At 58.9% G+C, this 57,671-nt stretch carries 41 protein-coding genes, 1 tRNA gene and 1 pseudogene (2 of these 43 only partly in view); 29 read left to right on the forward strand and 14 right to left on the reverse strand.

Features of this window, described 5'->3' with window-relative positions:
• Both CFter6_RS26775 and CFter6_RS09890 read right to left on the reverse strand, forming a co-directional pair.
• Nucleotides 1-1,029 carry the beginning of a hypothetical protein gene (locus CFter6_RS26775; protein ID WP_335340314.1) on the reverse strand. The gene continues 3,444 nt to the left of window position 1, outside the view, so only the first 1,029 of its 4,473 coding nucleotides appear in the window; its start codon is at nucleotides 1,027-1,029; its stop codon lies beyond the left edge, outside the window.
• A gap of 399 nt (nucleotides 1,030-1,428) precedes the next feature.
• On the reverse strand, nucleotides 1,429-2,697 hold the full coding sequence (locus CFter6_RS09890) for an NRAMP family divalent metal transporter (protein ID WP_061539787.1): 1,269 nt from the start codon (nucleotides 2,695-2,697) through the stop codon (nucleotides 1,429-1,431).
• Between the two features lie 243 nt (nucleotides 2,698-2,940).
• Here CFter6_RS09890 and CFter6_RS09895 point away from each other — a divergent pair, with 243 nt between their 5' ends.
• The gene (locus CFter6_RS09895; protein WP_041741596.1) at nucleotides 2,941-3,477 is read left to right on the forward strand and encodes a ferritin-like domain-containing protein; all 537 of its coding nucleotides are present in this window, start codon (nucleotides 2,941-2,943) and stop codon (nucleotides 3,475-3,477) included.
• Between the two features lie 73 nt (nucleotides 3,478-3,550).
• Nucleotides 3,551-3,853, forward strand: coding sequence for an ElaB/YgaM/YqjD family protein (locus tag CFter6_RS09900; protein ID WP_061539788.1), 303 nt, complete (start codon nucleotides 3,551-3,553; stop codon nucleotides 3,851-3,853).
• Between the two features lie 82 nt (nucleotides 3,854-3,935).
• Here the strand turns inward: CFter6_RS09900 and CFter6_RS25015 are convergent, their stop codons facing one another.
• Nucleotides 3,936-4,088, reverse strand: coding sequence for a DUF3309 domain-containing protein (locus CFter6_RS25015; RefSeq protein ID WP_014005706.1), 153 nt, complete (start codon nucleotides 4,086-4,088; stop codon nucleotides 3,936-3,938).
• Between the two features lie 321 nt (nucleotides 4,089-4,409).
• Here CFter6_RS25015 and CFter6_RS09905 point away from each other — a divergent pair, with 321 nt between their 5' ends.
• From CFter6_RS09905 to CFter6_RS09920, 4 genes are all read left to right on the forward strand, one after another.
• Nucleotides 4,410-4,655, forward strand: a complete 246-nt coding sequence (locus CFter6_RS09905) for a hypothetical protein (RefSeq protein WP_014005707.1) — start codon at nucleotides 4,410-4,412, stop codon at nucleotides 4,653-4,655.
• Between the two features lie 80 nt (nucleotides 4,656-4,735).
• Nucleotides 4,736-5,770 carry a phosphogluconate dehydrogenase (NAD(+)-dependent, decarboxylating) gene (gene gnd / locus CFter6_RS09910; RefSeq protein ID WP_061539789.1) on the forward strand — a complete coding sequence of 345 codons (1,035 nt, stop codon included), beginning with the start codon at nucleotides 4,736-4,738 and terminating at the stop codon, nucleotides 5,768-5,770.
• Nucleotides 5,771-5,816: 46 nt separating this feature from the next.
• Nucleotides 5,817-7,490, forward strand: coding sequence for a phosphoglucomutase (alpha-D-glucose-1,6-bisphosphate-dependent) (gene pgm / locus CFter6_RS09915; RefSeq protein WP_061539790.1), 1,674 nt, complete (start codon nucleotides 5,817-5,819; stop codon nucleotides 7,488-7,490).
• Nucleotides 7,487-8,797 carry a glucoamylase family protein gene (locus tag CFter6_RS09920; protein ID WP_061539791.1) on the forward strand — a complete coding sequence of 437 codons (1,311 nt, stop codon included), beginning with the start codon at nucleotides 7,487-7,489 and terminating at the stop codon, nucleotides 8,795-8,797. Before pgm ends, CFter6_RS09920 begins: the two co-directional genes overlap by 4 nt.
• On the opposite strand, the gene tkt is transcribed toward CFter6_RS09920, so the two are convergent.
• The gene (gene tkt, locus CFter6_RS09925) at nucleotides 8,783-10,858 is read right to left on the reverse strand and encodes a transketolase (protein ID WP_061539792.1); all 2,076 of its coding nucleotides are present in this window, start codon (nucleotides 10,856-10,858) and stop codon (nucleotides 8,783-8,785) included. The two genes, CFter6_RS09920 and tkt, sit on opposite strands and share 15 nt — an antisense overlap.
• A 538-nt stretch (nucleotides 10,859-11,396) precedes the next feature.
• Between tkt and CFter6_RS09935 the strand changes: the two genes are divergently transcribed.
• The 3 genes from CFter6_RS09935 to CFter6_RS09945 all read left to right on the forward strand — a co-directional run bounded on the left by CFter6_RS09935 (nucleotide 11,397) and on the right by CFter6_RS09945 (nucleotide 14,271).
• Nucleotides 11,397-11,579 (forward strand): CsbD family protein, encoded by a 183-nt coding sequence (locus CFter6_RS09935; RefSeq protein WP_014005712.1) that lies wholly within the window; start codon nucleotides 11,397-11,399, stop codon nucleotides 11,577-11,579.
• Nucleotides 11,580-11,754: 175 nt separating this feature from the next.
• Nucleotides 11,755-13,365 carry a gamma-glutamyltransferase family protein gene (locus CFter6_RS09940; RefSeq protein WP_061539794.1) on the forward strand — a complete coding sequence of 537 codons (1,611 nt, stop codon included), beginning with the start codon at nucleotides 11,755-11,757 and terminating at the stop codon, nucleotides 13,363-13,365.
• 45 nt (nucleotides 13,366-13,410) lie between these two features.
• Nucleotides 13,411-14,271 (forward strand): hypothetical protein, encoded by an 861-nt coding sequence (locus CFter6_RS09945; protein ID WP_061542293.1) that lies wholly within the window; start codon nucleotides 13,411-13,413, stop codon nucleotides 14,269-14,271.
• 66 nt (nucleotides 14,272-14,337) lie between these two features.
• Here CFter6_RS09945 and CFter6_RS09950 read toward each other — a convergent pair whose 3' ends face one another.
• Entirely contained in the window at nucleotides 14,338-15,834 is a 1,497-nt protein-coding gene (locus tag CFter6_RS09950) for a chitin-binding protein (RefSeq protein ID WP_236904594.1), read from the reverse strand.
• Nucleotides 15,835-16,342: 508 nt separating this feature from the next.
• Here CFter6_RS09950 and CFter6_RS09955 point away from each other — a divergent pair.
• On the forward strand, nucleotides 16,343-17,527 hold the full coding sequence (locus tag CFter6_RS09955; protein WP_236904595.1) for a PQQ-dependent sugar dehydrogenase: 1,185 nt from the start codon (nucleotides 16,343-16,345) through the stop codon (nucleotides 17,525-17,527).
• A 234-nt stretch (nucleotides 17,528-17,761) separates the two neighbouring features.
• Here CFter6_RS09955 and CFter6_RS09960 read toward each other — a convergent pair whose 3' ends face one another.
• Nucleotides 17,762-18,067, reverse strand: a complete 306-nt coding sequence (locus CFter6_RS09960; RefSeq protein ID WP_014005717.1) for a hypothetical protein — start codon at nucleotides 18,065-18,067, stop codon at nucleotides 17,762-17,764.
• Between the two features lie 427 nt (nucleotides 18,068-18,494).
• On the opposite strand from CFter6_RS09960, the gene CFter6_RS09965 reads away from it, so the two are divergent.
• The 4 genes from CFter6_RS09965 to CFter6_RS25975 are packed head-to-tail and all read left to right on the forward strand — an operon-like array spanning nucleotide 18,495 to nucleotide 31,782.
• The gene (locus CFter6_RS09965; RefSeq protein ID WP_236904597.1) at nucleotides 18,495-20,222 is read left to right on the forward strand and encodes a ShlB/FhaC/HecB family hemolysin secretion/activation protein; all 1,728 of its coding nucleotides are present in this window, start codon (nucleotides 18,495-18,497) and stop codon (nucleotides 20,220-20,222) included.
• A gap of 38 nt (nucleotides 20,223-20,260) precedes the next feature.
• The gene (locus CFter6_RS09970; protein WP_061539797.1) at nucleotides 20,261-30,829 is read left to right on the forward strand and encodes a hemagglutinin repeat-containing protein; all 10,569 of its coding nucleotides are present in this window, start codon (nucleotides 20,261-20,263) and stop codon (nucleotides 30,827-30,829) included.
• A gap of 47 nt (nucleotides 30,830-30,876) precedes the next feature.
• Nucleotides 30,877-31,392: a CdiA C-terminal domain-containing protein gene (locus CFter6_RS25570; RefSeq protein ID WP_150118694.1), complete on the forward strand. Its 516-nt coding sequence runs from the start codon at nucleotides 30,877-30,879 to the stop codon at nucleotides 31,390-31,392.
• Nucleotides 31,393-31,395: 3 nt separating this feature from the next.
• On the forward strand, nucleotides 31,396-31,782 hold the full coding sequence (locus CFter6_RS25975; RefSeq protein WP_167351321.1) for a hypothetical protein: 387 nt from the start codon (nucleotides 31,396-31,398) through the stop codon (nucleotides 31,780-31,782).
• A gap of 36 nt (nucleotides 31,783-31,818) precedes the next feature.
• Here CFter6_RS25975 and CFter6_RS25020 read toward each other — a convergent pair.
• Nucleotides 31,819-32,187, reverse strand: a pseudogene (locus CFter6_RS25020) (helix-turn-helix domain-containing protein); the annotation flags it as partial.
• Between the two features lie 275 nt (nucleotides 32,188-32,462).
• Between CFter6_RS25020 and CFter6_RS09975 the strand changes: the two are divergent.
• A complete protein-coding gene (locus CFter6_RS09975) occupies nucleotides 32,463-32,873 on the forward strand; it encodes a hypothetical protein (protein ID WP_050808525.1) in 411 nt (136 codons plus the stop codon).
• Between the two features lie 240 nt (nucleotides 32,874-33,113).
• On the opposite strand, the gene CFter6_RS09980 is transcribed toward CFter6_RS09975, so the two are convergent.
• Nucleotides 33,114-33,190 (reverse strand) — tRNA-Pro (locus tag CFter6_RS09980).
• A 170-nt stretch (nucleotides 33,191-33,360) separates the two neighbouring features.
• On the opposite strand from CFter6_RS09980, the gene CFter6_RS09985 reads away from it, so the two are divergent.
• A complete protein-coding gene (locus CFter6_RS09985) occupies nucleotides 33,361-34,482 on the forward strand; it encodes a M14 family metallopeptidase (protein ID WP_061539798.1) in 1,122 nt (373 codons plus the stop codon).
• A 75-nt stretch (nucleotides 34,483-34,557) separates the two neighbouring features.
• Here the strand turns inward: CFter6_RS09985 and CFter6_RS09990 are convergent, their stop codons facing one another.
• A complete protein-coding gene (locus CFter6_RS09990) occupies nucleotides 34,558-35,430 on the reverse strand; it encodes a pirin family protein (protein WP_061539799.1) in 873 nt (290 codons plus the stop codon).
• Between the two features lie 135 nt (nucleotides 35,431-35,565).
• On the opposite strand from CFter6_RS09990, the gene CFter6_RS09995 reads away from it, so the two are divergent.
• On the forward strand, nucleotides 35,566-36,471 hold the full coding sequence (locus CFter6_RS09995; RefSeq protein ID WP_061539800.1) for a LysR family transcriptional regulator: 906 nt from the start codon (nucleotides 35,566-35,568) through the stop codon (nucleotides 36,469-36,471).
• A gap of 43 nt (nucleotides 36,472-36,514) precedes the next feature.
• Here CFter6_RS09995 and CFter6_RS10000 read toward each other — a convergent pair whose 3' ends face one another.
• The 5 genes from CFter6_RS10000 to CFter6_RS10020 all read right to left on the reverse strand — a co-directional run bounded on the left by CFter6_RS10000 (nucleotide 36,515) and on the right by CFter6_RS10020 (nucleotide 43,747).
• Nucleotides 36,515-37,768 (reverse strand): DUF2863 family protein, encoded by a 1,254-nt coding sequence (locus CFter6_RS10000; RefSeq protein ID WP_061539801.1) that lies wholly within the window; start codon nucleotides 37,766-37,768, stop codon nucleotides 36,515-36,517.
• A gap of 614 nt (nucleotides 37,769-38,382) precedes the next feature.
• Nucleotides 38,383-41,094, reverse strand: a complete 2,712-nt coding sequence (gene acnA / locus CFter6_RS10005; protein WP_061539802.1) for an aconitate hydratase AcnA — start codon at nucleotides 41,092-41,094, stop codon at nucleotides 38,383-38,385.
• A gap of 38 nt (nucleotides 41,095-41,132) precedes the next feature.
• Nucleotides 41,133-41,618: a hypothetical protein gene (locus CFter6_RS10010; RefSeq protein ID WP_061542295.1), complete on the reverse strand. Its 486-nt coding sequence runs from the start codon at nucleotides 41,616-41,618 to the stop codon at nucleotides 41,133-41,135.
• Between the two features lie 60 nt (nucleotides 41,619-41,678).
• A complete protein-coding gene (locus CFter6_RS10015; protein WP_061539803.1) occupies nucleotides 41,679-42,650 on the reverse strand; it encodes an HpcH/HpaI aldolase/citrate lyase family protein in 972 nt (323 codons plus the stop codon).
• A gap of 107 nt (nucleotides 42,651-42,757) precedes the next feature.
• Nucleotides 42,758-43,747: a malate dehydrogenase gene (locus CFter6_RS10020; protein ID WP_014005729.1), complete on the reverse strand. Its 990-nt coding sequence runs from the start codon at nucleotides 43,745-43,747 to the stop codon at nucleotides 42,758-42,760.
• 401 nt (nucleotides 43,748-44,148) lie between these two features.
• Here CFter6_RS10020 and CFter6_RS10025 point away from each other — a divergent pair, with 401 nt between their 5' ends.
• From CFter6_RS10025 to zapE, 12 genes are all read left to right on the forward strand, one after another.
• Nucleotides 44,149-44,943, forward strand: a complete 795-nt coding sequence (locus tag CFter6_RS10025) for a GntR family transcriptional regulator (protein WP_061539804.1) — start codon at nucleotides 44,149-44,151, stop codon at nucleotides 44,941-44,943.
• Between the two features lie 199 nt (nucleotides 44,944-45,142).
• Entirely contained in the window at nucleotides 45,143-45,553 is a 411-nt protein-coding gene (gene sdhC, locus CFter6_RS10030; protein ID WP_061539805.1) for a succinate dehydrogenase, cytochrome b556 subunit, read from the forward strand.
• Complete coding sequence (gene sdhD / locus CFter6_RS10035) at nucleotides 45,553-45,918, forward strand: succinate dehydrogenase, hydrophobic membrane anchor protein (RefSeq protein ID WP_061539806.1); 366 nt, start codon at nucleotides 45,553-45,555, stop codon at nucleotides 45,916-45,918. Before sdhC ends, sdhD begins: the two co-directional genes overlap by 1 nt.
• 2 nt (nucleotides 45,919-45,920) lie before the next feature.
• The gene (gene sdhA / locus CFter6_RS10040) at nucleotides 45,921-47,699 is read left to right on the forward strand and encodes a succinate dehydrogenase flavoprotein subunit (RefSeq protein WP_061542296.1); all 1,779 of its coding nucleotides are present in this window, start codon (nucleotides 45,921-45,923) and stop codon (nucleotides 47,697-47,699) included.
• A 60-nt stretch (nucleotides 47,700-47,759) separates the two neighbouring features.
• Entirely contained in the window at nucleotides 47,760-48,473 is a 714-nt protein-coding gene (locus tag CFter6_RS10045; protein ID WP_014005735.1) for a succinate dehydrogenase iron-sulfur subunit, read from the forward strand.
• Between the two features lie 117 nt (nucleotides 48,474-48,590).
• The gene (locus CFter6_RS10050; protein ID WP_061539807.1) at nucleotides 48,591-48,860 is read left to right on the forward strand and encodes an FAD assembly factor SdhE; all 270 of its coding nucleotides are present in this window, start codon (nucleotides 48,591-48,593) and stop codon (nucleotides 48,858-48,860) included.
• Nucleotides 48,861-48,976: 116 nt separating this feature from the next.
• The gene (gltA, locus tag CFter6_RS10055) at nucleotides 48,977-50,281 is read left to right on the forward strand and encodes a citrate synthase (protein WP_061539808.1); all 1,305 of its coding nucleotides are present in this window, start codon (nucleotides 48,977-48,979) and stop codon (nucleotides 50,279-50,281) included.
• Between the two features lie 324 nt (nucleotides 50,282-50,605).
• Entirely contained in the window at nucleotides 50,606-53,461 is a 2,856-nt protein-coding gene (locus tag CFter6_RS10060) for a 2-oxoglutarate dehydrogenase E1 component (RefSeq protein WP_061539809.1), read from the forward strand.
• Between the two features lie 114 nt (nucleotides 53,462-53,575).
• Complete coding sequence (gene odhB / locus CFter6_RS10065; RefSeq protein ID WP_061539810.1) at nucleotides 53,576-54,835, forward strand: 2-oxoglutarate dehydrogenase complex dihydrolipoyllysine-residue succinyltransferase; 1,260 nt, start codon at nucleotides 53,576-53,578, stop codon at nucleotides 54,833-54,835.
• Between the two features lie 187 nt (nucleotides 54,836-55,022).
• Complete coding sequence (lpdA, locus tag CFter6_RS10070) at nucleotides 55,023-56,450, forward strand: dihydrolipoyl dehydrogenase (protein ID WP_061542297.1); 1,428 nt, start codon at nucleotides 55,023-55,025, stop codon at nucleotides 56,448-56,450.
• A gap of 11 nt (nucleotides 56,451-56,461) precedes the next feature.
• On the forward strand, nucleotides 56,462-56,890 hold the full coding sequence (locus CFter6_RS10075) for a hypothetical protein (protein ID WP_014005741.1): 429 nt from the start codon (nucleotides 56,462-56,464) through the stop codon (nucleotides 56,888-56,890).
• 150 nt (nucleotides 56,891-57,040) lie between these two features.
• Nucleotides 57,041-57,671, forward strand: the 5' portion of a protein-coding gene (zapE, locus tag CFter6_RS10080; protein WP_061539811.1) for a cell division protein ZapE. It continues 467 nt past the right edge of the window; only the first 631 of its 1,098 coding nucleotides appear in the window; its start codon is at nucleotides 57,041-57,043; the stop codon falls past the right edge of the window.

Consider the following 57,671-nt stretch of genomic DNA (forward strand, 5'->3'; position numbering starts at 1 on the left):
GATTCTCTCGATCACATGCCGGTAGTGGTCGCGGGTAGAAAAATCCATGCGGGCATAGACGTCGACCGGGTCCTTGCGCAAGGTATGGTCGACCACGCTCATGGTTTCAACAAATTCGCGCCAGTCCATGGCGCTCAGGAAGCGCAGGCTGCCGATGCTGTTGCTGATCGATACCTGGTCGGCGGCTTGCTGCTGTGTCTCAAGCTGGACCAGCTGTTCGATGGTCTGGCCGGATTCGGCCAGCCGTTGCGACAGCCAAGTCATGGGCAGCGTCAGCGCCGGGCTTTGCCCTTGCAGGCGGCGCACCAGTTCGGCCACGAACGAACTATCCATGGGCGGATCGGAACGCGCCATGTCGGCTACCAGCAGGATCAGGTTGCCGGGATCGTTTTCGGCGCTTTCCACCATGGCGTCGGCCCAGGAATCGGCGAGGTTGCGGTTGAAACTGGTGAGCGCCAGACGGGCGGCGACGCGCCGCAGGTTTTCGATCAGCGCCAGGCGCAGCATGATGGGAATCGCCCACAATTCGCCCAGTTTCAGGGGCGTGACCTGCTGGTAGGCGGCCACAAAGCGGCTCAGGCTTTCCGGATCGACGCGGCCGTCGCCGTGGGAAATGGTTTCCAGCGCAATGTCATAGACCCGCGGCCGGCCGGCCGAGCTGCCGCGCAGCAGGCGCGGCAATTCCCTGCTGTAGTTCTTCGGCAGGTGCCGCTTGGCGGTGCGGATCTGTTCTTCGATCAGGTAAAAATTGTCGAGCAGCCATTCCGCCGCCGGCGTCACCTGGCGGCTGGCCCGGATCGCTTCGGTCAGCAGACTGCAGGCGTCGATGATGACTTTTTCATTGTCGGCCAGGCGCGACAGCAGCTGGTCGCGTCCGCGTTCGCTGCTGAGCTTGTGGGCGTTGGCCAGCACCCGGCCGTGCTGTTCCATCTGCAGGGCGCTGAACAGCTCCGCGCGCAACGGCAATTCATCATTCGCCGGATCATTGCTCAGGCTGCCAGGCAGCAGGGCATTTTTGATGTCGAGCATATTGTCGCGAAATGCCCGGCGTAATGATTCGCGCAGTGGTTCGTTATTTGATTTCAATTCCGAAGTTTCTATTTATGCAATGAACCTGGAGAGAACCGGATCGCATGGCGTGCAAGAGTCAGAGATCCGGTTCTGGCCCGGCCGGACCTCCTTGCTGGGAGAAGAGGCTGGGGACGGTAGAAATTGAGACCGCAGGAGTAGGGACTGATGCGCCGCGGACTGATTTCCTGCGGACCCCCTGCGTATTACAGCTTAACAGCTTCCCGGGATAATTTTTTAATATCAACCTGCTACTGATCCGGCCGCTGCAGCTAAGGTCGCAGCGGCCGGATCAGGCTACGTCAACAGGCGGAAAAATTCAGTGCGCTGCCGCACATAGTGAAAATCCGAGAGACTGGTTTATTTCCCCAGGGTCCAGAACATCGTCAATACGGCCAGCGCCATGGCGCCGGTGCAGACCCAGCCCAATATCTTCAGCCTGGCGTCAATCACGAACTGTCCCATGATCTTGGGATGGGCCGCCATCAGCATCATGACCACCATGATGGGCACCGAAATGACGCCGTTGATTACCGCGCTCCAGTACAAGGCCTTGATCGGATCGATCGGGGTGAAGCAGAGCACCACGCCGACGGCGGTCGAGACGGCGATGATGCCGTAGAATTTTTTGGCCGCTGCGGGTTTCAGCTCCAGGCTGTTTTTCCAGTGGAATGCACCCGCCATGGCATAGGCGGCGGAGCCGGCCAGTACCGGGACCGCCAGCAGGCCGGTGCCGATGATGCCGGCGCTGAACAGCCAGAACGCGAACTCGCCCGCGATCGGCCGCAGCGCCGAGGCTGCCTGCGCCGAACTCTGGATATTCGTGACGCCGTGCAGGCCGAGGGTGACCGCCGTGGTCAGCATGATGAAATAGGCGACCAGATTGGAAAATCCCATGCCGATGATAGTGTCGATCTTGATCCGGCGGAAATTGGCGCTGGCCTGGTTAGGCGCATCCCGCAACGGCTTGGCGCCGGACCTGGACTGTTGCTCCTCCACTTCCTGCGAGGCTTGCCAGAAAAACAGATAGGGACTGATGGTGGTGCCGAATACCGCGACCACCGTGGTGATGTATGCCGGTTTCCAGGACAGCTGCGGCCAGACGGTTTTTGCGAAGACTTCGGTCCAGGGCGTATGCACGACGAACGCGGTAGCGACATAGGCCAGCAAGGCCAGCGTCAGCCATTTCAATATACGTACGTAACGATCGTAGGGAATGAAAATCTGCAGCAGCAGCGACAGCAGGCCGAAGCCCAGCGCATATAAATGAGCGGGGCCGCCTGCCAGCAGCTTCAAGGCTTCGCCCATGGCGGCGACATCCGCCGCGATATTGATGGTGTTGGCAAGCAGCAGCAGGCCGACGATGGCGTACAGCAGCCATGGCGGGTAATGGCGGCGGATATTGGTCGCCAGGCCATGGCCGCTGACGCGGCCTATCTTGGCGCTGACGACCTGGATCCCGACCATCAGCGGATAGGTCAGGAACAGCGTCCATAGCAGATTGAAGCCGAACTGCGCACCGGCCTGCGAATAGGTGGCGATGCCGCTGGGATCGTCATCCGCGGCGCCGGTAATCAGCCCTGGTCCCAGCTTTTGCAGCCAGCTTTTTTTAGCATCGGGATGCGTCATTGCGCATTATCTCCATCACTGTGTCAGAAAAGAAGTTTCTATCCGCCCTTATGCTGTCGCAGCCTATTACACAACGCCGATTGGGTCTGTGTGCTAGCCAACAAAGCCGGGACGGGTATTGCCGGATTGGCAAAATCCTGCGCAGCTAAAGCACGCGTTATGTGTGTCAGCGCACCGATTTTTAGCAGTCGACGCCATACAGTGAACATTCCTTCCCATCCCTCACTGTTATGGAGAGCAACCATGTCAGAAACGAAAAAACCCATTTCCGCGGCAATCGACACCGCCGCCATCCGGGCCGCCGCCAAGAACATGGATGACGGCGCGGTGACGGCAGGCTACCGCGGTGACCGCGAGCAGGTGGTCGCCATGCTCAACGATGCGCTGGCGACCGAACTGGTCTGCGTGCTGCGCTATAAACGGCACTACTACACCGCGGCCGGTTTGCAAAACGGATCGATCAAGGATGAATTCCTGGAACACGCAATGGAAGAGCAGGCCCATGCCGACCAGATCGCGGAGCGCATCGTGCAGCTCAACGGCAAGCCGGACTTCAATCCGGATACGCTAGTGCAGCGCAGCCATGCGGAATACGATGGTGCGGACGACATCAAGGCCATGATCAAGGCTAACCTGATCGCCGAACGGGTGGCGATCGAAGCCTACCGTCAGATGATAGAAAGGATCGGCGACAGCGATCCGACCACACGCCTGCTGCTGGTCGGCATCATGGCCAAGGAAGAAGAGCACGCTGACGACATGCGCGATCTGCTGGCTTGAGCGCGTACAGTCGCGCCGACCGGGCGACTGCGTATCGATGCCATTTTATTAATATTACTTCGAGGAGATTATCTTGCTGGAATCAAACCTGAAAGCCGTCAACGATGACGTGAAAAAACTGATCAAGGATGCGCAATCCTTGTTTTTAGCCGCGGCCGACCTGACCGGGGAAAAGGCTGAGGAAATGCGCGACCGCGGCATGCGCTTGCTCGACAAGGCAGTGGTTACCGCCCAGGAAGCGCAGGCCAGCGTCCGCGTCGCCGGCCGGGAAATGACGGACTCTGCCGAGAGTTACGTGAAAGAGAATCCGTGGCGGGCATTAGCGACGGCCGCCGGTGTGGGATTTGTGGCCGCCTTGGTCCTGACCAAGAGATAACTCTCAGCACTGCGCGCATGGCTGGAAAAATAGAAAGGCGTGGCGCATATCGCGCCACGCCTTTCTATTGCGGCGGCAATTTTCAAATTCGCCCGGTGAGCAGCAGGACAATCAGGATGACGACGATCAGGCCGGTGACGCCGCTGGGGCCGTAACCCCAGTTACGGCTGTGCGGCCAGCTCGGCAAAGCGCCGATGACGATGAGGATCAGGATGACGAGTAAGATGGTGCTCATGCTTGGCTCCTAAAGAAGTTGGCAGGCTGGTTGGCAAGCAAGAGCGCAGGGCTTGCAACAGGACTCCCGGTGCTGGAATTATTTCCCGCCGGGAGTGGAACCAAGATAATCGGGAAAGATCACAAGGTCTGTGCGCTGGCGTACAAAAACCGGTCGCTGGCCCTATCTGCCGCCCAGCTCTGCTGTCGAGGTTGACAGTGGCGGCTCTGGCCAAAATATGGTCTGATCGGAAGCGCCGCGCTTGTTGCGCCAATACTGTGCCAAAATACAAATCCAGAATGCCGGTTTGGCCGCTTATTTATATACCGTCCGGAGACCGCAATGCGTACCGAAACAATTGGCGAATATGAAATCGAATATTCCGGAATCCAGCTCCCCGATAGCGAAGACTGGGCCGCCAACCTGGCGATCTACGGCCCTTCCAGCAATCCCATGCATAGAAACGATATTTTTCCGTCGCAGCGGGTAGTGGTCGACGCCGTCTTCCATACCGAGCAGGAGGCCGAAGCAGAGGCGCGCGCATTCGCCATTTCAATGATAGAAAAAGGCAGGAAAAAAGACGCCTGAAGGTAGACCGGAAATTCGCAGGCTGGAAATTCGCAGGCTCACGATTCTGCAGCACAGCTTATTCAGCAAGGAGAAACACGATGCAGTTAGGGATGATTGGACTGGGGCGCATGGGCGCCAACATGGTAAGGCGCCTGACCAAGGGCGACCATCAATGTGTAGTGTATGACCTGCATCCGCAAGCGGTGCAGGCGCTGTTGCATCCCGGCGCTACCGGCGCCGCTTCGCTGCAAGACCTGGTCAGCAAGCTGAGCAAGCCGCGCGTGCTGTGGCTGATGCTGCCGGCCGCGGTGGTCGACGAAAACCTGGCCTTGCTGACGCCTCTGCTGGAAGCCGGCGACATCGTGATCGACGGCGGCAATTCTTATTACCATGACGATATCCGGCGCGGCGCCGAACTCAAGGCGCGCGGCATCCATTACGTCGATGTCGGCACCAGCGGCGGCGTGGCCGGCTACGACCGCGGCTACTGCCTGATGATAGGCGGCGACAAGGAAGCGGTGCAGCACCTGGCGCCGATCTTCGCCACGCTGGCGCCCGGCGCCGGCACCGCCAGCCCGACTCCCGGCCGCCAACCATCCGATAGCAGCGCCGAGCAGGGCTACCTGCACTGCGGTCCGCAAGGCGCCGGCCATTTTGTCAAGATGGTCCACAACGGCATCGAGTACGGCATCATGGGCGCCTACGCCGAGGGCTTGAACATCCTGCGCAACGCCAATGTCGGCAAGCGCAGCCACGAAGCGGATGCGGAAACCACGCCGCTGCGCAATCCCGAACACTACCAGTACGAGCTCGACCTGCCGGAGATCACCGAGCTGTGGCGGCGCGGCAGCGTGATCGGCTCATGGCTGCTGGATCTCACTGCCGGCGCGCTGCTGCAAGACCCCAAGCTGGATCACTACGCCGGCCGCGTCTCGGATTCCGGCGAAGGACGCTGGACCATTAACGCCGCCATCGATGAAGCAGTGCCCGTGCCAATCTTGAGCGCCGCGCTTTTCACGCGTTTCAGTTCACGCGGCGAAGGCGATTTTGCCGACAAGGTGTTGTCGGCGATGCGGCAAGGATTCGGCGGCCACGTGGAAAAACCTGCTCAGCAGAAAAAGCTGGAGGATTGATGGCGGCAATGCACAAAATTACTTACCATTGCCCAGGAAAAGCAACATGAAAATAAGTCCCCTGGCCGGCAAACCGGCCCCATTGTCGTTGTTGGTGGATGTGCCGAAACTGGTCACCGCCTACTACACCAACATTCCCGACCCCGGCGTTCCAGAACAGCGCGTAGCATTCGGCACGTCGGGGCATCGCGGATCGGCTTTTGACAACAGCTTCAACGAAGCCCATGTGCTGGCCATCACCCAGGCCATTTGCGCCTATCGCAGCAAGCAGGGCATCACCGGCCCGCTGTTCCTCGGCATCGATACCCATGCCTTGTCGGTTCCGGCCGGCGCCAGCGCGCTCGAGGTGCTGGCCGCCAACGGCGTTGAAGTGATGCTGGCGGAGAACGACGAATACACGCCGACGCCGGCGGTGTCGCACGCCATCCTGCGTTACAACAAGGGCCGCAGCAGCGGCTTTGCCGATGGCATCGTGGTCACGCCTTCGCACAATCCGCCGCAGGACGGCGGCTTCAAGTACAACCCGCCCAACGGCGGCGCGGCCGATACCGACGTCACCGGCTGGATCGAGGCGGCCGCCAATGAATTGCTGCAAGGCGGCAACGGCGGCATCAAAAGAATGCCGGTGGCAAAGGCGCTGCAGCTGCCAACCACCCATCGCTACGACTATCTAAACACCTACGTCAACGAACTCGACCAGGTGATCGACATGGAAGCGATCCGCAGCGCCGGCATCCATCTCGGCGTCGATCCGCTGGGCGGCGCCGGAGTGCATTACTGGCAACGGATAGGCGAGTGCTACAAGCTGAACCTGAGCGTGGTCAGCGACGAAGTCGATCCGACCTTCCGTTTCATGACCGTGGACTGGGATGGCCGCATCCGCATGGATCCGTCGTCGTCTTATGCGATGCAGCGGCTGCTGGGAATGAAGGATCGTTACGACATCGCCTGCGCCTGCGATACCGACCACGACCGCCACGGTATCGTCACCAAGAGCGCCGGCCTGCTGCCGGCCAACCACTATCTCGCCGTTGCGATCGACTATCTGTTCCAGCATCGTCCGCTCTGGTCGAAGGCGCCGCGGGTAGGCAAGACCATCGTCAGCAGCCAGCTCATAGACCGGGTTAGCGCCAGGCTCGGTCGCGAGCTGTATGAAGTGCCGGCCGGCTTCAAATGGTTCGCCGCCGGCCTGAATGACGGTTCGCTCGGTTTTGGCGGCGAAGAGAGCGCCGGCGCCACTTTCCTGCGGCTGGACGGCTCGGCCTGGACCACCGACAAGGATGGCCTGGCGCCGGCCTTGCTGGCCGCGGAAATCACCGCGCGCAGCGGCAAGGATCCGGGCGAAGTCTATCGCAAGCTGGCCTCCGAACTGGGCGATCCGGTCAGCACCAGGGTCGAAGCCAAGGCTACGCCGGCGCAGAAGAAGATGTTGTCGGCACTGTCGCCGCAGCAGGTGCAATGCGCAGAACTGGCCGGCGAGAAAATCCAGCACATCCTCAGCAAGGCGCCGGGCAACCAGGCTGCGATAGGTGGATTGAAGGTGGTCACCGAAGGCGGCTGGTTCGCGGCGCGGCCGTCGGGCACGGAAGATATCTACAAGATCTACGCCGAGAGTTTCCACGGCGAAGAACACTTGCAGCGCATCGTGCAGGAGGCGCAGGCGATCGTCGATGCAACCCTGGCAGGCAATCCGCAAGCGTTGCCAGCAACCGGCACATGAAGCGGAAAGCGCTGACAACGGCAGCCGAACTGGACATGCTGCAGCGCGAATCCTTCAGTTATTTCATGCACGAAACCAACCTGGAAAACGGGTTGGTGGTCGACAAGACCGCGACCGACTGGCCCGCCAGCATTGCCGCTGTCGGGCTGGCGCTGGCGGCTTATCCGGTGGCGGTCGAGCGCGGTTTTATCGGCCGGGCGGCGGCGCGCAAGCGGGTGCTGCTGACCCTGCGCTTCTTCTGGAGCAGTCCGCAGGGGCCGGAACCGGATGCGACCGGCTACAAAGGTTTTTTTTATCACTTCCTGCATATGCAAACAGGCCGCCGCGCCTGGCAATGCGAACTGTCTACGATCGACACCACTTTTTTCCTGGCCGGCGCGCTGGCTGCCGGCTGCTATTTCGACGACCCCGCCAACGCCGAGGAAAGCGAGATCCGGCGCCTGGCCGACGCCTTGTATCTGCGCGTCGACTGGCAGTGGGCGCAAGACGGCGGCGGTGCGGTATCGATGGGATGGAAGCCGGAATCCGGCTTCTTGCCGAATCGCTGGGACGGCTACGACGAAGCGCTGCTGCTTTATATCCTCGGCCTGGGTTCGCCGTCGCATCCGCTGCCTCCCGACAGCTATTGCGACTGGGCCTTCGCCTACCAGTGGCAGCAAAGCTATGGCATAGATTATTTCTACGCTGGCTCCTTGTTCACGCATCAGCTGTCGCATATATGGGTGGATTTCCGCGGCATCCAGGACGGCGCCATGCGCACCAAAGGCATCGATTATTTCGAGAACAGCCGCCGCGCCACCCTGGTGCAGCAGCAATATGCGATAGCCAATCCGGGCGGCTTTTCCGGTTACGGTGAATATTGCTGGGGCATCACCGCCAGCGACGGCCCCGGGCCTTCGGTGCTGGAGATCAAGGGCGTCAAGCGCGAGTTCTACGACTATGTGGCGCGCGGCGTGCCGCATGGCCCGGACGACGGCACGATTGCACCGTGGGTGGTGGTGGCCTCGCTGCCGTTTGCACCCGAAATCGTGCTGCCGACTATCGATTATTTTGTACACCAGGTCGGCCTGAAAACCGGCAATCCCTATGGTTTCAAGGCCACCTTCAACCCCAGCTATCCGTGTAACAGCGCGAACCCCTACGGCTGGATTTCGCCCTGGCATTTCGGCATCGACCAGGGGCCGATCATCTTGATGATAGAAAACTACCGCAGCGAAATGCTGTGGAGCTTGATGCGCAATTGCCCTTATATCGCGAACGGATTGCGGCGCGCCGGATTCAGCGGCGGCTGGCTAGGTGCGCAATAAGGCTAGCGCCCGCTGGCAGACGTTGGCGACGGTAAAACCGTATTCGTGCATCACCAGCTCACCCGATGCCGAGGCGCCGAAACGGTCCACGGCCAGCACGTCGCCATGGGCGCCGACATAACGATGCCAGCCCTGCGCCACGCCGGCTTCCACCGCCAGCCTGGCGCCGACGGCGGGCGGCAGCACCGTGTCGCGGTAAGCCTGGGGCTGCTGCTCGAACAGTTCCCAGCTCGGCATCGAAACAATCCGCACCTGGATGTCCTGTTCCGCCAGATGCTGGCCGGCGGCCACGATCAGCGCCACTTCCGAGCCGCTGGCGATCAGGATCAGGTCCGGTTTGCCATTGGCGGCGTCAGCCAGGATGTAAGCGCCGCGCTGCAATTCTTCTGCTGCGGCAAAGCGTGTGCGGTCCAGGGTGGGAACGTTTTGCCGGGTCAGCACCAGCGCCACCGGCCGTTCAAACGATTGCACCGCCACCCGCCAGGCCGCCGCCGTTTCGTTGGCGTCGGCGGGGCGCAGCACGATCAGGTTAGGCAGTGCGCGCAGGCTGGCCAGCTGCTCCACCGGCTGGTGTGTGCCGCCGTCTTCGCCGAGGGCGATGCTGTCATGGGTAAACACGTACACCACCTGCAAGCCCATCAGGGCGGCAAGGCGGATAGAGGGCCGCATGTAGTCGGAAAACACCAGGAAGGTGGCGCCGAACGGCAAGGCGCCGCCGTGCGCCGCCATGCCGTTGATGATCGCGCCCATCGCATGTTCGCGCACGCCGAAGTGCAGGTTGCGGCCGCTGTAACTCCAGCCGCCGCCATCGGAACCCTGGCGGTCGCCGGCAATGATGCCGCCCGGCTCGAAATCTCCGAAACCCTTCAAGGCGCTGTAAGTCGATGGGTCAAGGTCTGCCGAGCCGCCGATCAGCGCCGGCAGATGCGCGGCGATGGCATTCATGACCTTGCCTGACGCCACCCGTGTCGCCATGCCCTTGGCGTCCGCCGGGAACTGCGGGATGTCGGCGTCCCAGCCTGGCGGCAGGCCTGCCTTGCCGCCTTCCATGAGCTGCTGCAGTTCCAGCGCGAGCTGCGGAAACTGCTGCTGGTAGGTGGAAAATTTCTCCTGCCAGGCCGCTTCGGCTTTTTGCCCCAGTTGGCCGCCTTCAAGAAAATGCGCGGCGGCCGCTTCGGGAATATAGAAGGAGGGCTGCTCCGGCCAGCCCAGCTTCTGCTTGGTCAGGCGCAGTTCTTCTACGCCGAGCGGCGAGCCGTGGGCTTCGAAACTGTCTTGCTTGTTGGGCGAACCGAAACCCAGGTGAGTGCGCACCAGGATCAGCGAGGGCCTGCCGGTTTCGCCGCGGGCCGCATCCAGCGCCCGCGCTATCGCCGCCACGTTGTTGCCGTCTTCTACCGTTTGCGTGTGCCAGCCGTAGGCGTCGAAGCGCTGCGCGCGGTCTTCGCTGAAGCTGATGTCTGTGCCGGCGGACAGCGTCACCCGGTTGTCGTCGTACAGGTAAATCAGTTTGCCCAGCTGCAGGTGGCCGGCCAGTGATGCGGCTTCCGAGGCGATGCCTTCCATCAGGTCGCCGTCGCTCACTATGCCGTAGGTGAAGTGATTGATGACGTCGAGGTCGCCGCGGTTATAGCGCGCAGCCAGGCTGGCTTCCGCCATCGCCATGCCGACGCCGTTGGCAAACCCCTGGCCCAACGGCCCGGTAGTGACTTCCACGCCTGGCGTCAGGCCGCGCTCCGGATGGCCAGGCGTATGGCTGCCCCATTGGCGGAACTGCTTGATCTGCTCCAGCGGCAGGTCGTAGCCGCTGAGATGCAGCAGGCTGTACAGCAAGGCCGAACCGTGGCCTGCCGACAGGACGAAACGGTCGCGGTCGAACCAGTGCGGATCGGCGGGGTGGTGCTTGAGGAACTGTGTCCACAATACATAGGCCATCGGCGCCGCGCCCAGCGGCAATCCAGGATGGCCGCTGTTGGCTTGCTGTACGGCGTCGACCGACAGGAAGCGCAGCGTATTGATGCACAAATCGTCGAGGGCGGAAGCGGGAAGCGTTGAGCTCATTCGGCAACTCCTTGAATTCAGTGGGGATGATGCAATGCAGGGGGAGGGCGCTCAAACAAAGGTAACACTCTTTGCGGCGCTCTTCACCGGTTTAATGTAACTGCTGGCAGCGGAAAAGTCGGGCAGGGAAGTCTGGACCACTGTAGTCCTGCGCCAGGCGTTTATCTGTGCGCTGACTAACATAGAAAATCCATGTTTGCGGCTACTCTCGGTCCGGACCGTCGGCGCCGGCTCTTCCTTGTGTCCTACGCTGATATCGGTAATCCGCTGATAGCGAGCCGAGCGGGCCCTGATTAAGATTCTGCCATGGCAACGGATATCGGGTTGCCCCAGATAATTCATAAGGAGAGCTGTCATGGGTAAATATTTATTGGCCTGGCTTCTTGGCGTGCCGGCAGTGGTGTTGGTGGTGATCTATCTGCTTGTGCATTGATCCGGACTCGGCAACAGCTTTTTCATTTTTTCGTGCTGCCGTGGATTCTCTAGCGGGAAAACGCGGCAGGTCTAGCAGGTCTCTCAACCAAATGGAGAATTAAACATGAACAAGGACCAGGTCAAAGGCGCCAGCAAGGATATTGCCGGGAAAATCCAGGAAGGAGCAGGCAAACTGGCGGGCAATAAAGAACAGCAAGCCAAGGGCCTGCAAAAGCAGGTCGAAGGGAAAATCGAGAAATCGCTGGGCGACGCCAAGGAAGTCGCCAAGGATATTGCTCGTAAGTAGCCGCTGCCAAACCTGCGCCCGCCAGCCGGCGGGTGCAGGTTCGCCAAACATTGCAACAAGCCGCTCGCCGCGGCTTTTTTTATTGCCGGTTGCCTGGAACCGGCAGGCCGTTTATTCTTGGGATATGCTTGCAGCGGGCGCCATGGACCTGCCGTCATTATCGATAAGAGAGCATATGTTCACCTTCGACCCCAATCATTATCCTTACGCTTCCCGCCGCAGCGCGGTCTACGCCAGGCGCGGCATGGTCGCCACTTCGCAGCCGCTCGCAGCACAAGCCGGGCTGGCGGTGCTGCAGGCCGGCGGCAACGCCATCGACGCCGCAATCGCCACCGCCGCCGCGCTGACCGTAGTCGAGCCGACCGCCAACGGCATAGGCGGCGACGCCTTTGCGCTGATCTGGCACAAGGACGAGTTGCACGGCTTGAACGCCAGCGGCGCCGCGCCGCAGGCGATCACGATCGACAAATTGCACGCCGCCGGCCACCGCACCATGCCCAAATACGGCGGCCTGCCGGTCACCGTGCCGGGCGCGCCGGGAGCATGGGTCAGCATGGCCGAGCGCTTCGGCAAGCTGCCGCTGCAGCGTTCCATGGCCGGCGCCATCGCGCTGGCGCAAGAGGGTTACCCGGTATCGCCGATGGTGGCGTTTGCCTGGCAACAGGCCTACAAACTATTTCGGGATGAGCTGAAGGGCAGCCATTTCCAATCCTGGTTCGACACCTTCAGCGCCGACGGCCGGACGCCGCGCGCAGGTGAAATCTGGCGCGCGCCAGGCCATGCCGATACGCTGGGCGCGATCGCCGCCGACAACGGCGCCAGTTTCTATCGCGGCGCCCTGGCGGAAAAGACCGCCGCTTGTGTGCAAGCCGCCGGCGGCTATCTGGACAGCGCTGACCTGGCGGCGTATCAGCCGCAGTGGGTGGCGCCGATCAGCAGCAATTACCGCGGCTACCAGGTATGGGAAATCCCGCCGAACGGCCACGGCCTGGTGGCCTTGCTGGCCCTGAACATCCTGAAAGGCTTCGACTTTACCGAACGCGATACCTTGCTGACCTATCACCGCCAGATCGAAGCCATCAAGCTGGCTTATGCCGACGGCCTGGCCCACATCGCCGACAACGGCCATATGCGGGTCGCGGTGGAAGATTTGCTGTCGGAGGCCTATGCCGACGAACGGCGCAAGCTGATCGGCCCGCGCGCGATGTTGCCGCTGCCCGGCCAGCCGGCGCGCGGCGGCACCGTGTACCTGAGCACCGCCGACGATGAGGGCAATATGGTGTCCTTCATCCAGAGCAACTACATGGGTTTTGGCTCCGGGCTGGTGGTGCCGGGGACCGGCATCGCCTTGCATAACCGCGGCAACAATTTCACGCTCGACGCCGCCCATCCGAATTGCCTGGCGCCGGGCAAGCGGCCTTACCACACCATCATTCCCGGGTTCCTGAGCAAGGACGGCAAGGCGGTTGGCCCGTTCGGCGTGATGGGGGCATTCATGCAGCCGCAGGGACATGTGCAGATGGTCATGAATACGGTGGATTTCGCGCTCAATCCGCAATCCTCGCTCGACGCTCCGCGCTGGGAATGGGAAAGCGGCAATCACGTCAGCATCGAACATACCAACGCCGAGCACCTGTTCCGCGGCTTGCGCGGGCTGGGACACGAAGCTTCGTGGTCGGCCAGCCAGCTCGGCTTCGGCCGCGGCCAGATCATCTGGCGCGACCGCCACGGCGTGCTGTGCGGCGGCACCGAGCCGCGCACCGACGGTTGCGTGGCGGCCTGGTAAACAGCAGCAAAATCATTAAAAAGTGAATCGACAAGGGAAATGAAAATGTCTGAACCGGTTGACCTCAAGAATATTTTCCCGGTAATCATGACGCCTAGCCATGACGGGAAATATTTCCAGAACTACGTGATGTCCTTATTGAATTTTACTATTCACGCCGAACGCGCCGGCATGCCCATACAGGTAGTCATGCACCAAGGGGAAAGCCTGGTGACGCGGGCGCGCAACAATTGCGTCGCCGATTTTCTCGCTTCCCCGCAATGGACCCATCTATTCTGGATCGACGCCGACATCGGATTTTCCGCTGAAGCCGCATTCCGCCTGCTGCGTTCCGGCTACGACATCGCCGCCGGCGTATATCCGCTCAAGCGTGAAAACTGGCCGCAGCAAGGCCTGCCGGAGGGCACCACCCAGCTGCAATTCGAGGCGGGATACACCCGGTATACGGTGAACGCAAAAGCCGCCGGCGACAGCAACCAGATCAACCTGGAAGTACAGTCCGACGGCTTCATGCGCATGGAAGAAGCGCCGACCGGGTTCATGGTGATCAAGCGCAGCGTGTTCGAGCGTCTGATCGCCAGTTATCCCGAGCTGAACTACGTGTCCGATTCCATCGGGATTCCCGACCAGGGGCTGCACTACCGTTTCTTCGATGTCATGGTCGATCCGGTCAGCCGCCGCTACCTGTCGGAGGACTACGGCTTTTGCCGGCTCTGGTCCGGACTGGGCGAATCGGTTTACATCGACGCCAACTCAAACCTGAGCCACCAGGGTTCCAAGTTATACAAGGGAGACTTTGCGAATTCCTTGCTCACGTCCTTGCCGCACGCGGTGGGCGGCCCGGCGGGCATGCGGATGCAGCTGACCGGGGGAGAGTACTTGCGGCCAAATCCGCCGCCGCTCTGAGTTTCCGTGCTTGCAAGTGCAGACGGGCTGGCGCTTGCCAGCCCGTTCCTCATGGCGCCGTCAAGATTACAGCTGGGCGCTGGTGGTAGCGTTGAACTTGGTGTTCAGGTTGGTCTCCAGGTTGCCGATCGCTTTTTCCAGGACACTGAAGATCTGCGCGCGGTTGGCGCCGTTGCTCAAGTCCAGGGTAGCGCCGGCGGCGACCCCGGCCGTGGCCAGTGCGCCGTTGAACGCAGCCTGCGCCTGCGCCGCAGAAATATAGGCCGATTGCCCCGAGCCGTTCACATACGCCAGGGTCTGGAAGACGTTGGAGAACACGGTTGCCAGCGCCGGGACACTGAAGGCGACATGATTGGCGGGTGTCACGAAGGTGGTGGCGCTGGTGGTGGGGATCGGGTTGTCGTACAGCTGGTCGAGGTAGTAGCGCACCTGATACGGATATTGCTTGTAGGTGTCGGTCGCGCCCCATACCGAACTGTAGGCGTTGACGCTGGCTACGGTCGATGCGGTGGCGGTCGCCGCCAGCTTGCTGTAGCTGCTCATCAGGGTGCCGTAGAAACCCTGGTTGTAGGCAACGTTCAGCAGCACATCCAGGAAGTTGTTCGGCAGCTTGGTGAAATTGACCAGCGCTTTGTCGTAATCCGGCTGCCAGGGCGTGGTCCAGCCACCCGTGCCTTTGCCGGTGACGATCAGGGCGACAAAGTCGTTGTAGTGGAAGTAGGCGGTCAGCATCGGCCCGTAGTACTTGTTGTTGAACGACGGCGGCGTCGGCTTGCTGTACTGCTGGGCCGCGTTGGCCATGGTGTAGCCGATGTTTTTCTGGATCGCGACGTAGTTGATCAGCGAATGGCCGGCCGGCGCGTAGGAACCGGACACCATGTCGGCCGCGTAATTGTTGATCTGGTACGGACCGCCCTGGCCGGTGGCCATCACCGCCTGCTGGTCGGGCGACGGGTCGATCAGGCTGCCGCTGCTGACGTACAAGCCGGTGGCTATGTTTTCCTGCAGCAGCTGGCCCAGGATCGAACCGTACAGGTAGTCTTTCTGGAACTGCATGCCGGGATAATATTGCTGCAGCAGGTGCCCATACATGACCCCGGCAATGATGTTCGACATGATCAGGTCGTTGTAGTTGCCGCCGTCCAGCAGCAACTGGTCCTGCGCCGATCCCGCGCCTAGCAGCAGATGGAAATTGATGGTCCCGGTGGTAGCGCCTGGAGGTGGCGGCGTGACAGGCGGCGGAGTAACCGGCGGCGCCGCGTCGCCGCAGGCGCCGGCCGAAGTCCAGGGTTTGCCGCTGCCGATCGGGCCGCTCTCGGTTGACGGGTTATTCCCCTGGGTCCACCAGTTGGCGGTGTAGTTAACGTTGCTGTAGCTGGCGCTGTTGCCGCCGGTGTAGATGGCGCTGGCAACCCAGGCGGCGGCGCAAGCCGGGGCGCTGGCTTTGGCCGAAACCTGTTGCAGGCTTGCGCTGGCAGCGCCGGACGAACCGCCGTCGCTGCATGCGGTCAGCATGGCGCCGGCCAGGCCCAGCAGCAGGGTCTTGGATACGATTGTTCTCATGTCTCTCTCCTCGATCAATTGATGATGTAAGAGGAGCGAGCCAACTGCCAGCTTGCGCACACTCCCAAAGCTGGGACTGAGGATGCTGCCATGAAAAATGAGCGTCAAGTGGTTTAAAAAATCTGCCAGCGCCACCATACCACTTCAGAATCTGTGCGGCGCCAGCCTGAAAATCGCATCGGCTTTGAAGCGCCGGCGATTTGTCTTCACAGTCATTTGTTTCCTTGTGGAAATAAAATGCAAAACAGATTAATATCGATAAAAAGAGAACGTCCGCGGCTCATCCGGAATCATGGCGGGGCACGCGGAGGCCATACCACTTTTTCCGATTACCTCATGTGGTCTTAGCCGGAACGATGATCTTTCAGCATGGCCTTGCGGCAGGCAGGTAAACCAATAATGGGCGCAGGAATATGGCAGTATCTTTGATATGTATCCGTAACCTGACCAATTATTGAAAGCCACATTTATGCGACCAGCGTCTTTTCTGCGCAAAGCGTTTTGCACGATGTTCCTGCTCGTATGCGGGACTGCTTCCGCGCAAAGCACTTATCTCACCTCCGGCACATGCGATGGCTTGCCGCGGCTCGATCTCAAGGTCGCCAAGGGCATATGCATGGGGCTGGTTGCCGAACACCTCGGTTTTGTGCGCGGCGTGGCCGCCATCGGCCAGGATATCTATGTGCTCGACATGGGCGGCTGGGCCAGCAACCGCGGCCGCCTGCTGCGCCTGAACCTGAAGCAGGGCGGCAAGCCGGAAGTATTGCTGAGCAAGCTCAACATGCCCAACGCGATTATCGCGACGCCGGACAAGCGGCTGCTGGTCAGCATGCAGGGCCGTATCGTGCACATCGATCCCGCCGCCAAGGATATCGCTGCCAGCATGCGGGACGTCGTGACCAACCTGCCAGGCACCGGTCGCCATCCGCTGGCAGCGATGGTGCTGGGCGCCGACAGTTCGCTGTACATCAATGTCGGCTCAGCCACCGACAATTGCGAGATCAAGCCGGACCAGCCCGGCAAGGCGGTTTTTCCTTGCCCAGAGATTGGCGAGACGCCGCCGCGCGCCAGCGTATTGCACGCCAAACTGCCGGCGAACGGCGCGGCGCTCGATGCGCGCACTATACCGGTCCATGCGCGCGGCCTGCGCAACAGCATGGCGCTGGCGCTCAGCCCGAACGGAACGGTGATCGCCGCTACCAACTCGCGCGACAACATCACCGTCGCCGATGCCAAGCTGTCTGATGCGGAACTGCCGCACGACACCCTGAGCTGGCTGGTTGCCGGCGCCGATTACGGCTGGCCCTATTGTTTCGACAAACTCAGGACCAGCCCTGAATATCCAGGATTCGACTGCAGTAAAAAGACCGCTCCCGGCCGCCTGCTGCCGCCGCATGCGGCGCCGCTCGGCATGCTGATCTACAGCGGCAAGACCATGCCGGCATTGGCCGGACGCCTGGTCATCGGCTATCACGGCTATCGCGCCGCCGGCCATAGGCTGGTCAGCCTGGCTTTGGATGCGAATTATCAGCCGGTGGGGGAACCAAAGGACCTGGTGTCGGGCTGGAATTTCCTGGCCGGCAAACATCCGATGGGCGCGCCTGTGGGATTGGCGACGCTGGATGACGGCAGTGTGGTGATTACCGAAGACAGGAACGGCGCGTTGGTGCGCCTGGCGCCAGATACACGCTAGTCCGCGCTGAAGGCGGCGTGTTTGTTGATTCGGTTAAAGCGCTGGGATTACCGATATGTGAGGAGATTCTAGCCATCCCATGCTATCTGCATGGTGACAAAGCTATTAGTGAATCTACTCACATATCGATATGGCCACATGTGAATCTGGGAGAGAGTCTAGCGGAGGAATATGACAGGCGTTTGACATTGGGAGCCTGTTTCCCGAAAAGACGGGGCGCAAAGCCCCGTCGCTTTAGCCGTTTCCAGCGCGGATTTCTTCAATAAAAGCTTCGCCGTTGCGTAGCGCAGCGGGTGTCGTATGCACCGAATAGTGGCCAAGGACCAGGTCGTGCCGATGCGGCGCCGCCGAACCGAGAACGAATTCGGTATCGGTGATCGCCTCGAATTCCACCGCTTCGTTCGACGCTTCGAAAGCCGCGAAATCCCCATGCCGCAACTCGTCCGGAACCGACACGGCGCCCGATGCAATGGCAGCCCACAGCACAGTGTGGCCCATCGGCGGCTGGTAGCGCCAGCGCTCGCCGGCTTTCAGCCGCACCGCCAGATAATTGATAGGCGGAGTGCCGTGGAGCCGCTTGGAGCTAGGGCACGGGGGTATGTGGGGCTCATCACCAAGGCGCGGGCCGGGTTTGATGAAAAACTCGCAATGGCGATTGGCTCATTCGAAGAAACATGAGTCCGCAAGCGGAGAAAAATTGTAGTGATCCTAGGGAAAATATATCCATGTGGAAATGTTTCGATGCTATTCAGCAACAGTTTGTCAATGATTGAAAATTCTGCATCTTTTTGAAAAATTTCTTTAGGAAAACACAACACTGTTTTGTAAAATCGTGCCTCAGGGAAAATAAAAAGAAGGCAACAAAATGGGGAAGTACACCTTATCCAACCAAGGTGGTGGAAAAGTATCGGCGTTAGCAAGGGGAACAGGAGTAAGTCTGGTACTGGCGACCGCTATGCACGGCAGCTTGGCTCAGACAATCCAGCCGCCCGACTTGGAAGAACTGCGCCGCCGTGACCCAAGTGTGCAGACACCGTCGAGCGAAGAACAACGGCGACGCAGTCAGGGCGAGTTGCAGGAACGCCAACGGCTGTTGCAAGCGCCTAACGTCAGCCTGGAAGACAAGGCCGCCGCGGAAGCGCTCGAGGGTTTGAGCCTGCCCAGCGAAACTCCTTGCTTCGCAATCCACCAGTTTGTCCTCGAAGTCCCGCCCCAGTTGTCGGCTGCCAGCCGCGCTGCCGGCGCGAGCGACTTGCCGTTCGATCATTTCCGCTTTGCCCAGGACTACTTACGAAAATACGATGGGGCCTGCGTTGGCAAAAGCGGCCTGAACCTGATCGTCAAGCGCCTGACCAGCCAGATTCTGGCGCGCGGCTACAGCACCACGCGCATCGGCATTCCCGGACAAGACATCGCGGGAGGTGTCTTGAAGCTGGTGCTGGTTCCTGGCGTGATCCGCACCATTCGTTTTTCCGACCCGAACCTCTACGGCACCTGGCGCAGCGCATTCCCAACCGGCCCCGGCGAGCTGCTCAACCTGCGCGACCTGGAGCAGGGGCTGGAGCAGATGAAGCGCATTCCCAGCCAGGATGTCGACATGCAGATCGTTCCCGGTGAAATACCGGGCGAGAGTGATGTGGTGATCGAGGTGAAGCGCAGCAAGCCGTGGAAATTTACCGGGACCCTTGACGACAGTGGTGCAAAAGGCACAGGGAAATTGCAGGCGGGATTGAATTTCGCTTTGGATAACCCTCTGGGTTTGAACGACATGTTCAACATTGGTCTCAGTACCGACGCTGATCGCAAAGCTGGCCAGCGCGGCACCAGTGGAAACAATGTGTATTACGCCATCCCTGCCGGTTACTGGAATTTTGCGGTTTCGGGCAGCACCTATGATTATCATCAAGAGGTCGCGGGAGCCAATCAGACCTTCGTTTCCAGCGGCAAGTCACGCAATCTGGAACTGAAGGTTACTCAGCTGTTCCAGCGGGACCAGGCGCAAAAGAACAGCTGGCAATTCAGGGTAGGCAAGCGCTGGAACCACGCCTACGTCGAGGATACAGAAATCGCGGTACAAGAACGCAATACCACGTTTGCCGAGCTGGCCTGGGTGCACACGCACTACATTGGCAGCGCTCAACTCGATTTCACGTTTGCCAATAAATGGGGCGTCAATTGGTTCAACGGGCAGACCTATGCCAAGAATCTGCTGGGGCAGGAAGACTCGAGCACCAACAATCTGCATTACACCTTGCAGACCGTGGATGCCACCCTGAGCCTGCCATTCCATATCGCCAGCCAACCGTTGACCTATATCGGCACGTTCCGTGGACAGGCAACCCGTTCGCCGCTGTATCTGGCGGACCAGCTCAGCTTTGGCAACCGCTACACCGTGCGTGGCTTCGATGGCGAACTGACCCTGGCAGGCGAGCGCGGTTTTTATGTGCGCAATGAGCTGAACCTGCCGATCGCCAGCAGCGGCCAGTCGGCTTATCTCGGCCTGGACTATGGGCAGGTGTACGGCCCCAGCGTAGCAAACCTCCTCGGCAACAAACTCGCCGGCGCTACCGTTGGTTTGCGCGGCGGTTTGTTCGGCTTGTCTTACGACCTGTTTTCCAGCTGGGCATTGGTCAAGCCGCAGGGTTTCAATACCGCGACGCCGGCAGTGGGTTTCAGTCTCTCGTATCAATATTAATCGCCATATAAAAACTATTTCCCGGAATTGGAAGAACGATGAACTCGCAAGCCTACCGCGTCATTTTTAGCAAACAACGTCATGCCTTGGTGGTGGTGGCTGAGAACGTTTCCAACCAAACAAAGGGGAGTGGCAGCCAGTCTGGCGGCATAGCAAGCTGGCCGTTGATGCGCCTGGTGCATTTAGCTGTTGCCGTTGCTGCCCTGTTTGGCGGCGTCACGGCGGTGAATGCGCAGATCGTCGCCGATCCGAATGCCGGCGGCCATCGTCCTGCTGTCGGGACCACGGCGAACGGTTTGCCGCTGGTGAATATCGTGGCGCCAAATTCTTCGGGCCTGAGCCACAATCAGTACAACCAGTTTTCGGTCGGCAGCCAAGGCGCGGTACTCAATAACTCGCCGACGATCAGTCAAACGCAGCAGGCAGGATACGTTCAGGGCAATCCCAACCTGACCAATGGCAGCGCCAGGATCATCCTCAACGAAGTGACAGGCACGAGCCGTTCCCAGCTTAACGGTTATATCGAAGTGGCTGGACAGCGTGCACAAGTCATCGTTGCCAATCCGAACGGGATCTCCGTGGCAGGGGGCGGCTTCATCAACACCTCGCGCGGCGTCCTTACGACCGGTACGCCGGTGCTGGGAAGCGACGGCAGCCTGAGTGGATTTCGCGTCACCGGCGGCGATATCCAGATCGGCAGCAGCGGACTCGGTGCCTCCAATACCGACCAGCTTGACCTGATTTCGAGAAGTGTTTCCGTGAACGGCCAGTTATGGGCCAATCAGCTGAACGTCGTCACCGGAACCAACCAGGTCAACTACAGCGATTTGGGCGTACAGCTCATCGCGGGCGACAACAACAAGCCGACGGTCAGTATCGATATTGCCCAGCTGGGCGGCATGTATGCCAACAAGATTCGCCTGATCGGCACCGAAGCGGGTGTCGGCGTGGCCAGTCTAGGCAATGTGGCCGCGCAAGCCGGCGATGTGAATATCGACAGCCAAGGCAAAATCACCCTGAATGGCAAAACGAATGCCACTGGCGGTGTGACGATACACAGCGCGGACAGCGTGATCAATACCGGCACGGTGTATGGCCAGCAGGTAGTACAGCTTTCCGCCAACGGACAAATTGCCAATAGCGGTACCGTTGCCGCACAAGGCGACCTGACGCTATTCTCGGGCAGCATCAATTCGACGGGCGTGCTGGGCGCGGGGGTCGATGCGAACGGCAACGCCTCGCAGGCTGGCAGCCTGAACCTGATCGCTGCTGGCGGCATCAGCGCAACCGGCCAGAACCTGGCTGGAGCAAATGTCGCAATGAATGGCGCGAGCCTGAACCTGGCGCATTCGCAAACCAGCGCCGCCGGCAATGTCGCCTTGACTGCGCGCGGCGGCGATATTGATCACACCGGCGGTAACTTGCAGGCTGCAGGCGCTGCGTTAAATGCCACAGGTGCGGTGAGCAATGATCAAGGCCAAATCAATGTGTCGCAGTTGACCAGCAATTCGGCGGGGCTGTCGAACGTCGGCGGGAACATCACGCAATCCGGAGCCGGAAATACGGACATCACGACCACAGGCGCGCTCAACAACAGCACCGGCATCATCACCACCAACGGCCAGAACCTGGCAATCCGATCTGCCAGCCTTAACAATAACGGTGGTCAAATCAATCATGCCGGGGCGGGCGCGGCAACGATACAGAGCGGAGCAACGACGAACGCACAAGGCGTCATTGGAAGCAACGGGCAATTAATCCTGACGGCCGGCAGCCTGAATAATCAAGCGGGTCGCCTTGGCTCGGCGGGTACGGCCAACGTCCATGTGACGGGCGATATTGGCAACGCACAGGGAACGATGCAATCCGGCGGGGCATTGACGGTTGCAGGAAACAATATCGACAATACGACAGGCACTATCTCGTCCTTGAATGCCGATGGCTTGGTGCTCACGGCCAGCGGCCAGCTCACGAATGCTGCCAACGGCGTCGTTGGCGGCAATGGCGATCTGAATCTGTCCGCAGGTTCCGTGTTCAACGGCGGCAAGATCACGGCCAGCAATAACTTGACGAGCGTGGTTGCCGGCGGCGTTGACAATAGCAACGGTCTCCTGGCGGCCGGCAAGAACCTGACTGCCAGCGCTGCGGCCATCAAGAATGCAAATGGCACTATCGACGCTTCCAATGTAACGTTGGCGGTGCCGCAGCTGGACAACAGCAACGGAAAAATCTCAAGCAATCAGTTAACCATCCGTAGCGCCAACCTGACCAACCAGCACGGTCAAATCAGCCAGTTCGGCAGCGACCTTATGACCATTGCTGTCGCCGGAGCGCTGGATAACAGCAATGGCGGTCTGTTGCAAATCAACGGCAGCGATCTGAATATTTCAACACAGTCGTTGGTCAATGACAGCGGTACGATCGCACATGCCGGCAGTGGGACATTCGCTATCAGCGATGCAGGGGGACTGTCCAACAAAAACGGCAATATCGCCACCAACGGCCAGCTGAACCTGGCTGCCGGCAGCCTGAATAATCAGGCAGGTCATATCACTTCGACCGGGCAAGCCAATATCCGCCTGACCGGCGATATTGGCAACGCACAAGGAACTATCCAGTCGGGGAAAGCATTGACCGTTGCCGGGAATAATGTCGACAATGCGGCGGGAACCGTGACTTCGCTGAGTGCCGATGGCCTCACGCTGACCGCAAGCGGACAACTGACGAATGCGGCCAGCGGCATCATCGGCGGCAATGGGGACTTGAACCTCTCGGCAGGTTCGGTCGTTAACGGTGGCAAGATAACCGCCAGCAATAATTTGATCAGCGCAGTTGCCAGCAGCTTCGATAACAGCAACGGCCTTCTGGCCGCCGGCAAGAATTTAACTGCCAGCGCCATCTCCACCAAAAACGCAAACGGTACTATCGACGCTGCCAACGTTGCTTTGACCATTCCACAACTGGACAACAGCAGCGGCAAGATCACCGGTGACCAGTTAGCGATCCACAGCACCAATCTGATCAATCAGCACGGTCAAATCAGTCAGTTCGGCAACAGTGCCACAAACATTGCTGTCGCTGGCGCGCTGGACAATAGCAGCGGCGGTCTGCTGCAAACCAATGGCAGCGACCTGAACATTACGTCACAAGCGCTTGTAAACGACGGCGGCACAATTGCGCATTCCGGCGTTGGAGCACTGACCATCAATAACATAGGCGCGGTTTCCAACAAAAACGGCAACATCGGGACAAATGGTCAACTGAGTCTGACCGCCAACAGTTTGAATAACCAGGCTGGCAGCATCACTGCAAAAGGGCTGGAAAACATACGCGTCGCCGGCGACATTGCCAACGCGCTGGGAACAATACAAGCGGGCGGCGCATTAGCTGTCGCAGGAGCCAATGTCGATAATACGGCGGGAAATATCACGTCCCTGAACGCCGACGGCTTAACGCTCACGGCCAATGGCCAGCTCACCAATGCCAACGCCGGTACGATTGCCGGTAATGGCGATCTGGCGTTGACCGCCGCGAGTGCAGTTAATGGCGGCAAGATCACCGGCAAACGCAATGTCACGGCCACGGTGGCCAATAGTTTCGACAACAGCAACGGGAAACTGGCCGCCGGCATTGCTGTGACGGTCAGCGCAGCTTCCTTTAAAAATGCTAATGGTGTTGTGGATGCCGCGGCGGTCGCACTGACTGTACCGCAACTGGACAACAGCAGCGGCAAGATCACAGCCGATCAGATCAGCATCGTCAGCACCAATCTTGTCAATCAACACGGTCAGATCATTCAGTACGGTACTGCCGCCACGACCATTGCGGTCGGCGGAACCCTGGATAATAGCAACGGCGGCCTGTTGCAGACCAATAGCGCTGATTTGTCGTTGACGCCGCTAGCCCTGAACAATACTGGCGGCACAATTGCGCTGTCCGGCAGCGGCGCCCTGACGATCAGCGTGGCTAACGGCGCAGGCAGTTTGTCGAATGCAGGCGGCAGCATCGGCGGCAACGGACAGACGACGGTATCGGCTGCAAGCATCGCCAATCAGGGCGGTTCCGTATTTGCGCAAAACCAGCTGAATGTGACGGCGTCACAGGGCGGTGTCGATAACAGCGCTGGCGGCTATATCGGTGGCAGCAGCCTGAATCTGAATGCCGCACACGGCCAGATCAACAACTCCTCGGGCAAGATCGAGGGAACCCAGCAGGCTGTCACGCTCAATGCGCAAAGCTTGAATAACGCCGGCGGCACAGTGCAGAGCATCGGCGCCGCGCCGCTGAACATCACCACTGCCCAAGCGATCAGTAATACGGTGGCCAATAGCGTCGGCGGTTTCATCGGCGGCAGCGGTACTGTCAACCTCAATGCGGGATCGTTCGACAATAGCGGCGGTACTGTCTACGGTAAAAACAATCTGGTCCTGCAATCGAACGGCGCGCTGACAAATAATTATGGTGTGATCCAGGGCGCGGCCAGTGTCACTGCAAGCGCTGCCGGTGCACTGAACAACGCGAATGGTCGCATCGAGGCGAATGGCAGCTCGGCGACATTCACGGTTTCCGGTAGTGGCATTGACAATACGTCAGGACGCATCGCCAATACCGGGAACGGCCTGAGCCAGATCAACGGCGGCAGCCAGGTGGTCAATCGGCAGGGCACAATCGGTGGCAATGGCGAACTCGATATCAATGCAGGCAATCTCGACAACAGTCAGCAAGGGCAGGTGATTGCCGGAGGCAACCTGGTGCTCAATACCGGCGGTACGGTCAACAACAATGCCGGCAATCTGTACGCCGGGCAAAACGTGCAACTGAATCAAGGCGGCGCGGTGCTGACGAATGTCGGCGGCAGGATCGGCGCGGCGGGAAATACCATGTTGAATGTGGCCAGCCTCGATAATACCTTCGGCCTCGTCGGCAGCACCAGCGGTGCAGGCAGCGACATCGGCATTGCGGCCAGCAGCTTCAACAATAATTTAGGCACGGTGGCCAGCGGCCGCGACTTGTCGATCACTGCGCCGACCATCGCCAACAACGGCAAAGTAGTGGCGGGACGGGATGCCACGATCAATCTGCAGGGCGACTACGCCAATACGGCGGGCAATCTCCTGACGGCCAATCGCAACCTGACGCTGAACACTACCGGCAATCTGATCAATACCGGCACGCTGGCGGCGGTCGCCGGATTAACATTGAATGCCGCCAATGTGGATAACCAGTCTACCGGTCTCATCAATAGCAGCGCCACCACCATTCAGGCCAGCAACGCCATCACGAACACTGGCCGCATCTATGGCGACGATATAGCCCTTGGGGCGCAATCGTTGACTAATGACGTTGATGTCGGCAGCGGCCAGGCTGGAGCGATTGCTGCGCGCAATAGCATCAATGTTGGCGCTGCCAACGTTGTCAATCGCGAGCATGCCATCATCCAGAGCCTGGGCGACATGACTTTTGCAAGGACGCTTGACGCCAACCATAAGGCCGTCGGCACAGCGGACAGCATCACTAACAGTTCTGCCATCATCGATGCCGGCGGCAATCTGGTGTTCCAGACCGTGCAATTGAACAATACCAATGCACACTTCGCGACCACGCAACAGGTCGATCCGACCCAGACCACGCACGTCACGCAATATGCGACATGGGTTGAGCCAACCGTTTGGTACACGCCGGATCAAGTGACATGGAGCGACAGCGGCGACGGTGGGATTGTGCTGGTGGTGCCGGGCAATAACCGTTTTGAGAAATTCTACAAACAAGACTATACCCAGACTGTCTCGAAGACCGTGGTCACCAGCAGCGATCCGGGCAAGATCAGTTCGGGCGGCGGCATGGTCTTGTCGGGCAACATCACCAACGACAAGAGCACGATCATTGCAGGCGGCACCTTGTCTGGAACGACCGGCAATATCAACAATATTGGCGCGACAGGGACAACCGATACGGTCAGCCACATGACCGCCAATGAAAATTACTACCACTACGTCGACGGCCATCCTCATCAAAACCATTACAACTACGATAATGGCGGCGCCGCCTATGATGTCGCGTTGCCTTCGACGCCGCTGGCATTGCAGGTATGGACCGTACAGCAGAACACTGCGCCGAATAGCGGCGCCAACCCGGCTCTGGGGCAAGGTGTCGGGGCTATTGCCGTGCCGACCGTTGGCGGCTTGGCCTTGGGAGCCAATCAGGGCAGCCAGACCGTCACCGGTCCTGGCGGTTACGGCGTTACCGCCGCAGGCGGCACGGCTGGCAACGGCGCAGGTGCCGACGGCAATAATCAAGGTATTGCTGCGGCAGGCGGTACAGCAGGCGGCAGTGCAGGTGTCGGCGGCAGCAATCAAGGTGTTGCCGCAGCAGGCGGCACTGCCGGCGGTGGTACAAAAACCAGCGGCAACACCCAGACTGTCGGGAGCGCCCGCAATCCATTGCCTAACCTGGTACTGCCGAACAACCGCCTGTTCACGATCCAGGCCAACCCGGGCCAGCATTTCCTGGTTGCTACCGATCCCGCATTTACCAACTACGGCAATTTCCTTTCCAGCGACTACATGCTGGGCCTGCTTGGCATCAGTCCGCAGAGCACCGAAAAACGTCTGGGCGACGGTTTCTACGAGCAAAAGCTGGTCAACGATCAGGTTGCACAACTGACCGGCAAACGTTTCCTGGGCGACTATGCCAGCAACGAAGAGGAATACAAATCCTTGATGGAGGCCGGGGTCGCCACGGCCAAGCAGTTCCAGCTTACCCCTGGCATTGCCTTGACCGCGGAGCAGATGGCCTCGCTGACCTCTGATATTGTCTGGATGGTGTCACAGGACGTGACCTTGCCGGACGGCAGCCATGCCCAGGTGCTGGCGCCCGTCGTTTATCTGACACGCGCTGACGCCGGCGATATCGCACCGACCGGCGCGTTGATTTCCGGTAAAGATATTGACCTGACCATCAACGGCACGCTCAAAAATGGCGGTACGCTTCAATCGTCCAACAACATGATTGTCCAGGCCACGGATATTGCCAATACCGGTAACATCCGCAGCACCGGTGCCGATGGCGCGGTTATCCTCGTGGCGCAGAACGACATCCTGAACAATGGCGGCAGCATTTCCGGCCACCGGGTTGGCATATTGGCCGGCCGCGATGTCACGATGAGCACCGATGCCGTATCGGCGACAGGCGCACAGGGCACGAACATCGCCCTGAGCCGCGTCGCCAGCGTCAACGCTGATCAACTGTCGGTACAGGCTGGCCGCGACATCAACCTGGTCGCAGCGGCGGTCAATACTACCGGCGATGCTGCATTGTCGGCCGGACGTGATTTGAACCTGACGACGGTCAGCACGCAACGCAGTTATAACGTCACCTACAACAGCGATAACCATCTCTACGAGAACAAGACCCAGGTCAACGGCAGCGCGATCAATGCCGGCGGCAACCTGGCCTTGATCGCAGGCCAGGACTTGAATGTGGCGGCGGCTACCGTTAATGCGGGTGCGCAACTGGCGGCCGTTGCGGGGCGTGATGTCAATATCGGTACTGCGCAACAAACCAGCAGCGTGGATCAGGCGATCTACACGACGTCGCATGGCATGCTGTCGTCGTCAAGCAGCCGATCGCAGATGAATAGCGATACAACGGATGCCGTAGGCAGCAGTTTTACCGGCAAGAGTATAGCTATCCAGTCGGGCCGCGACACCAACGTACAAGGCAGTCAGGTGATTGCTAAGGATGATCTGAGCATGAATGCCGGGCGTGACCTGAATATCGTCAGCGCCCAGCAGACCAGTAAGGACAGCTTCTCCGCAGAAGAAAAGAAATCCGGTTTCTCAGGCAGTTTCCTGACCGGCGTCAGCGTCGGCAAGAATGCCCAGGATCAGCATCAGAATGGCACTAGCGTCAACCAGATCGGTAGCGATATCAGTGGTGGCAACGTATATACCAGCAGCGGACGTGACACCACGATCACTGCCAGCGCCGTGACTGCCGACAACAACATCGCTATCAATGCCGGACGTGATGTCAACGTTCTTGCTGCGGCTAATACACAAACCTCGCAGAACGATGGTCACAGTAGCGGCACCAGCATTGGTGTGATGGGCGGCGCCAATTTCCGCTTCACGAATTACAGCAACACCAGCGCGGAACAGAACGGTAGCGGCAATAGTGCTACGCAAAGCACCAGCTTGATCTCGGCCAATGGCGGTAATCTGAGCATGCAGGCCGGATTGGATAAGCAATACAAGGGTACTGGCCAGGGGAACGTGACTACCCAGGGAGCAGAATTGCTCGCCAAAAATCAAATGAGCATCGGCGGTAATGCGGTCGACCTGCAGGCGATCCAGGACAGTAGCAGCAGTCAATTCCACGCCGAGACCCACAGTGTGACCTTGGGCAGCAGTCTAACGGGCGCTATCGGCGGCGCGCTCACCAAGATCGGCGACATGGCCACCGAAAGCCAGAACACCAGCAATGACCGTCTGAAGGGGGCACTGGCTCTCAAGGCCGGTTACGACGCCTATAAGCTCGCCAGCGGCGCGTCTGCGACCGTTTCTTCCGCAGAAGCGACGGATCCCAATCCGAGTAGCAGTGGTGGTGGCATCGGTATTAGTGTGAATCTCGGCACCAGCCAAAGCAGACAGGATAGCAAGAACAACGCAACCCAGGCACGCGGCACCACTGCGCAAGCTAGTACTATCGCCATTACCAGCCGGGAAGGCGATATCAGCATGGAAGGCGCCAAACTGCAGGCGCAGGACATTAGTCTCGACGCTGCCAAAAACATCAATCTGAGCGCCGCCAAAAGCACTGCGGACCTGCAATCTTCCAACAGCGGCAGCAGCGCCGGTATTGGCGCTACGCTTGGCTCTAACGGTCAGCAGACTGGTTTGAGTTTCCAAATTGGTGCATCAGTTTCCAAGGGCCACGCCAACGGCACTGAGACCACGTACGACAACACCCAGATTAGCGCCACGAACCAGCTCAGCGTCAAGAGCGGCGGCGATCTCAACATGAAGGGTGCGCAACTGGCGGGAAACAAGGTGACAGCCGATGTAGGCGGCGATCTCAATATCTGGACCCTGCAAAACGTCAGTAACTTCGACAGCAAACAGGAAAGCGGTGGCTTCAGTCTGAGCATCTGCGTTCCTCCGATCTGCGTCGGCCAGATGGTCAACGGCAGTGTCAGCTACGCGAAGCAAACGATTGATCACAATTATCAGAGTGCGGTTGGTCAAAGCGGCATTGCTGCCGGCAATGGTGGCTTCGATATCAGCGTCAAGGGTAATACCGACCTGAAAGGTGCTGCGATCACCAGCACGGCCACGCCTGACAAAAACAGCCTGCAAACGGCCAGCTTGACTTATAGCGATCTGACCAACACGCAACACACCAACTCGGAGAGCGTCAGCGTTAGCGTTTCAACCGGTACCGTCGCCAGCAACCTTACTGCGAATGTACTGGGCAATCTCGGCGGTAACACCGGCATGCCGAAGAGTGGCGACGAGACCAGTAGCACCAACAGTGTGATCAGTCCGGCCAAAATCACGATCACGGGCAGTGGCGACGCACAGAGCCAAGCGAATGCGACAACCTTGACCAGTCGTGATGCAGCTACGGCGAATCAATCGCTGGTAAATACGTTGACGTTGCAGCAGGCGCAGGATCTGCAGGCACAACAACAGAAGCAGCAAGAGAATCAGCGGGCCGCCAATCTCGTTGGTGCGGTGCTGACCAATGTCGTTGGTGATATTGCGCAATCCAACAATTTGGCTGAAGGTTCCCCGGAAAAAATGGCCCTGCATGGAATTGTTGGGCTGATCGAAGCGAAGATAGGTGGTACTAGTGCTGCTGGCGGTATTGCGGCCGCAATGGGCGCTGAGGCGATGGCGCCTATCCTGAGCAACTACCTGCTTAGCCAGGGATACGTGAACGATCCAAGAGACCCTGCCGGACAGAAGAATTATAACGATATGATGAATCTCGGTGCGACGCTGGTTGGCGCGGCATCGGGTGCGCTGGCTGGTGGCTCTGTTCAAAGTGCCAATGCTGGCGCAAATACCGGCTTGATGGTAGATGCAAACAACAGGCAATTGCATCCGAAGGAACAGGCACTCGGCAAGCAACTGGCTGATGCCAGCAATGGAAAATATACGCAAGAACAGATAGACAATGCATTACGCCGTGCAGGTATCACTGGCACAAGTGTCTATGCTGATAAGGCGGATATCGTACCCGATGTAAGCAAACCTGGAGCGCTGTACGACGCGCAGAATTTCCGGCCTGCGGCAGATGGATCAAAAATGTTTGTTGAAACATTGGCGCCGATCGATCCTGGCGTTATCGCGTATGTACAAGCGGCGACAGGCGGCAGCAAATCGCCGTATTATTGGAGTGACGCCGCAGTCGCTGCATCGTCGGTTACGTCGACGAGCTATCCACAGTCATTGCCTCCGGCACCAAGTGGCACTTATCGGGCGTCAGTGGTCGTGAATGGTGTGACCTATTTCCCGCTGGTGGCAAATTGCCCCGCTGCGGGTTGTATGACCGGTGACTCAATTGCCAGCGCATTGGGGATTCTGCGACGACAGCGTACCTGAGTGCAGTTCAGAAACAAGCGGAGCGAGATCTTAATATAGGATCAGCCGTGTTAGGAGTCGCCGGATCTGCCGTTCGTGCAATGGGGACATTGGCTGAGTTGGGTCAGGCGAGTACTGCTGCAAATAGAATAGCTTCATTGTTAGAGCAGCCATTACCTCTCGGGAAGGGAACCTTAACGGGCGACCTTGCGGTGCCACCACAGAATGCTAGTTCTGATATGGTTAGGTCTTTTGCAAGACAGAATGAATCAGCCCAGACTCTTGCCAATTATGGATTGAAGGTTGAACAACTTCCTGAAACAGGTACGCCTGGGGGTAATCCGGACCTTAAAATAAACGGAAGCTTAGCGGATGTTTATGCACCGACATCAAAAAATGTCCAAACTATTGCCGATACGCTTGCCTATAAAGTGCAGCAGCAAGCACCAAATATCGTGATAAATCTCAATGATTCAATTTTGACATCGTCACAGATAATTCAACAGTTGCTGACAACCCCAGTTCCGGGGTTGAACAGTGTATATTTTATTAAAAATGGTATAACTACTTTGGTGAAATTCTAAAAAATGTCTATAGAAATAACGTTGGAAGCAGATAGCCGCCTTAATCGCGACGACATAAAGGCTATATTGAAAGCTTGCGGTGTAACAGAGGTTACAGAAAAAAGCGATAATTTTGTTGCCAATTTTCCGGAGTCAAATATGTCTGTTTTTTTTCGAGATAATTTGAAAAATACAGATGTTTTAACCGAAGGAATGGAGAATGAACCGTGGGTTATTGGGTCAAGAATGACATTTAGGTATGTCATTGCAAATTATGATAAATGTGAATCAGAGTTGCACGAGTTCGTTGAAAAATTGGCTGCATTGAAAGAGGCTTTTTTTGTAGTCGCATTTCAATATGAAGGTATACGTGCGATTCGTAATCAAGAAGGATTGAGGTTCGTTGAATAGCCTTGGGGTTAGTTGCATGTGGTTAGCGGTCATGGATGTTCCTTTGCTTGCGGAACTGACCCTATCTAACTGATCCAGTCGCCACTGCCGTGCAAAGGCAGCAACTCGGTCGTACGATCCTTCAAAACCTAGTGAACATAGATCAGCATGGATCTGTTTTAAGCTGCGTCGCTGCTTTCGAGATTTGGTCGCTTCGGTTTTAAGCCAGGATGAAAGTTTGAAGGCGTACTGATCAAGAGCACTGGGAGTGCGTCGATTTCTATAAGCCGGTTCTATGATTTCAGAGCGTAAGTAACGCCTGACGGTGTTTCTGGAGATGCCTAGGCGCCTGGCGATCTCCCTCAAGGAGACCTGGTCACGAAGGTGCCAGCGTCGAATAATGCCTAATAATGCCACGTCGATCACTCCAATCTCCTACTAACGATATTGAGTAGGATTGTGGTCTATACGTGGGTCAATTTTCGATGCAAATTATCCAGCTAAGTGGGTCAGTTTTAGATGCAAATCAACAGTTGCAAGACCTGACCCGAAGTTCAAGACCTGACCCCGAAGTTACTCAGAAGGCAGAGAATTATTCTATTGCACTGCAAAATGGTTACACTTAAATCGCAACGCGTCATTCTATGATCGTGCTGCTGCACAAAACGTGCTGAGAGATCCCAGAATGCACTAAAGGGAAAATGATGGACATATGGCAAGATTTTATTGTTCGGTTGACGAAGATTGATTTGCTTCGGTTGGCTAGAGACGAGGTAATTGAAGATTGGGGAAATAATATTCCTGTTACGCTCCTGTTCGCGAGCTTGGGAAAGAAAATTGTCGAGCACTTTGACGAATTTTCTACGGTTGAACGACTTGATATATTCAATGTGGTCGAGAATGGCATGAAGACAAGCGATGATGCTCTCAAAGCGTTTATGGCGACAGGTCTTTTGGAGGCACTTTTTTCACGGGCTTCTAGTGAAGCTTTCCTTTGGGAGAGGATTGACGAGCAGCTCGGGGAAAGATCAAGAAATTACCTGGTTGCTTGGAGGGAATCAGGAAGCTCGGGATCAAGTCTTGCAATGACACATAACGCGCTAAAAATCTAAGTTCGATTTTCTTGGAATCGAGCTTCGACAATGTGTCATTGCAAGACTTGATCCCGAAGTTCCTGACCCCGAAGTTCTCGTTGCAAGACCTGACCCCGAAGTTCTCGAAATTCCGCTTTAGCTGATGTGCCCAAAAAAATATGGATCTATCCGAGCGCGATCTTAAAGTCCTCCATGCGAAGCAAGAAGCACAAAATGAAAAAGGCCAATCAGAAGATTGGCCTAAGTCATTGATTCAATTGGTCGGGGCGAGAGGATTCGAACCTCCGACCCCATGCACCCCATGCATGTACGCTACCAGGCTGCGCTACGCCCCGACAAGCCTGATATTATATCAGGGCTAGTTGCTTTGTTATTCACTGAAAACAGAGAAATTTCATAAAATTTTCCCACCGATTGCCGGGCGGATCGCGTGGCCCCTTGCCGGCCCCAGGGTTTTTGGCAGGCGCTGCGTTCGTCCGGGCGGCAATCTCCACCAAAAAATCCTATGCCGATAAAAATCAGCCAGCAGTTTGACGCCGCCGCCATTGAAGTAGTGCGCGCGAACAGTCCTCAGCAAATCGAATTGAACATTCGCAAAGATTCTCACGCGGATTTCACCCAATGGTTCTATTTCCGCCTGCAGGGCGCGCGCGATGAAGACTGCACCATCCGTTTCCTGAATGCCGGCGCCACCACCTACCCTAAGGGCTGGGAAAATTACCAGGCGGTGGCCAGCTACGACCGTGAGAACTGGTTCCGCGTGCCGACCAGCTTTGACGGCCAGGTCATGACCATCAGCCATACGCCGGATTACGACAGCGTCTACTACGCCTACTTTGAGCCGTACTCCTGGGAGCGTCACCTGGCGCTGCTGGGGCAGGCCGAGCAGTCGCCGCTGGCGCGTGTGCTGGATATCGGTAGCACGGTCGACGGCCGCGACATGAACGTGCTGGTGATCGGCGATCCTGACGCTGCCAAGAAGGTATGGGTCATCGCGCGCCAGCATCCGGGCGAAACCATGGCGGAATGGTTTGTCGAAGGCATGGTCGACGCTTTGCTGGACAGCGCCAATCCGCTGGCGACCAAGGTATTGCAGCACGCGGTGTTCTACATCGTGCCGAACATGAATCCGGATGGCTCGGTGCGCGGCAACCTGCGCACCAATGCCGCCGGCGCTAACCTGAACCGCGAGTGGATGACGCCGACGCTGGAGCGCAGCCCTGAAGTGTTCGCGGTCAAGAACAAGATCCACGAAACCGGCTGCGACCTGTTCCTGGACGTGCATGGCGACGAGGCGTTGCCGTATGTGTTTGTGGCGGGCTCGGAGATGCTGGAGGATTTCAGTCCGCAGCAGGGCGTCGAGCAGCAGAAATTCATCGACGATTTCCTGCGCGCCAGCCCGGATTTCCAGACTGAATACGGCTACGCCGCGAGCAAGTACAGCAGCGACGTGCTGACCCTGGCATCCAAATATATCGGCCACACTTTCAAGTGCGTGTCGCTGACGCTGGAATTGCCGTTCAAGGATAACGCCATCCTGCCGGATGCGCAGGTCGGTTGGGACGGCGCACGCAGTGCGCGCCTGGGCGAAGTGGTGCTGCAGCCGATCTTGCGGGCATTCGAATAACCCGCAATCTCGAGTTACATTATAAAAAGCCGGGCATGTCAGACATGCCCGGCTTTTTTCATGCTGCAACGGCGGTTATGCCGGTTCGGCGATCCGTGCAAAGCGGCCGCTGTTGAAGTCGGCGATCGCCTGCGCGATTTCTTCCTGGCTGTTCATGACGAACGGACCATGGCCGACGATCGCTTCATCGATCGGCTCGCCGCTCAGCACCAGCACCACGGCGTCGTTGTTGGCCTCGATATCGACGCTGTTGCCATCGTTGTCGAGCAACACCATTTGCGCTTCACGCGCCACGGTTTCGCCGTTGACCAGCACGGTTCCGCGCAGCACCACCAGCGCCGAATGCCAGCCGGTGGGCAGCGACAGCTTGGTGCTGGCGCCCTGGTTGAGGCGCATGTCCCACACGTTCATCGGCGTGAAAGTATGGGCCGGACCGGCATGGCCGTCGAACTCGCCGGCGATCACGCGCACGCTGCCGGCGCCGTCAGGCAGGGCCACGGCCGGGATGTCGCGATCGACGATGGCTTGATAGCCAGGCGCCGTCATCTTGTCCTTGGCCGGCAGGTTCACCCACAGCTGCACCATTTCCAGCGTGCCGCCGGAACGGCTGAAGGCTTCCGAGTGAAACTCCTGGTGCAGGATGCCGCTGCCTGCGGTCATCCATTGCACGTCGCCGGGACCGATCACGCCGCCGTGGCCGGTCGAGTCGCGGTGCTCCACTTCGCCCTTGTAGACGATGGTGACGGTTTCGAAACCGCGATGCGGATGCGAACCGACGCCGCGCGGGCGGGTAGTGGGGCTGAACTCAGCCGGACCGGCGTAATCGAGCAGCAGGAACGGGCTCAGCTGCTTGCCGTGGCTGGTGTACGAAAACATCGAGCGTGCAGGAAAACCGTCGCCGACCCAATGTTGGCGAGGTGCGCTGTAGACGCCGAGGACTTTTTTCATGACTGACTCCTTGTATGGGTTGCATTGTTGGTGCAGGTAATAGATTAATCCAAGGATAATACGAGCGGTAGTCTGTAAAATTGGCCATCAGTGTCCTATTTGGTGAACGATGAAATCTTTTATGCAAGGCTTGTCATGCAGGATTTGAACGATCTCTACTACTACGTCCAAGTGGTCGACCATGGCGGCTTTGCGCCGGCGGGACGCGCCCTGGGCATGCCGAAGTCCAAGCTGAGCCGGCGCCTACAGCTGCTGGAGGAGCGTCTGGGCGTGCGGCTGGTCCAGCGCACCACGCGGCAGTTTTCGGTGACCGAAGTGGGGCAGTCCTATTACGAGCACTGCAAGGCGATGCTGGTCGAGGCGGACGCTGCGCAGGACGCCATCGAGCTGACCCGCGGCGAGCCGCGTGGCACCGTGCGGCTTACTTGCCCGGTGGCTTTGCTGCATGCGCATGTGGACGTGATGCTGGCCGATTTCATGGCGGCCAATCCGCGCGTGACGGTCTTGCTGGAGGCGACCAACCGCCGGGTCGATGTGGTGGCGGAGGCGGTGGATATCGCGATCAGGGTGCGGCCGCCGCCGATCCCGGACAGCGACCTGGTGCTGCGCGTATTGGCAGACCGCAGCCAGTGCCTGGTCGCCAGCTCGCTATTGCTGAAAGGGCGGGCGTTGCCGACGTCGCCGGCGGATCTGAGCGACTGGCCGAGCCTGGGCCTGGGCACGGCGCAGCAAAACCATGTGTGGAACCTGTTCGGGCCGGACGGCGCCAAGGCGGCGATCCATCACACGCCGCGGTTTGTCACCGGCGACATGATGGCCTTGCTGCGGGCGGCGGTGGCCGGCGTCGGCATCGTGCAGCTGCCGACCATGATGATCCGCGAGCATGTAGCGCAGGGCACGCTGGTGCATGTCTTGAACGACTGGCGGCCACGGCATGAAATCATCCACGTGGTATTCCCATCGCGGCGCGGTTTGCTGCCTTTGGTGCGGACTTTGATCGATTACCTGGTGCAGCGTTTCCAGGCTCTGGAAGAGGACTGAGCCGGCAATCTCTGCCGGCCCGGTAGTTCCTCGTACAGCTGCTTCAGTGGAAATGCGCCGAGCCGGCAGGCGTATCGTCAGGCATTTCCGGATGCACCAGGTCGCCTTCGCGGTCCGGGTAGAGCGGGGTGCCGCAATCGTCGCAAAATTCCATGGCAAACAATTCGGCGTGGCGCTGGATATCGTCGATGCCGCATTCGCGCAGCAGGCTCAGGATCTGTTCCAGCGGGGTTTCCGGCTCGGCTGTGGCGGCTTCGCTGTCGCCGGCGCGGCTGACGATTTCTTCGTTGGCTTCTTCCGGGCCGTACAGCGGCCATACCACGCCGTAGATCACCTCGTTGGTCTGACCCAGCGAAAAGCCGATGCGGTATTCGTCGACGCGGCCGCTTTCCGGCTGTTCGCTGAAACGGCCGATGCTGGCGTGCAGGTCTTTCGAGGCGATGTCCAGCGTGTGCGACAGGTAGTAGCTGGCGGCGCGCAGGGAAGCCGGGCGGATCTGCAGGTCAGCCTCGCGGCAGGCGGCGAAATACGCTTCCGGCAGCAGCAGCTGGATGCCGCAGCCTGGCAGCAGGCGCGTCATGTTGGGCGTGACCTGGTTACGCCATTGCTCCAGCGCCTGCTCCTTGTCGGCGGCGATGTGGCCAGGCTGGCCGTGCGTCAGCTGCCAGCGGAACAGCGGCATGCCGCTGGGCGCCACCAGGGCCGCCAGCAGGTAGCGGGTATCGGCCAGGAACGGCGCGGTCTGCGGCTGGTCGGCCGGGCTGCGCACCGGCGCCGCGGTCAGCGCCGCGTGCGACAGCTGCTGCAGCAGGGCGTAGGTTTCGCTGTGGCTGCGCGGCAGCTGGTCGATCGCATACAGCGACGGCACCATGGCGGTCATGACTTCCGGCGCCAGGATGTGGGCGTGCAGATGGGCGCCGAGGGTCAGCATGACGTCGCTCGGGATCGGTCCCGAGCCGATCGAAAAACGGGTCCATGCCAGCAGCGGGATGCCTACCAGCAGACAGTCGTATTGCTGGCCCTGGTAGTCGATGGTGCTCGATTCGCTGCAGGCTTCGACTACGTCCATCAGGGCGTCGTAGGCGTCCGGCTCGACCGGGAACAGCTGCTCCAGTGCGCCGTCGATAGGCTCCTGGTGGCGTGCCTTGAAATGCTTGTTGAGCAAGGCTTCGATCTCGCGTTCCCATGCGCGCTCCTCAAGACGGCTGGAGGCTTGTATCAATGCCTGTGCCAGCTCGGCCAGGCGATGGCTGTCGGCGGATGATTTGCGGGAAGGTTTTTTTGACGGACGGCGCATAGTGGATAGAGTAAGGGCTGACAACACATAGTCAATGTCTTACTGCGCGACCGTAGCGGATGCTTGCATCCGAGGAGCGGCAACCGAGATGCTCACATATCCTTGTGGATATGCTCCGCTGTTCTGCGCTGCCTTCTGGCCTACGACCGCTTGCTGTGAGTTTTTATGGGACTCAGAGGCAGGAAGACTGCAAGCTTCTATTGTAGTGGATTTGGGGCCTGTTATCACTTAATTTGGGAGATGCGTTCAAGCCAAAACGTGCGGTGGCAAGGCGCGTGGCGTAGCAGGGGCAGGTCGCCCCTGCAAGCCATGCAACGCGGCCAGCACACGTTTTGGCTTGAACCCTCCGGGAACGGCTGCAGGCGTCGCATGCCGTCGTTACTCCTCCTTGCCGTAGCACCGCTACGTCGCGTCGTCGCGCCTAGGCCTGCAACGCCTGCCGCGCGTTCGCACTCCCAAATTAAGTGATAACAGGCCCCAACGGTATGTGGAATAACTACCGTAGATAAGCTGGTGTCTGGCCTGGAAATGAAAAAACGCCGGGTTGGCCGGCGTTCTTGGGTAGACCCGATTGCCCGTCCACCGCCCGTAAAAGGCAGCGGACCGGGCAATTGTTATGCTGCCAGCAACTGGCGCAGCACGAACGGCAGGATGCCGCCGTGTTTGTAGTAGTCGACTTCGATCGGCGTATCGATACGCAGCAGGACCTTGACTTCCTTGGTTTCGCCGTTGGCGCGATGGATCACCAGGGTAGCGTCTTGCTGCGGCTTGATTTCGCCGTCGATGCCTTTCAGGTCGAAAGTCTCGTTGCCGGTGATGCCCAGGGTCTGGACGCTGTCGGTGCCAAGGAATTGCAAAGGCAGCACGCCCATGCCGACCAGGTTGGAGCGGTGGATACGCTCGAACGAACGCGCAAACACAGCCTTCACGCCCAGCAGCTGGGTGCCTTTGGCCGCCCAGTCGCGCGACGAACCTGTGCCGTACTCTTCACCGGCAAACACCATGGTCGGCACGCCGTCCTTGACGTATTGCATGGCGGCGTCGTAGATCGAGGTTTCTTCGCCGCTCGGCTGGAACAGCGTGATGCCGCCCTCAATCCGCGAACCGTCCGGTGTCGGCGGGATCATCAGGTTCTTGATGCGGACATTGGCGAAGGTGCCGCGCATCATGATTTCGTGGTTGCCGCGGCGCGAGCCGTAGGAGTTGAAGTCGGCTTTCAGCACGCCGTTGGCGACCAGCCACTTGCCGGCCGGGCTGGATTCCTTGATGGAACCGGCTGGCGAGATGTGGTCGGTGGTGATCGAATCGCCGAACACGCCCAGCGCGCGGGCGCCGGTGATGCCGGTGGCAGCTGCCTTCGGCACCATGGTGAAGTCCTGGAAGAACGGCGGTTCGGCGATGTAGGTCGATTTCGGCCAGTTGTAGACTTCGCCGCCGGCGACGCCCTTGATGGCTTCCCACAGCTTGCCCGGTGCGCCCTTGACGTCAGCGTAGTTGGCCTTGAAAGTCTTGGCATTCATCGCGAACTTCATCAGCTTGGCGACTTCCTGCGAGGTCGGCCAGATATCGCCCAGGTAGATGTCCTTGCCGCCCTTGCCCTTGCCGACCGGTTCGGTCATCAGGTCGCGCGTCATGTTGCCGGCGATCGCGTAAGCGACCACCAGCGGCGGCGAGGCCAGGAAGTTGGAGCGGATGTTCGGATGGATACGTGCTTCGAAATTGCGGTTGCCCGACAACACGGCCGACGCCACCACATCGTTCTTGACGATGGCTTCGTTCATGGCTGGCGTCAGGTCGCCGGCGTTGCCGATGCAGGTGGTGCAGCCGTAGGCAGTGACGCCGAAGCCGAGTTTTTCCAGGTACGGCAGCAGGCCGGCCGCTTCCAGGTACTCGGTGACGACGCGCGAGCCAGGGGCCAGCGACGTCTTGATGTGGGCAGGTACCTTGAGGCCGGCTTCAACCGCTTTCTTGGCCAGCAAACCAGCCGCCAGCATGACGCTTGGGTTGGAAGTGTTGGTGCAGGAAGTGATGGCAGCAATCAGCACATCGCCGTTTTGCAGCTTGACGCCGTCGGCGTTGGTGTAGGTCGCATCCAGGTCTTCCACTTTCTTGTTGAAGCCGTTTTCTGCGATAGGCTTGCTGAACAGTTCCGCGAAGTTGGCTTTGACGTTGCCGATTTCGATACGGTCTTGCGGACGCTTTGGACCCGCCAGCGATGGCGCAACAGTAGCCAGGTCGAGTTCGACCACGGTGGTGTAGTCGATGTCGCCGGCCTTTGGAATGCCATACAGGTTCTGCGCCTTGAAGTAGCCTGCAAACGCGTCGATTTCCGCCTTGCTGCGGCCAGTGCCTTCGAAGTATTCGATGGTCGCATCGTCAACCGGGAAGAAGCCCATGGTGGCGCCGTATTCAGGCGCCATGTTGGCGATGGTGGCGCGGTCGGTCAGGCTCAGCGAGGCAGTGCCTGCGCCGAAGAATTCGACAAACTTGCCGACTACCTTGGCTTTGCGCAGCAGTTCGGTGATGGTCAGCACCAGGTCGGTGGCGGTGACGCCTTCGCGCAGCTGGCCGGTGAGGTTAACGCCGACTACGTCCGGTGTCAGGAAGTAGACCGGCTGGCCCAGCATGCCGGCTTCCGCCTCGATGCCGCCCACGCCCCAGCCGACTACGCCGATGCCGTTGATCATGGTGGTGTGCGAATCAGTGCCGACCAGGGTGTCCGGGTAATACACCGAATCCTTCTTGTGGACGCCACGCGCCAGGTATTCCAGGTTGACCTGGTGGACGATGCCGAAGCCGGGAGGCACGACGCCGAATGTGTCGAATGCCTGCATGCCCCATTTCATGAACTGGTAGCGCTCGTTATTGCGCTGGAATTCCAGTTTCATGTTGAGGTCGAGCGCCTTCTTTTCACGGAAGTGGTCGATCTGCACCGAGTGGTCGACCACCAGGTCGACCGGCACCAGCGGTTCGATGTTCTTGGCGTTCTTGCCGAGCGAAGCGGCGACGTTGCGCATCGCGGCCAGGTCGGCCAGCAGCGGCACGCCGGTGAAGTCTTGCAGCACTACGCGCGCCACCACGAACGGGATTTCGTCGGTGCGGGCCGCAGTAGCGCCCCAGCTGGCCAGCTGCTTGACGTGTTCTTCGGTGACTTTCTTGCCGTCGCAGTTACGCAGTACGGATTCCAGCACGATACGGATCGACACCGGCAGGCGCGAGATGTTGACGCCAAGTTTTTTCTCCAGCGCAGGCAAGGAATAGAACTTGCCTTTCTTGGAGTCGGAAATCTTGAATTCCTTGAGTGTGTTCAACGTGTTGCGGGACATGATTTCTCCTGGGGTTTTCAGCTGGTTTTTCAATTTGATTACAAGCTATGAGCTGGATCGGCAGGCGCCTCGGCCGGCAGCAATTCTTGCTCCGCCGATTTGCATTCGTTGGCCAGTTGCAGGCCTTTTTTCGAATCGAGCAAAATGCCCTTGGCCGGGATGCCGATCCAGAGCAGGCCGTATTTGCGGTTTTCAAAACGGTTGGCGCCGGTGGTGGTCGGCACGCGGGTCAGGCGGTGCAGGGCTTTGCCCCAGCGCAGTGCGATGTGCTTGTCGTCTTCGGCGTTGGTGAAAATGGTCAGCTTGTTGCCGAGCTCGCACTTGTAATCGATGGAAACCGAAGTCTTGACGTCCGGCGTGCCTTCATCCTCGCCGTCGTCGACTTCTGCCGGCGCTGCTTTTGCAGCTGGCTTCTTGGCTGCTTTCTTGACGGTTTTCTTGGCGCTGGTCTGGGCTTGCACCTGCGGTGCTGCAACTGCCAGGCCGGCGCACAGCAAAACTAAAATAGACAGACTCTTTCTCATTTCCATTGCTCCATAATATATGTCGTGTGCATCCCGCTTTTCTTGTAAGGGCGGGCGCGGTTATAACAAAGTTGCTGCGCCTTCAGGTAGTGCGACACCGTTGTTTTTTGCACGCTGCAGGACACTCCAGTAGTAACGGTAACTGGCGCGGTCATGCAGCGTGCCCTCGTGTTGTATCGGTCCCCAGTCCGCCTGCCGGGCTGCAAGCAGGATCTGTGCCGCAGCGGCTATCTCGGACTGCGGCGGGGTGAATGCGTTCAAGATCGGCCTGATCTGCTGCGGATGGATGCTCCACATGCGGGTATAGCCGAATTCGCCGGCGGCGCGGCCGGCATCGGCAGCGGCGCTGGCGCTGTCCTTGATGTCGGTGGTGACGTTATGCGACGGCACTTTGCCGTGTGCATGGCAGGCCGCGGCGATTTCCAGCTTGGCGCGGGTGACCAGCGGATGGCTGAACTGCGCCGGCGAACGCATCGCTGCGCTGGGAATGGCGCCGAAGTGCGCCGAAACAAAATCCATGATGCCGAACGACAGCGACTGCACCTGGGGCAGGGCGGCGATGGCGAAGACGTCGGCCAGCGCACCATGCGTTTCTATCAATACATGGACCGGCAGCGCCTGCCGTCCGGCCTGGCTGCTGTGGTGTTCTATCAGTGCGATGGCGGCGCTGACTTCGGCCAGGCTCTCGGCCTTGGGCAGCATCAGGTAAGCCAGCCGCCGCGCCGCGCCTTTGCAGATGATTTCTACGTCTTGTTCGAAAAAGGCGCTGCCGCTATCGTGCACGCGCGCGCCTATGCGCTCAAAGCGGTTGTCGGCGCCGCCGATGACGGCTGCCACCAGTTGTGCATGCGCTGCTTCGTTGCCGGCGCTGGCGCCGTCTTCGCAGTCGAGCGTGATGTCGAATACCGGACCCAGCTCCTGCTGCAGCGCGACCGACTTACGCATGAGCTTTTCAGCGCCGGCGTAATGATCGCAGACCGGTAGCGAGACCGGCTGCTGCTTGCCTAGGAATAAGACCTGGGTAGGATGCATTGCGACTTTTTTGTTGGGTGTGGCGGTAAAAAAATTCTGTATTCAAGCGCTGCATGGCAATGGCTGTGTTGCCATGCAGGTGCTGCGGGTGTACGTGCCTGAGGGGATTAGCCGACCAGGTGTTTCACGCCGTCACGCTCTTCTTGCAGTTCTTTCAGCGTGATGTTGATGCGCTCTTGCGAGAAGGCGTCGATTTCCAGGCCCTGGACGATTTTGTATTCGCCGTTTTCAGTGGTGACAGGGAAACCGAACATGGTGCCTTCAGGAATGCCGTAAGAACCGTCCGATGGCACGCCCATGGTGGTCCACTTGCCGTTGGTGCCGAGCACCCAGTCGCGCACGTGGTCGATGGCAGCGTTGGCGGCCGAAGCAGCCGACGACAGGCCGCGCGCTTCGATGATCGCCGCGCCGCGCTTGCCGACGGTCGGCAGGAACACGTCCTTGTTCCAGACCTGGTCGTTGATCAGGTCCTTGACCGATGCGCCGTCGGCTGTCGCGTAGCGATAGTCGGCGTACATGGTAGGCGAGTGGTTGCCCCAGACGAACAGTTTTTCGATGCTGGCGACCGGCTTGCCGATCTTGGCCGCGACTTGCGACAGGGCGCGGTTGTGGTCCAGGCGCAGCATCGCGGTGAAGTTCTTGGCCGGCAGGTTAGGCGCCGATTTCATGGCGATGTAAGCATTGGTGTTGGCTGGATTGCCGACCACCAGCACCTTGACATTGCGCGAAGCGACGGCATCCAGCGCCTTGCCTTGCACCGTGAAGATCTGGGCATTGGCTTCCAGCAGGTCCTTGCGCTCCATGCCTGGGCCGCGCGGACGGGCGCCGACCAGCAGGGCGACGTCGACATCCTTGAATGCGGTCAGCGGATCGCTGTGGGCAGTGATGCCGGCCAGCAGCGGGAAGGCGCAATCGTCGACTTCCATGATCACGCCCTTAAGCGCTTTTTGTGCTTTTTCGTCAGGGATTTCCAGCAGTTGCAAAATGACCGGTTGATCTTTGCCGAGCAGGTCGCCGTTGGCGATGCGGAACAGGAGGGAATAACCGATTTGACCAGCGGCGCCGGTAACGGCAACGCGCAGAGGGGACTTAGCCATGTTGAATCTCCAGAGAGAGTTAAAAATATTTGCGGGACAGAGTTTAAGAGCCACCGCAGCGTGGCGAATTACTCTGTCCCCAACCGTTTAAACAGAACGGTTAAATAACAAAAATCCTTGTAAATGGAAGCTGTGACTTAGCTACGCAACCTCCAATGATACCGGCGAAAGCCGCGTGCGTCAGTTTGTTTCGCTTTGAGCAGGGAGCCGGAATTCACGGCTTGCATCTCTTGCATGAAACACGATCTGAGCGCGGCGCCAGTCGTCAATTAGTGCTTATGCCCGCGAGTTTAGGCTTGGCAACATGGTATGTCAATCAATATCTTATGTCTTATATAAGACATATCATTGCGCATTTTTTGCTGGACGACAATGGGTGTTTTATGGTGAAATCTGAGCTTATGAGTTCCATCCCGTCCAATGTGAGCAGTGACCCCGCCAGCCAGAGCGCTGCTGTTCCTGCATCTCCCTCGGCATCGTCGCCGACCTTCAGTCCCCTCTACCAGCAAATCAAGGCGCTGATCATGCAGCGCCTGCAATCCGGCGAATGGAAGCCGGGCGAACTGATCCCTAGCGAAGTCGAGCTCGGCAACCGTTTCAAGGTGAGCCAGGGCACGGTGCGCAAGGCGATCGATGAGCTGGCCGCGGAAAACCTGCTGGTGCGGCGCCAGGGCAAGGGCACGTTTGTCGCCACCCATCACGAAGCGCGTTCGCAGTTCCGTTTCCTGCGCCTGATGCCGGACAGCGACCAGCCGCAAGTTACCGATAAAAAAGTGATCGAGCTCAAGCGCCTGCGCGCGCCGGCGGAAATCGCGCGCCTGCTGGGCATGAAATCGGGTGACTCGGTGGTATATGTCAAGCGCGTCATGGCGTTCGACGGCGTGCCGACGATACTCGAAGAGCTGTGGCTGCCCGGCGCGCTGTTCAAGGCACTGACGCTGGAGCGGCTGGTGGAATACAAGGGGCCGATGTACGGCCTGTTTGAAACCGAATTCGGCACGCGCATGATCCGTGCCACCGAACAGATCCGCGCCGCCAGCGCCGATGCCGATGCGGCGCAGTTGCTGGCGGTGGAGAAATCGTCGCCTTTGTTGTGCGTGGAGCGCGTCTCTTTCACCTACGGCGACAAGCCGGTGGAAGTGCGGCGCGGCTTGTATGTGACCAATCGTCATCACTACCAGAACGAGCTGAACTGAGCTGAGTAGATTGACGCGCCGGCTCCCTGTCGATACCGACGACTGGTGGCAAAATGGCAAAGCACCAGGGTGAGCGCTGGTGATCGCCGGTGATTATTTGCAATATTGAATAATAACTATTGGTGTGCTGCACAAAAATCGGCGAAAATTGCGGGATTGCGCTTTAGTCGCAAATTTTTAAACTGAGGAGAACCCTGTTATGTCTGAAGCCGCGAAACCCAATCGGCCACAGTTTCGTAATATAAACATTACTCAAATTGTCGGTTACCGCTTGCCGCTGGCAGGCATTATTTCGATTTTGCATCGCATTAGTGGCTTGTTGATGTTTTTGCTCTTGCCTTTTATCTTGTTCTTGCTGGATAAAAGCCTGGTATCTGAAAGTTCTTTCGAATACTTCAAAGGCTTTACGTCGAACTGGTTCGTAAAGCTTGTCATCCTGGCCCTGTCCTGGGCTTACCTGCACCACTTCTGCGCCGGCATCCGCCACCTCGTCATGGATAACCACATCGGCCTGACCAAGGATAGCGCGCGCAAATCGGCTGCCGGTGTCCTGATCATCAGCGTGCCGCTGGCGCTGATCGTTGCATTGAAACTGTTCGGAGCATTCTGATGGCTGACAACAATATTGGCGGCAAACGCTTGGTAGTAGGGGCGCATTACGGTTTGCGCGACTGGCTGGCGCAGCGGGTTACAGCAGTGGTCATGGCTGTTTACACCATCATTCTCCTGGTTTCTTTCCTCACCGCCAGCAATTTCAGCTATGACGGCTGGGCGGGCCTGTTTTCGCATCAGTGGTTCAAGCTCGCGACGTTCGTGACGCTGATGGCGCTGTTTTTCCACGCCTGGATAGGCGTGCGTGATATCTGGATGGATTATGTCAAGCCGGTTGCAGTGCGCCTGGTCTTGCAAGTTGCCACAATCCTGTGGTTGGTCGGTTGTGCCGGATGGGCGGCGCAGATTTTGTGGAGAGTGTAATCGTGGCAGCTATTAAATCCACAATTCCTACACGCCGCTTTGATGCGGTAATCGTTGGGGCCGGTGGTTCCGGTATGCGTGCTTCGCTGCAGTTGGCGGAAGCTGGTTTGAATGTTGCGGTATTGTCGAAAGTATTTCCTACCCGTTCGCACACGGTGGCGGCGCAGGGCGGCATCGGCGCTTCGCTCGGCAACATGTCCGAGGACAGCTGGTACTGGCACATGTTTGACACCGTCAAGGGCTCCGATTACCTGGGCGACCAGGATGCGATCGAATTCATGTGCCGTGAAGCGCCAAAGGCCGTGTATGAGCTGGAGCACTTCGGCATGCCGTTCGACCGCAATGCCGACGGCACCATTTACCAGCGTCCGTTCGGCGGCCACTCGGCCAACTTCGGCGAAAAGCCGGTAGCGCGCGCCTGCGCCGCTGCCGACCGTACCGGCCATGCGCTGCTGCACACGCTGTACCAGCGCAATGTGCGCGCCAAGACTCACTTCTTTGTCGAGTGGATGGCGATCGACCTGGTGCGCGATGCCGAAGGCGACGTCATCGGCGTTGTGGCCCTGGAAATGGAAACCGGCGATGTCATGATCCTGGAAGCCAAGACCACGGTCATGGCTACCGGCGGCGCAGGGCGTATCTGGGCGGCTTCGACCAATGCCTTCATCAATACCGGCGACGGCATGGGCATGGCGGCGCGCGCAGGTTTGCCGCTGGAAGACATGGAATTCTGGCAGTTCCACCCGACCGGCGTGGCCGGCGCTGGCGTGCTGATCACTGAAGGCGTGCGCGGCGAGGGCGGTATCCTGATCAACGCCAACGGCGAACGTTTCATGGAGCGTTATGCGCCTACCTTGAAGGATCTGGCGCCGCGCGACTTCGTCTCGCGTTCGATGGACCAGGAAATCAAGGAAGGCCGCGGCTGCGGTCCGCACAAGGATCACGTGATGCTGGACCTGCGCCACATCGGCGCCGAAACCATCATGAAGCGCCTGCCGTCGATCCTGGAAATCGGTCACAAGTTTGCTAACGTCGACGCCTTGAAAGAGCCGATCCCGGTCGTGCCGACCATCCACTACCAGATGGGCGGTATCCCGACCAATGTATATGGCCAGGTAGTGGTGCCGAAGAACGGCATCCCGAACGCAGTGGTCAACGGCTTGTACGCGATCGGCGAATGCGCCTGCGTCTCGGTGCACGGCGCCAATCGCCTCGGCACCAACTCGCTGCTGGACCTGGTGGTGTTCGGCCGCGCGGCCGGCAACCACATCGTCGACAGCAAGCTCAAGGAACGCAGCAACAAGCCTTTGCCGGCAGATGCCGCCGACGTCGCCCTGGCGCGCCTGGCCAAGCTGGAAACCAGCACCGGTTCCGAGCGTGTGCAAGACGTGGCCGGCGATATCCGCAAGACCATGCAGCACTACTGCGGCGTGTTCCGTACCGACGAGCTGCTGCAGCAAGGCTACAAGGAAATCATGGTGCTCGACGAGCGGCGCAAGCATGTTTCGTTCAAGGACAAGTCCAAGGTCTTCAACACCGCACGTGTCGAAGCGCTGGAACTGGACAACTTGATCGAAACCGCCAAGGCCACCATTACTTCCGCCGCGGCCCGCAAGGAATCGCGCGGCGCCCACGCGCATCGGGATTATGAAAAGCGTGATGACGAAAACTGGATGAAGCATACCTTGTGGTACTCCGAAGGTAATCGTCTCGACTACAAGCCAGTGATCACCAAACCGCTGACAGTTGATACGTTCAAGCCAAAGCCACGCACATTCTGATTTGCCGCGGCAGGGCGGTGCACGATACCCCTGCCGCGCAATTAACAAAAAGGTATAGCCATGTCATCACGTACTTTGAAATTCAAAATCTACCGTTACGATCCCGATAAGGATGCCAAGCCTTACATGCAGGACCTGACGGTAGAGCTGCTGCCGACCGACAAGATGCTGCTGGATGCACTGCAGCGCATCAAGGCCGACGTCGACGATTCGCTGGCGCTGCGCCGCTCCTGCCGCGAAGGCGTGTGCGGTTCCGACGCCATGAACATCAACGGCAAGAACGGCCTGGCCTGCACTACCAACCTCAACGAGCTGACCGAGCCTATCGTCCTCAAGCCGTTGCCAGGCTTGCCGGTGATCCGCGACCTGATCGTCGACATGACGCAGTTCTTCAAGCAGTACGAATCGATCAAGCCGTTCCTGATCAACGACAACATCCCGCCGGAAAAAGAGCGTCTGCAAACACCGGAACAGCGCGAAGAGCTGGACGGCCTGTACGAGTGCATCCTGTGCGCATGCTGTTCGACTTCCTGCCCGTCGTTCTGGTGGAATCCGGACAAGTTCGTCGGCCCGGCCGGCCTGCTGCAAGCCTACCGCTTCATCGCCGACAGCCGCGACGAAGCCACCGGCGCGCGCCTGGACAACCTGGAAGATCCGTATCGCCTGTTCCGCTGCCGTTCGATCATGAACTGCGTCGACGTCTGTCCGAAGGGCCTGAACCCTAACGCAGCCATCGGCAAGATCAAAGAACTGATGGTCCGCCGGGCAGTATAAAAGAGAGTAAGCAGGGCGGCGAGACTTACTAGTCTTCCCGCCCTTGTCGTTGCGGCAGTTTTAGAACTGTTTGTCGAAAGCGCCGATTGGCGATATCAAATAGAATAAGTGGGTTCCATGTCTATCATCCATCAAGCCGACCCTGCCAACCGAGCCCGCCTGCGCTGGCGTGCGCGCCGCGGCCTGCTTGAAAACGACCTGATACTCACGCGTTTCCTGGATGCAAACGAAGCCAGCATGACGGACGACGATGTCGACGCTTTTTCGCGTTTGATGGAACTGTCCGACAATGAACTAATGGATTTGCTGCTGGTCCGTAAAGAACCGGACGGCTTGCTGGATTTGCCGCAAGTGCATGCCCTGTTAGCTAGAATACGCACTGCTTGACAAGCTCATAAACCTGTATCTTCGCTGGCGGCGACGGCCGCGGAAGAGGTTGACCAGCTTGCAGGCGCGTCTTTTGTTTTTTGATTTAGAGTCACCTTTTGATTGAGGAAAGAGCCATGACCACCGCTGATACAAAAGCCACACTATCGTTTTCCGATGGCAGTCCATCCGTAGAATTTCCTATTTACAAGGGTACCGTCGGCCCTGAAGTCATCGATATCCGCAAGTTGTACGGCGCTACCGGCAAATTCACTTACGACCCGGGCTTCATGTCGACCGCGGCGTGTAATTCGTCGATCACCTACATCGACGGCGACAAGGGCGAGCTGCTGTATCGCGGCTACCCGATCGAGCAGCTGGCGGTCAATTGCGACTTCCTGGAAACCTGCTACCTGCTGCTGAACGGCGAACTGCCTAGCGCGGCTGAAAAGAAAAAATTCGACGCCACCGTGACCCAGCACACCATGGTGCACGAGCAGATGCAATTCTTCTTCCGCGGTTTCCGCCGCGATGCGCATCCGATGGCGGTGCTGGTCGGCACCGTCGGCGCCTTGTCGTCGTTCTACCATGACTCGCTGGACATCACCGACCCGCGCCATCGCGAGGTGTCGGCCATCCGCCTGATCGCCAAGCTGCCGACCCTGGTCGCCATGGCGTACAAGTACAACGTCGGCCAGCCATTCGTCTACCCGCGCAACGAATTGTCGTACAGCGCCAACTTCATGCACATGATGTTCTCGACGCCGTGCGAAGAGTACAAGGTCAACGACGTGCTGGTGCGCGCGCTGGACCGTATCCTGACCTTGCATGCCGACCACGAGCAGAATGCTTCGACTTCGACCGTGCGCCTGGCCGGTTCCAGCGGCGCCAATCCGTTCGCCTGTATCGCTGCGGGTATCGCCTGCCTGTGGGGTCCTGCCCACGGCGGCGCCAACGAAGCAGCGCTGAACATGCTCAAGGAAATCGGTTCGGTCGACAAGATCCCCGAGTTCATCGCCAAGGTGAAAGACAAGAACTCCGGCGTCAAGCTGATGGGTTTCGGCCACCGCGTCTACAAGAATTTCGACCCGCGCGCCAAGCTGATGCGTGAAACCTGCTACGAAGTGCTGAACGAGCTGGGTCTGCATGACGACCCGTTGTTCAAGCTGGCGATGGCCCTGGAAAAAGTCGCGCTGGAAGATGAATACTTCGTTTCCCGCAAGCTCTATCCGAACGTCGACTTCTACTCCGGCATCGTGCAGTCGGCGCTGGGCATCCCGACCTCGCTGTTCACGGGTATCTTCGCCATGGCGCGCACCGTCGGCTGGATCGCGCAATGGAATGAAATGATTTCCGATCCGGAACAGAAAATCGGCCGTCCGCGCCAGCTGTTCGTCGGTTCCAAGACCCGCGACGTGCCGCCGATCGAAAAGCGCGGCTAAGCCGGGCATGAGCAGGTAATAGCAACACAAAAACAGCGAATCCTTGGATTCGCTGTTTGCATTTATGCAGGTTATGCTATGCTCTTGTTCTGTGCTGTGTCATGCGGCCAGAAGCAGTGAAAAACGGTAGCAAAAATATGTGGTGAACGTGTTTTGAAGGGCAGGCAGCACCCGAATTCAGAAAAAAAGCAGTTGTAGCAAAGAACACATAGCAATAGAGCCCTTCCCCACAACTTGATGTGCAATCCGCTAACCGGTCAGGCCGTGTCGCGGAAGGTTATGTTAACCCGCTAATCTCGCGAAACGCGAAGAAAGGTGAGCAAGATGATGCAACAATACCGCTCTAATTCTTATCTCTTCGGAGGTAATGCACCGTACATTGAAGAGCTGTACGAGTCTTACCTCGACAATCCCGGTTCAGTTGCCGACAACTGGCGTGCTTATTTCGACGCCATGCAGCACGTGCCAGCCGTCGACGGCTCCGACAAGCCTGACGTAGGCCACGCTTCCGTCATCGCCTCGTTTGCAGAGCGCGCCAAACACGGTCCTATCCGCACCATCTCCGCTTCGGCCGACGCTGAAATGGGCCGCAAGCGCGTTGCCGCAACGCAATTGATCGCTGCCTACCGTTACCTCGGTTCGCGCTGGGCCAACCTGGACCCGCTGCAACGCCAGGAACGTTCCGTACTGCCGGAACTGGAGCCAAGTTTCTACGGTTTCACCGATGCCGACATGGACATCGTGTTCAACATCAGCAACACCTACTTCGGCACCGAAACCGCTACGCTGCGCGACCTGCTCAATTCGCTGCGCGACACGTATTGCCGTTCCATCGGTACCGAATACATGTACATCAGCGATCCGACCGAAAAACGCTGGATGCAAGAGCGCCTGGAGTCGACCCGCTCGGCGCCGGTGTTCACCGCCGAGAAGAAAAAACACATCCTCGACCGCCTGACAGCGGCCGAAGGCCTGGAACGCTACCTGCATACCCGTTATGTCGGCCAGAAGCGTTTCTCGCTGGAAGGCGGCGAAAGCTTCATCGTGTCGCTGGATGAAACCATCCAGCGCGCCGGCGAAAAGGGCATCCAGGAAATCGTGATCGGCATGGCCCACCGCGGCCGCCTGAACGTGCTGGTCAATACCCTGGGCAAGATGCCGCAGGAACTGTTCGCCGAATTCGAAGGCAAGCACGCCGACGACTTGCCTGCCGGCGACGTCAAGTACCACCAAGGTTTTTCGTCCGACATCACCAGCCCAGGTGGCCCGGTGCATTTGTCGCTGGCGTTTAACCCGTCGCACCTGGAAATCGTCAACCCGGTGGTTGAAGGTTCGGTCAAGGCCCGCATGGAACGCCGCGGCGATGCCGACGGTTCGCAAGTGCTGCCGATCCTGGTGCACGGCGACGCCGCATTCGCCGGCCAGGGTGTAGTGATGGAAACCCTGAACCTGGCGCAGACCCGCGGCTACGGCACGGGTGGCACGGTGCATATCGTGATCAACAACCAGATCGGCTTCACCACTTCCGATCCGCGCGATTCCCGTTCCACGCTGTACTGCTCGGACGTGGTCAAGATGATCGAAGCGCCGGTGCTGCACGTCAACGGCGACGATCCTGAAGCGGTGGTGTACGCGACCCAGATCGCGCTCGACTACCGCATCGAGTTCAAGAAAGATATCGTGGTCGATATCATCTGCTTCCGCAAACTGGGCCACAACGAGCAAGATACGCCGGCGCTGACCCAGCCGCTGATGTACAAGAAGATCGGCCAGCATCCAGGCACTCGCAAGCTGTACGCGGACAAGCTGGTGGCGCAAGGCACCATCGGCACTGACGATGGCGACGCCATGGTCAAGGCCTTCCGCGATGCGATGGACGCCGGCAAGCACACCATCGATCCGGTCATCACCAACTTCAAGAGCAAATACGCGGTCGACTGGCTGCCGTTCCTGAACCGCAAGTGGACCGATGCTGCCGACACCTCGGTGCCGGTGACCGAACTGAAGCGCCTGGCCGCACGCATCACTACCGTGCCGGAAAACTTCAAGGTCCACGCGCTGGTTGAAAAAGTACTGAACGACCGCGCCGCCATGGGCCGCGGCGAGCTCAACCTCGACTGGGGCATGGGCGAGCACCTGGCTTACGCTTCGCTGGTGTCGTCGGGTTATGCGATCCGCCTGACCGGCCAGGATGCCGGCCGCGGTACTTTCGTCCACCGCCACGCGGTGCTGCATGACCAGAACCGCGAGCGCTGGGATGCCGGCAGCTATATTCCGCTGCAAAACGTCTCCGACCAGCAAGCGCCGTTCAAGGTGATCGATTCGGTCTTGTCGGAAGAAGCGGTGCTCGGTTTCGAATACGGTTATTCCACCGCGGAGCCAAACACGCTGACCATCTGGGAAGCCCAGTTCGGCGACTTCGCCAACGGCGCGCAAGTCGTGATCGACCAGTTCATCAGCTCCGGCGAAGTGAAGTGGGGCCGCGCTTCCGGCCTGGTCATGATGCTGCCGCACGGTTACGAAGGCCAGGGTCCTGAGCACTCGTCGGCACGCCTGGAACGTTACCTGCAGCTGTGCGCAGACAACAACATGCAAGTGGTGCAGCCGACTACCGCAGCGCAGATCTTCCATCTGCTGCGCCGCCAGATGATCCGCCTGTTCCGCAAGCCGCTGGTGATCATGACGCCGAAATCGCTGCTGCGTAACAAGGATGCCGGTTCGCCGTTGTCCGACTTCACCAAGGGCAGCTTCCAGACCGTGATCGGCGAGGTCGACGACAAGATCGATCCTAAAAAGGTCAAGCGCGTCATCGCTTGCTCCGGCAAGGTGTATTACGACCTGGTCAACGCCCGCAAGGAACGCGGCCAGACCGACGTCGCAATTATCCGTCTGGAACAACTGTATCCATTCCCGCACAAGGCGTTTGCTGCCGAGCTGAAGCAGTTCCCTAACTTCAACGAGCTGGTATGGACCCAGGACGAGCCGCAGAACCAAGGTGCATGGCTGCAGATCCAGCACAACATTTTTGAAAACCTGGACGAAGGCCAGAAGCTTGCCTATGCAGGCCGTCCAGCCAGCGCATCGCCGGCGGTCGGTTACTACGACAAGCACTATGCGCAGCAAAAAGCGTTGCTGGATACGGCATTTTCCAAGCTCAAAGGCTTTGTTCTGACAAAATAATCGGCGTCTTGTCTAATCGACGTTTTATCTAATTAGTTGGGGACAGAGTAATTCGCCACGCTACGGTGGCTCTTAAACTCTGTCCCACAATAGGCATGAATATCGGAGAATTAAATGGCTCTTCTAGAAGTAAAAGTTCCGCAGCTGTCGGAATCGGTTGCTGAAGCGACCCTGTTGACATGGCATAAAAAAATCGGCGACGCTGTCAAGCGCGACGAGAACCTGATCGATATCGAAACAGATAAAGTGGTGCTCGAACTGCCGGCGCCGGCCGACGGCGTGATCGTCCAGCTGCTCAAGGGCGACGGCAGCACCGTGGTGGCGGATGAAATCATCGCAGTGATCGACACCGATGCGTCGGCCAAGGTCAGCCCGATGGAAGTGGCAGCCGTGCCGGTGCCGCAAAGCGGCAACGCGCCGACGCCAATCGCCGCGCCTGAACTGCAATCGAAATCGGCTGCCGGCATCGCCATGCCTGCTGCGGCTAAACTGCTGGCCGAAAACAACCTGACGGCGGCGCAAGTCGACGGCAGCGGCAAGGACGGCCGTGTCACCAAGGGCGACGCCCTGGGCGCCATCGCCAACAAGCCGGCAGCACCAGCACCGCTGGCAGCCGCTCCAGCCAAGCCGGCTCTGCAGCAAGTCGCAGCGCCGACCAAGGCCAACCTGGACGACCGTCCGGAAGAGCGCGTGCCGATGAGCCGCCTGCGCGCACGTATCGCCGAGCGCCTGGTGCAATCGCAGTCGACCAACGCCATCCTGACGACATTCAATGAAGTCAACATGCAGCCGGTGATGGACCTGCGCACCAAGTACAAGGACAAGTTCGAAAAAGAACACGGCGTCAAGCTGGGTTTCATGTCGTTCTTCGTCAAGGCTGCGGTTGCGGCGCTGAAGAAATACCCGATCGTCAATGCCTCGGTGGACGGCAACGACATCGTCTACCACGGTTATTTCGACATCGGCATCGCAGTCGGTTCGCCGCGCGGCCTGGTGGTGCCGGTATTGCGCGACGCCGACCAGATGTCGATCGCCGACATTGAAAAGAAAATCGGCGAATTCGGCGCCAAGGCCAAGGACGGCAAGCTGACGCTGGACGACCTGACCGGCGGTACTTTCTCGATCTCGAACGGCGGCACTTTCGGTTCCATGCTGTCGACGCCGATCATCAACCCGCCGCAATCGGCAATCCTGGGCGTGCATGCGACCAAGGACCGCGCGGTGGTTGAAAACGGCCAGATCGTGATCCGTCCGATGAACTACCTGGCAATGTCTTATGATCACCGTATCATCGATGGTCGTGAAGCCGTGCTGGCCCTGGTAGCGATGAAAGAAGCGCTGGAAGATCCGGCGCGTCTGTTGCTGGACCTGTAAGTCTCAAACCTCGCCAGGCGAGAGCGCCCTGACTCTGTTGTTTCCTAGGGAAAAATGGAGCAGGGCGCGTCGTTTAGGCGGCTAAGTAAATGATGAGCGCCTTGTGACTGTGATTTACTGCGGGCCGGCTGTCCGAGTTGGCGGCAGGTGGCAATGAGTTGGCAAGGCAATAATTCGAAGGATGGAAATGAGCAAACAATTTGATGTCGTCGTGATCGGTGGCGGTCCCGGCGGGTATATTGCAGCAATTCGCGCCGCGCAACTGGGTTTCAATACCGCCTGTATCGATGAATGGAAAAATGCCAAGAATGGCCCTGCGCCGGGCGGCACCTGCACCAACGTCGGCTGCATTCCATCCAAGGCATTGCTGCAATCCTCCGAACACTACGAACACGCCGGCCATGCGTTCGCCGACCACGGCATCGAAGTCAAGGGCCTGGGACTGAACCTGGGGCAGATGCTGGCGCGCAAGGATAGCGTCGTCAAGCAGAACAACGAAGGTATCCTGTACCTGTTCAAGAAGAACAAGGTCACCTTTTTCCATGGCCGCGGTTCTTTCGTCAAGGGCGATGCCGGCGCTTACGAAATCAAGGTCGCCGGCGCTGCCGAAGAAACCATCACTGCCAAACACATCATCCTGGCTACCGGATCCAATCCGCGTGCCTTGCCAGGCACTCCGTTTGACGAAAAACTGATCCTGTCGAATACCGGCGCACTGGCAATTGACGCGGTTCCGGCTAAACTGGGTGTTATCGGCGCCGGTGTGATCGGCCTCGAAATGGGCAGCGTCTGGCGCCGCCTCGGTTCGGATGTCAGCGTACTGGAAGCGTTGCCGACTTTCCTCGGCGCAGTGGACGAGCAGATCGCCAAGGAAGCCAGCAAGCTGTTCACCAAGCAAGGCTTGAAGGTCAGCCTGGGCGTCAAGATCGGCGCCATTACGGCCGGCAAGAATGATGTCACGGTGGAATATGTCGACGCCGCCGGCGCGGCGCAAAAAGCGGTGTACGACAAGCTGATCGTGTCGATCGGCCGTATTCCCAACACCATCGGCCTGAACGCCGAAGGCGTCGGCCTGCAGCTGGACGAGCGCGGCTTCATCGCCGTCGACGGCGACTGCAAGACCAACCTGCCGAACGTCTGGGCGGTGGGCGACGTGGTGCGCGGCCCGATGCTGGCGCACAAGGCTGAGGAAGAAGGCGTAGCGGTTGCCGAACGTATTGCCGGCCAGCACGGCCACGTGAATTTCAATACAATTCCATGGGTGATCTACACTTCGCCGGAAATCGCCTGGGTCGGCAAGACAGAACAACAACTGAAGGCAGATGGAGTAGCATACAAGGCAGGCACTTTCCCGTTCCTGGCGAACGGACGGGCGCGTGCCTTGGGTGATACCTCAGGCATGGTGAAGTTCCTGGCGGATGCCAAGACCGACGAAATCCTGGGTGTTCACATTGTTGGACCAATGGCGTCAGAACTGATTTCAGAAGCCGTGGTGGCGATGGAATTCCGTGCATCTGCGGAAGACATCGCCCGTATCTGCCACGCGCACCCGTCCTTGTCGGAAGCGACCAAGGAAGCGGCGCTGGCAGTCGACAAACGGTCCCTGAATTTCTAAGGGAGAAGCATATGCGCGATTCGTTATCACCGTTGATATTGTCGTTAGGCCTTGCATTGTCCGGCTGCGCGACTACAGCGTCGGATAACGGCCGCGTGCAGATCGAGGCTACATCCGACAGCCAGCAACTTTCCGGCGCCCGCTGCGTGGTGAAAACCGACAGCAGCCGCTGGAATGTGGTCACGCCCGGTAATGTCCTGATCGTTGAAGCCGATGGCGACCTGCATGTGGTTTGCAACAAGCCCGGCTATCGCACCTCGGAAGTGGTGTACCGCGCTCCCCCGGGGCTGAACTCTCCAAGCATCGGCATCGGCGCTACCGGCGGCAGCGGCGGCATAGGCGCGGTCGGCCTTGGTTTGGGGGCAAACCTGCCGCTCAGTTTCGGCGGCAAGGAAAAAGCCTACCCTAGCCGGGTACAAGTTGAGATGGGGCGGTCATAGTTGCTGGATGTACTGCCTGGTTTGACGTGGGTGAGCGAAAGCTCGCCCATTTTTATTTTCGGCGGCTTAATCAAAAAGCATGGTTGGTTTTTTGCTAAGCCGTGAAGCTGGCAAGCTGCTTTTGGCTTTTCATCAAGAATTGAACACACAATGAACGTCTCAGAGTTTTACGAACAGGCGCTGACCCAGCGGGGCTTCCAGGCGGATGATGCGCAGCGGCGCGCGGTTGACCGCCTGCAGCAGGCCTACGATGAATGGGTCGAGTACAAGGCGCAGCGTTCCAATTCCTTCAAGCGCCTGATCCTGCGGCCGGATGTGCCGCGCGGCGTGTACATGTGGGGTGGGGTGGGGCGCGGCAAGTCGTTCCTGATGGACAGCTTTTATTCGGTGGTGCCGGTGGTGCGCAAGACGCGCCTGCATTTCCACGAATTCATGCGCGCGGTGCACCGCCAGCTGGACGAACTCAAGGGCGTCGCCGATCCGCTGGATGAAGTGGCGAAACGGGTCGCGCGGAAATACCGGCTGATCTGCTTTGACGAATTCCATGTGTCCGACATCGCCGACGCCATGATTCTCTACAACTTGCTGAAAGCCCTGTTCGACAACGGCGTGTCGTTCGTGATGACCTCCAACTACGAGCCGAGCACGCTGTATCCGGACGGTTTGCACCGCGACCGCATGCTGCCTACCATCAAGCTGTTGCAAGACAACCTGGACGTGATGAACATCGACGCCGGCATCGATTACCGCAAGCGCGCCCTGGAGCAGGTTGAGAGTTACC

This window comes from Collimonas fungivorans, assembly GCF_001584145.1.
Lineage (GTDB): Bacteria > Pseudomonadota > Gammaproteobacteria > Burkholderiales > Burkholderiaceae_D > Collimonas > Collimonas fungivorans.

Bases quoted from the DNA above. Each gene is read 5' to 3' on its own strand.
- CFter6_RS25975 (WP_167351321.1), top strand. From the start codon at position 31,396: ATGTCTATAGAAATAACGTTGGAAGCAGATAGCCGCCTTAATCGCGAC.
- CFter6_RS10045 (WP_014005735.1), top strand. From the start codon at position 47,760: ATGTCATCACGTACTTTGAAATTCAAAATCTACCGTTACGATCCCGAT.
- tkt (WP_061539792.1), bottom strand. From the start codon at position 10,858: ATGAGCTCAACGCTTCCCGCTTCCGCCCTCGACGATTTGTGCATCAAT.
- CFter6_RS09920 (WP_061539791.1), top strand. From the start codon at position 7,487: ATGAAGCGGAAAGCGCTGACAACGGCAGCCGAACTGGACATGCTGCAG.
- lpdA (WP_061542297.1), top strand. From the start codon at position 55,023: ATGAGCAAACAATTTGATGTCGTCGTGATCGGTGGCGGTCCCGGCGGG.
- CFter6_RS10075 (WP_014005741.1), top strand. From the start codon at position 56,462: ATGCGCGATTCGTTATCACCGTTGATATTGTCGTTAGGCCTTGCATTG.
- CFter6_RS10020 (WP_014005729.1), bottom strand. From the start codon at position 43,747: ATGGCTAAGTCCCCTCTGCGCGTTGCCGTTACCGGCGCCGCTGGTCAA.
- CFter6_RS10060 (WP_061539809.1), top strand. From the start codon at position 50,606: ATGATGCAACAATACCGCTCTAATTCTTATCTCTTCGGAGGTAATGCA.
- CFter6_RS09995 (WP_061539800.1), top strand. From the start codon at position 35,566: ATGCAGGATTTGAACGATCTCTACTACTACGTCCAAGTGGTCGACCAT.
- CFter6_RS09955 (WP_236904595.1), top strand. From the start codon at position 16,343: ATGTTCCTGCTCGTATGCGGGACTGCTTCCGCGCAAAGCACTTATCTC.
- CFter6_RS10010 (WP_061542295.1), bottom strand. From the start codon at position 41,618: ATGAGAAAGAGTCTGTCTATTTTAGTTTTGCTGTGCGCCGGCCTGGCA.
- CFter6_RS10025 (WP_061539804.1), top strand. From the start codon at position 44,149: ATGAGTTCCATCCCGTCCAATGTGAGCAGTGACCCCGCCAGCCAGAGC.
- CFter6_RS25015 (WP_014005706.1), bottom strand. From the start codon at position 4,088: ATGAGCACCATCTTACTCGTCATCCTGATCCTCATCGTCATCGGCGCT.
- CFter6_RS10050 (WP_061539807.1), top strand. From the start codon at position 48,591: ATGTCTATCATCCATCAAGCCGACCCTGCCAACCGAGCCCGCCTGCGC.
- CFter6_RS09975 (WP_050808525.1), top strand. From the start codon at position 32,463: ATGATGGACATATGGCAAGATTTTATTGTTCGGTTGACGAAGATTGAT.
- CFter6_RS10015 (WP_061539803.1), bottom strand. From the start codon at position 42,650: ATGCATCCTACCCAGGTCTTATTCCTAGGCAAGCAGCAGCCGGTCTCG.
- CFter6_RS09970 (WP_061539797.1), top strand. From the start codon at position 20,261: ATGAACTCGCAAGCCTACCGCGTCATTTTTAGCAAACAACGTCATGCC.
- CFter6_RS09945 (WP_061542293.1), top strand. From the start codon at position 13,411: ATGTCTGAACCGGTTGACCTCAAGAATATTTTCCCGGTAATCATGACG.
- CFter6_RS09990 (WP_061539799.1), bottom strand. From the start codon at position 35,430: ATGAAAAAAGTCCTCGGCGTCTACAGCGCACCTCGCCAACATTGGGTC.
- acnA (WP_061539802.1), bottom strand. From the start codon at position 41,094: ATGTCCCGCAACACGTTGAACACACTCAAGGAATTCAAGATTTCCGAC.
- gnd (WP_061539789.1), top strand. From the start codon at position 4,736: ATGCAGTTAGGGATGATTGGACTGGGGCGCATGGGCGCCAACATGGTA.
- CFter6_RS09905 (WP_014005707.1), top strand. From the start codon at position 4,410: ATGCGTACCGAAACAATTGGCGAATATGAAATCGAATATTCCGGAATC.
- pgm (WP_061539790.1), top strand. From the start codon at position 5,817: ATGAAAATAAGTCCCCTGGCCGGCAAACCGGCCCCATTGTCGTTGTTG.
- sdhD (WP_061539806.1), top strand. From the start codon at position 45,553: ATGGCTGACAACAATATTGGCGGCAAACGCTTGGTAGTAGGGGCGCAT.
- odhB (WP_061539810.1), top strand. From the start codon at position 53,576: ATGGCTCTTCTAGAAGTAAAAGTTCCGCAGCTGTCGGAATCGGTTGCT.
- CFter6_RS09985 (WP_061539798.1), top strand. From the start codon at position 33,361: ATGCCGATAAAAATCAGCCAGCAGTTTGACGCCGCCGCCATTGAAGTA.
- CFter6_RS09940 (WP_061539794.1), top strand. From the start codon at position 11,755: ATGTTCACCTTCGACCCCAATCATTATCCTTACGCTTCCCGCCGCAGC.
- sdhC (WP_061539805.1), top strand. From the start codon at position 45,143: ATGTCTGAAGCCGCGAAACCCAATCGGCCACAGTTTCGTAATATAAAC.
- CFter6_RS09895 (WP_041741596.1), top strand. From the start codon at position 2,941: ATGTCAGAAACGAAAAAACCCATTTCCGCGGCAATCGACACCGCCGCC.
- CFter6_RS09935 (WP_014005712.1), top strand. From the start codon at position 11,397: ATGAACAAGGACCAGGTCAAAGGCGCCAGCAAGGATATTGCCGGGAAA.
- CFter6_RS10000 (WP_061539801.1), bottom strand. From the start codon at position 37,768: ATGCGCCGTCCGTCAAAAAAACCTTCCCGCAAATCATCCGCCGACAGC.
- gltA (WP_061539808.1), top strand. From the start codon at position 48,977: ATGACCACCGCTGATACAAAAGCCACACTATCGTTTTCCGATGGCAGT.
- CFter6_RS09950 (WP_236904594.1), bottom strand. From the start codon at position 15,834: ATGAGAACAATCGTATCCAAGACCCTGCTGCTGGGCCTGGCCGGCGCC.
- CFter6_RS09890 (WP_061539787.1), bottom strand. From the start codon at position 2,697: ATGACGCATCCCGATGCTAAAAAAAGCTGGCTGCAAAAGCTGGGACCA.